A 57,671-nucleotide genomic window follows, 5' to 3' on the forward strand; every position below is an offset into this window, starting at 1 on the left:
ACCCGCTACGACAAGCTGGCAGTCCGGTTCCAAGCCATCCTCACCATCACCATCATCACCGAGTGGCTCTGACCGGCTTATGAAACACGCCTTAGTCGACCTTGCTTTCGGGGTCGACAACGAACGCTAGGAATTCTGTACCGAGCGGAGTCGTCGCCGGCACCCACAGTCCGGTCCCTGTCATCATCGCGGTGAGCGACTGATTGATCAGGCCAGCGGTGGTGAGCGCCCCGGCGTACCGGTCGATCAGATCGCGCCGGCCGGCAAGCTCCGGCATGCCGGCCTCGATGATGGCAATCTTCGGGCCCTGGTAGATGTTCGGCCGAGGGATGCCGTGGCGGTCGAACCAGCCAGGCGGATCGGAGAGCAGCTTCAGCATTCGCACGTGGGTCGGGGTGAATCGGTCGATCATGTCGAAGAAGAGCTGCTGTGTGTCGACGTCCGGCGCGTCGGGCATCACGGAGTTGACGACCGCGTTGCGCAGCACCTCGAGCTTTTCGGCTCGTGAGGTGCGGTCGGCGATCTGCGCGGCGGTGGTCAGCGCATCCATGAACGCGTCCTCGCTGGTGAGCTTCGCGAAGTCACCGACCTGATGTTCGAGCCCGTGCACCTTCGCGGCAAGGTCGTTCAACCATCGGGTGCGTCGGTCGGCAAGGCGCCGGCCAGCGAGCTCGTTGAAGGCGACCTGGAGGGCGCTGCCCGCCACGGGCAATCGCGTAGCCCGCTGAGGGCTCAAAGCCCGTGATCCCGTGGTGATCCCGTGGGGGCGACAGCCCCGAAAACGATCAAGGCCGCCGACCTGAGTTCTGCCAGGTCAGCGACCCAAAGCCTGCTTCGTTTGTTTGGTGTCCGAGGGGCGATCATGACTATGAATCCATGATCGTCGTCCGGGAAGAACTACAACTGGCACCCAGATAATCACCGCAGCCGATGCTGCCCCGCTGGGGTTTGGGTCGTGTACGAGGACCGGCACGAACATACCCAACGCGGATTGCGCCTTGTCGAAGCTTTCCGCTCGCCTGAAAATTACCCTACCTTGATGGGTCCCGAGCTTCCGCCCGGGACCCATCTCGGCACGAGAGCGAGCTCGGCCACACGCGCCTCATCGAGCCGGTCCCGCGCACGCTCATGCCGAAGAGCGGATGTCCGATCGTGGCGCGGTCCTGTTGACCTCAACCCAGGTTCAGGTGCTTCACTGCCGGCCATGAATCTCGACGGGCTGCGCGTCGCAATCACCGGCGCTGGACGTGACACGGGGCGGTTGCTGGCAGAAGCCTTTGCCGAGCACGGTGCACAGCTGTTCCTTTCGGCCCGGAGTCTGGCAGCGGCCGAGCACGTTGCCGGTGTGATCAGCCAGCGCGGGCCTGGTCAGGCGGAGGCATTTCGCTGCGATCTGAGCGAGGTCGATTCGGTGCGCGCGTTTGCTGCAACGTTGGCCGATCGAACGAAGTGCCTCGATGCGCTGATCAACAACGGTGCCGAATATATCGAAGGTGACGACCTGGGAGACGTCTCGGACGAGCAGATCGAGAGGGTGATGGCTGCGGGCGGGACCGGCACCCTACTGTTGACCAAACATCTGCTGCCACTGTTGCGGGCCTCATCGAGGCCCGACGTCATCAACATCATCTCTGCCTGCGGCGAGGTCGGGCATCATCGTTCTGGCGCGCATCCCGCGTTCTACGCTGCCAAGCATGCCCATGCTGGGCTCGCTGAGATCCTGTCGCACCGGCTCAGACCGGAAGGGATCCGGGTGGTTTCCCTGTTCCCGCCAGACTTCGTTCAGGACGGACCGCGACAGGCAAACAGCGACCTCACCGCCCGATCGGTCGTCGACTGCGTACTGTTCGCGGTCGGGCAGCCACGCGACTGCTTCATTCGCGAGTTCCACTTCGAGCAGGTCCGACATTGACCAGGATGGCGAGATTTAGGCGGCTACGCCGGCCAGCACGGGACCATCTCCCTGCCGCACTGATTTGCCGCGATCCGCGCGCCGCGTAACGCGAGCGTGGACGGTGCGCCGGCAGTTGCCCGGGACTGCCGAGAGCGAGCACTTCTACGGGTAGGGGTCACGAAGCGGTGCAGGCGTTCGTGACGGTCTTGGTCCACACCTCAGGGTGGGTGAACCAGAAGTCATGCGGTACGCCAGGGACGGTTGAAAACCTCCCGCGCGGAACCAGCGCGGCAAGCTGCGCCAGTGACCACGGCGGGCGGATGTCGTCGCCGGCTGCGATGAAATGCATCGGCACGCCGCAGGCGGCCAGTCCGCGCCACAGATCGGATTGATGAATCCAATCGGTGAACGAATCGCTGAGAGCCGCATGCACTTCGGGCACCCAGTCGATGTCGACAACGGGCTCCGCGGCCTTACCGGCTTCGTACGCCTCGGACCACGTGCGGTCACGCTGGGGACCCCTACCAGCGATGCCGACCACCGCGGCCACCGCCTCCGGATGTTCGACCGCGTAGCGCACACCCAGATCACAACCCCACGAATGGCCTACCACTATCCAGGTGTCGACCCCGACCGCCTCACGAATGCCCTCAAGATCAGCAATCGCTTCTTCCATGGTGTGCGGGCCGCCGCCCGAGCGGCCAACGCCGCGCGGTTCGGGGTACCAGGCGCGGTGGCCCAGCGGCGAGATCTCATCACGTTCCAGATACTGCACACAACCTGGGCCGCCGGTCAGGACGACGACGTCAGGCCCGTGGCCCGTCACGCCAACATGCAACGCGGTAGCTCCAATTTGAATCATCCGCGACTCCATGTCCGCGAAGCTACCAACAACAGCCGTACGCTCATGCCGCAGACCGAGCGGCTGGACCGCCGGGCGTCGCCGGCTCGTACGGCGTCTGGCGGCCACCGTGGGCGGCGCTGGCGATTGTCAGAGGCCCGTGGTCGTGGACGACGCTCGCCGCAACCGGCACGTGGACGAGGGGTCCGGCATGCCGGCCCGACGTCGCAACCGTCTTGAGCATCGAGGTCCGGCCCCGGCGGTCCGCCGAGCTGCCGGCGCGCCGGCAGCCCGACGAGTCGGGCAGTCCAACAGGCAGAGGCTGCGGCCACGGCGCAGCGATAGCCTGCCGTCATGGCGAGTGCCGAACTGGATGAGTTGATCGTCGCGGACGCCGACGCGCTGCGCGCGTGGTTGTTGGCCAACCACGCCACGTCGCCTGGCGTCTGGCTCGCCCTGACCAAGAAGGGCGGGACAGTCACGACGCTGACCTGGCAGCAGGCGGTCGACGAGGCCCTGTGTTTCGGTTGGATCGACGGGCAGGCCCGTAAGCGGGATCAGGAGACCTCCTGGATCCGGTTCACCCCTCGCAGGCCCCGTAGTTCCTGGTCACAACGCAATGTCGCCCACGTGGCCCGGCTGCAGGCGCAGGGGCGGATGCTGCCGCCAGGCCGCGTCGCGGTAGAAGCCGCGAAGGCGGACGGGCGGTGGGCGGCCGCCTACGCCCCGCCGTCGGAGGCCGAGGTGCCGGCCGACCTACTCGCCGCCATCGCTGCCGACCCCGCCGCCCGGGCCATGTTCGACGTGCTCACCAAGACCAACCGGTTCGCTCTCGTCCACCGCGTCAATGCTGTCAAACGGGCGCAGACCCGCGAGCGGAAGATCGGCGAGTTCGTTGCCATGCTGGCCCGTCACGAGACGATTTACCCGCAGAAGGCTAAGCCTTCGAACTCGCCGTAATTGGAGACTTGCCGAAGTGAAGCGCCGAGGCGCCGGGCGACGCCGCTGTCGCCCGTCGGGATCGGGGAGCACGCGGGGAGCAGGCGGGTGCGCTGAACGGCGTTGAACTGCATTCAACAGCACGCAACGGCGCTCAACTGCACCCGCGCCCACCTGCGGGTTCTCGTTTCTGCAGGTCAGAGTCGGTGCGGCGTCCTGCTTCACACGGAGTGCTCAGCCGGTTTGAGCAGCAGTCGACGGGGCTCTATGTCGCCTGGCAGGGAGTCTGCGCAGGTCAGGGCGGCAAGGAGCTGCTGGATGGCCTGGCCTTGCAGGTGGGTGCAGATTGGGTGCAACTTGGCGAAGTGGTCACCGCGTCCGAAGTGCTCACCGAGTTCGGGCGGGGGGCAGCGCTCCGTCCTGCGGTGATGTGGGCGAGTGGGTCGGCGTGACCTCCCAGAGAACACCGAAGTGCTCAGGGTTCGCTGCTCCCCGCCTGGTCGGTGCCGGCTGTCGTCCTGCGGCCCGCTGACGTCAATCACGAGGGCATGCTGCATCGACGTATGACTCTGGGTGTCGTCGTAGTGGCGTCGGTATGGATCCCGGGAGCTGAGACTCGAATCCCACCGGCAATTCCCTGGCCAGGGCTTTCTGCCCGGTGACCTCTTCGGCGCGCCCGAAGGCGTCAGCATTGGTGACTCCTGCTTGTCAGCCGGGCGACGTCCGCACATGCCGAGAACAGTGCACTCGATCATGGTGATGAGCATGCGCCGCGGCTCTCCCGCTGTGCCCGGGCCTTCGCTCGGGTGTGGTCGAGGCCGGTGTTGTCTGGCTCGCGGGCTGAGCTTCGGTCGTGCGGTGGGCTACGCGGATGTCGCGGGTGCGCCGCAGGCGGGGCAATGACCCGGTCCGGGCGGACGGCGGCCCGCGGACAGCCGTCCCCGTGCCACAAGGGTCAGCGGCACCAGCATCGGTCCGATCATGGCCACCAGCACGGACGCGACGACCATGGATGACCACGCCGGAATCACGGCCCGGCCGGGGCCGGAGTCGTCAAGCCCCGCGCCGAGCGGGTTCACCGCGAGCATCCCGATCGGCGTGAGCAGGATCAGCATCGCCCATGCGCCTCGGTAGTCGCGCCGGGCGGCTAGGCTGAGCGCGATCAGCAGCGCGCCGATCAGCAGCGTCACGGCAGCGGCGGGCAAGGCCGTTGCGGCGAGATTGTAGTAGCCGCTGATGAAATCCAAGGTGGGCGCGGTGCCGATGGCGATCGGCAGGATCGCCGCCGCAGCGGCGATCGGCATGAGCCGCACCCACCAGAGGCGCTGGCCCGCCGCACCGAGCGCGACGACACCGAGCAAAATCTGGGGTAGCAGCACCGACAGCGGCGGGCGGGGCAATCCTGTCAGCGCCGCGGCCGGCACGATGCCGGCAGTCACCAGTACGGCCAGGCCGGCCGCCCAGCGAAACCATCGGCCGCTCGCCGCGAGGTACACCACGGCGGCGAGCAACCAGGCCGCCCACGCCGCGACGGCGAGCGACAGAAACGGCCCGACCTGCGAAGACCAGGACGGTGTGGGGGCAAGCGCCTCGAGAGTCGCCCACCCGGTCGCGCACGCGGTCGCCGTCGCCAGTGCGAGCAGGCCGGCGAGCCGGAAGCCGGGACCGAGGCCCCGTGCGGTCCGCAGGTGCTGGCTCAGTCCACCGGCCGCGAGGTCCGCGATGTCGGCCGGCGAGGGTCTCCTACGGTCGGGCGCGGCCAGGGACAGGTAGGTGTCCACCAGCTCCGAGCCACGCGTGCGCCGATAGTCGGCCGGATAGAACAGCGCCGTCCAGCGTGCGTAGCGCCGTTCGAGATCGGTCATCGCAGGGCGTCCTCGGTCATGCCCTTCCGGGCGGTCCGGCTGGCCTTCCGGCAGGCTCATGCGAATCCTCGGCTCGGGCGGGGCGCAGCCTTGACGGCGCGCAGCCGGATGGTTGCCGCCTTGACGTTGCGGCGCATGTGTTCGGTCTCGGCGGCCAGCAACTCGCCGCCCGGCTCGGTGAGCCGGTAGTAGCGGCGCAGCCGGCCGTCGACGATCTCCTCGTGGTCGACGGCCACCAGGCCCGCGTCGACCAGCCGGTCCAGCGCGCCGTAGAGGGTGCCGGGCCGCAGCGAGATGCGGCTGTCGGACAGCCGGGCCACCTCGGCGATCAGGCCGTAACCGTGCATCGGCTCGTCGGCGAGGGCGGTGAGGATCAGGAACGTGGGTTCACGCAGTGGGGTTTCCACGCGAAACAATATATCGGCTACGAAGGTATAAGGGAACATCGCCACCGGCCGCGACCGAACAATCACCCCCGGCGGGCTGTCATCCGTATCGACAAAGGCAGCACCCAGAAGCCTGCTCCTGCTTTGCCCTTGGGTGGCAGTTCACTCCTTATCTGACCCGTCGGCGTGGCGGATGCGCCGGCACAGGCTTGGCGGTAGAACCGGAACGTGACACTCAACTTCTGTCGGGAACTGTCGGCCGCCGACTGGATCGCCCACAGCGACCTGCCGTGGCAGCGGCTTGTGGGCCTCGGCCCTGCGGGCTTCGACGCCTACGCGCGGCTTCGGTTTCTGCCCGATCCGGCACGCCCCGGCCAAAGCGAGAACGACGCCGCCGCGGACTGGCCCACGGACCAGCTGCCCACTCTTTTCGAGGTGCTGGCCACCCACACCACGACCCCCGAAGACTGCTACTTCTGCGTCTGGTAAGGCTTCGGCGACGCCGACGTCGCAGCCGACGACGACGCCGTATACATCGATGAGGAAAACAGCGACGCCGCGCTCGAGCGGCCCGGCGGCCAGCCGGGACTGGCGCCCACACCCGCTGCCCAGCCCTCGATGCCGCGTGCACCCAAGGTTGTGGTGCCCAACCGCGCGTACTGGTTGTTTCGAGGGCCGTTAGCCGACGTCGGCACATGGGACACCGCTGCGGGGTGGCCGGGCCAGCGTCGTTTCAGCAACGCCGAGCCGGCGTTCGCCTGGCCTACTGATCACGCCTGGTGTGTGGCCAAGGACGTCGATCCGCACTGGGCCGGGATCGGCGGCACCCGGGTGCTGATCACCCAACTCACCACCGACCCGCGCCTCGACGTGGTCCCCGCCGACCCCATCCAGGACCAGCCGCTCTACCGATGAACAGCCCGTGCCCAGTTGGCGAGTGCTTTGCGGACCGCTGACAGGGCCTGCCGCGCTCAGGTCGGAACGCACGGATCTGCCGCCGTCCGAGCGTTGGTCGTGTCTCGTGTGTCGGCCTGAAATCGTGTGGAGGTGTCCCGTGCCAGGCGGATACCGTCGCGCGGTGGTGCAGACCAGGCGGTACTGCTACGTCGGTCCGGCCGAGCTACGCGACCACGGGGTCGCGGTGGTAGACGCTGTTGCCGTCGATACAACTGCCTCGCTCGACGGCTGGCTCGCCGGGCGGGACCGCGGGGAACTCGTCGAACCCTTCACGTTCGTCGTTGCTCTCGACGGCATGCTCAGGCTGGCGCCCCGTCGCAGTGAACACGTCGCCCTCGCGGGCGGTCGGGACGTCCTCGCCGCTGGGGAGATGATGTTCGCTCCCGCCGAGATCGGCTGGCGCGTTGTCGAGGTGACCAATCAGTCGACTGGATATTGCCCCGATCCGGACTCCTGGCCGGCCGTGGGTAGGGCACTCGACCGCCTGGGCTTACCGCATCCCGGCAACTTCACCGACAAAGTGATCTTCCGTCGTTGTCCCAACTGCAGCGAGCGCAACATCGTGCGGGACAACGACTTCACCTGCGCCCTCTGCAACAGCCCCCTGCCCAAGCAGTGGAACTTCACGTCGGACTGATCAACACCAACCACCTGCATCCGGATCTGCCGCAGATAGCGCGTGGCTCGTTGGCTACGGGCCTGACGGTTGGCGCAGCCACGTCGGCATGGCGTCTTCTCGATTCATCTGTTTGAGTCCGTCGAGCATCTCGGTCAGCCACTGCCCCGTGATGCCGTCTTCGCCCGAAAAAACATCCCGTCTTCTGATGTTGGGTCAGGAATGCCGAAATGTCTACATGCGGTCCGTAGAACAGGTGTACTTCAGCTTCGAATCGCGGCCCGGACATACGAAGGATCCAGGTGGGGTCCATGCCCGGCGCATCGAGCGGACCCTCGAGCTTGAGGTCCAGCGATGTTGCGTGCGCATCGGCCCAGGACCGTAAGGTGCGTCCGAGTTCGAGGTCTCGGCTCTCGAAAGGCTCATCGGCAGGCACATCCCGGGGCGGCATACCGAAAAACTAGCGCCGGACAGCGTCCTGTCGATGGTGGGGCACTCCAACATCCGGCCAACTCTCGTGCCGCCGTCCGGGTGCCAGCCAGCCGGGACGCCCCGTGGCCGGCACCTCCACGTCGGCCAACGCCCGGAACTGCCGATGAGCGGAAACTCGATCATGCCAGCAGCGAAGTGCTTGCTCCTCACGCGGCGTCATGCCACATAGTCGGTGGCGTGGAGGAGCACCTGACCGTGGGGCGTGTGGCGGAGTTGGCCGGCGTCAGCGTCCGCACGCTGCATCACTATGACGAGATCGGCCTCCTGGAGCCGTCCACGCGGACCGCGGCTGGGCACCGGGCCTACTCCGCTGGCGATGTGGAGCGACTCCGGGAGGTGCTCGCCTACCGGCGGCTCGGCTTCGGATTGCGGGAGATCGCGGATCTGGTTGACGATCCGGCCACCGACGCAGTCGCGCACTTGTGCCGGCTGCGCGGCCTGCTGATGGACCAGCGCGACCGCGCTGCTGCCATGGTGACGGCCATAGACAGGGAACTGGAGGCACGAGCAATGGGAATCAGGACGACGCCAGAGGAGCAACTGAAAGTGTTCGGCGCGCAGTTGTACGACGCCATCGGATCTGCTTACCCAGCAACGCGGCGCACCGAGCCGCGGATCGCCGCGCGCATTTGGGATGCGCTGGGGGACGCCCGAACGGTGCTGAACGTCGGGGCCGGCACCGGCTCCTACGAACCACCCGACCGCGACGTTACGGCGGTGGAACCGTCGGCGGTCATGCGGGCGCAGCGTCCCCCGGGCGCGGCGCCGTGCGTGGCCGCCGCTGCGGAGAGTCTGCCGTTCGAGGACCAGTCTTTTGATGCCGCGATGGCGGTCAGCACCGTCCATCACTGGCCGGACCCGGTCGCCGGGCTGCGTGAGATGCGGCGGGTGGCCCGCCGCGTGGTGGTGTTCACGTACGACGCCGATGACACCGGCTGGCGTCAGCGGTTCTGGCTCACCCGCGACTACCTGCCTGAATTCGCGGACCTCCTCGTCGGCTGGCCGACCCTGGCCGACCTGACCCGCGCGATCGGAGGACGCGCGGAGCCGGTGCTCGTCCCCTGGGACTGCGCTGACGGCTTCTTCGAGGCACACTGGCGCCGGCCTGAGGCATACCTGGACGAACACGTACGCCGCGCGGTTTCGGTATGGACCAGAGTCGGACCGCAGGCTGAGCAACGGGCAGTCAACACACTCCGCGAAGACCTTTCCTCAGGGCGGTGGGCCGAGCGCAACCGTGACCTCGTCGCCCTCGACACCGCAGAGCTCGGCCTCCGCCTGCTCGTAGCCTGAACCACCGTGCGCGAAGACGCCATCGCGCAGCTGACCTACCGCGATCAGTAATTGCGGCCACGGCGACGCTTGGCCTCCATGTCGCACTCGACCTGGAGGTCATCGCCGCGCAGGTCGAACGTGGACCAGTCGGTCCAGCCCATCGGCGGCATTCGGGTGCGACGCGAAGATCCGGTGCACGCTCATGCCGCGATGCGAGCGCCGCCGTGACGACGACGGATGTCCGGGCTCGGGCTTTCGAGGCGGCTCCTATCCTCTCTGTTCGCAATCGGCCGCGGCAGGCAGGCGGCGGTCGTCCCCGCGAGGCTGCCGAAGGGCAGGGCGAAGGGCAGCGGTAGGAACACGTTCCACCGGGGGCGGCCGGAATCCGGCAGACAGGGGCCGCGGCGGCGATCGGCGCGTGGTCCGCCCAACTCGCCGACCCCGCTCCTCGGTGCTCGGCACCAGGACGAAAACGGGTGGCCTCGCCAGCCCGTCCCGCCCTACCTTGCACCTGGATCGTCTTCTCCGACCCACTCACCAGAGGACTTCACCCCGCGTGACGCCGCCTGCTCTTTAGACCTGACACCGTCCCCCGTGCATCGGTTGCCGACGTCGCCGTCGGCTCTTTCCCCATGCCTTCCGTCAGGTTTTGAGAGAGATCATGTCTACACGTCCTCGTACCATGCTGCCCTGGACCGTTCGGCACGCGCGCCTTCCCCTGCTCGCGTTCGGCTGCGTCCACTGCCATTCCGGCCTCGCCAGCACCGGCGACGGGAAGTTCCACGTCAATGCCGACGGCAAACTCCTCGACATCCGGCTCCTGGTCGCCTGCGTTTCCTGCGACCACACCAGCAAAGCCACCGTTCACGATCGTGTCCCGCGGGGAGCTCGCTCGCCGCGTCACGATCGGCATTCCGCTGAACCGCAGAACTCACAGGAACTTCTCGTTCGTCCTACTCTGAGCCGCCGCCGTGGGCCTGAGCCGGAGCGAGAGGCAAGGTGGCCTCGCCCCGGGCTTAATCACGCGGCGGTCCGCGCGCGGTCGCTCATGACCGGGCGCGAACAAAGGTCGGGGCCGGCCCGATACCGGCGACGAAGGTGAACGCCCGGGTGCACGGATCCGGGCGTGCCGTTGAGCGTGTTGACCGCCTCCTCGATCGCACAGATCCAGTACTTCAGCACGTCGTGGCCACCGACCTGGTCGGAACCGTCCTGCAATGGCGACGGGGACTGGCGAGAACTGCAGGACTTCTGCGTGAATCAAACTCAGGTGGAGCAGCGCCGTGGCGTGGTGCCGATGCTGCCATGTGCGGAGGGGTCCCGACAGCTCGCGGCGCGGCGCTTCCGGCGGTCAGCTCTGCTGGTAGTTCACCGCGGCGAACCCGCACGGCTGGTGCAGGTGCAGGTAGTAAGCGCCCTCGCCGAAGTCGTCCAGGTCTGCGCCGCCGATCAAGCCCACATAGTCCATTGGTTGTCCGCAACCGGGGCAGTCGGCGTGCTCGGCGTCCTGGATCCAGTCGGGTCGGCCGCCCAGCGTCGAGCCGCCCCGATTCCAGGCGCTGGCCTGGTAGGGGCTCGACCGAGCCGGTCCCAAGACCGGCAGCAGCGCCGGGGGATCCTCCGGTTCGGCAGCATCCGGCAGGTAGCTCGGGCGGGTGTTGCCGGTCCACCAGGTGGCGGCGCCGGTCGGCGTCACCTGGCTGTACAGCGTCGCATAGCAGGCGCAGAAGTGGCAGGTCTCGATCACCAACCGGCCGGACCAGCCCGTATGTGCCAACGCGGCGCCGACGGCGGGTTCGCTGGTGTCGACGTCTGCGGCAGTCCAGAGCGGCGACGCACACCACGGACATGTGCGGCCGTCTGCGCGTCGTGATGCTTCGCGCATGACCCACCGGTACGCGGTGTCGCCGCACAGGTCCCGTCGACTGCCGTCTGGGCCGACCGTCCAACCGCCCTCGCGGGCGTAGCTCAGTGCCCCGACGTACAGCGTTTCCGCACCAGCCGGCGGCTGCGTCGACCAGCGACGCATGGCGTCGACGGCGAGCGGGTGAGCACTGTGCGCCAGAACGAGGAGCAGGTGGTTGAGGCGGTCCGGCGTCCGCCCGCCGTCGATCCGCTCGATGACTCGCCGGACCACGTCGGCGTCCGCCGCCCGGTACAACTTCGCCGGCCACAGCACATCGAGGTCGAACAGGAGGCCCACGTGCGGGGTCAGCCTCCGCGGGTCGGTGTCCGCGATCACGCACAACCGCTCGATTGCGTCGTCGTCCTCGGCGGCCGCCCTCCTGATCAACTCCTCGATCATGAGGGGATGGTAACCATGTCGATCAGCCGGCCACGCATGGGATGAAGCCCGGTGGGAACGGATGCGCCGCAGGCACCTCGGCGAGCACGTGGATCGGGTACCCGGGCCAGTGCCGCGGGTAGGCCGACAGTCAACTCCGGCGGGCGGGCCGCTGATGCTGCCCGACCGCCCACCGAACGGTTGAATCAGCCGGACCAAGGGGAAGAGGCCCACCCCGCCGGACGGCGGGGTGGGCCCTTTCTGACCGGTCCGTCAGGCCCTGTCCGGCCGTTCGGTGACGCGGATGGCGTTGACCAACGGCTTACCGCTGCTCGCCACGAACCGCGCGTTGAGCACACCGTCGGTCACGGTGACCGTGTATGTCCGGGTGACCGCCACATGGGTGCCGGCCTCGTACGTGATGTCGAAGGACGGCAGCACCTCGGTGCCCTCGACAAGGACGTCGAAGACCCGCTGGCCCGGCTTGCTGCTCGACACCTCGGCGAAGTCCAGCTCCACCGTGTAGACGCCGTCGGGCACGTTGTCGAACCGGTATTCGTACATGCCCTCCCGCGCGCTCTGGAACAGCTTCGGATCGTCGGTGCCGGCGATGACCTGCGTCGTGGACTTGACGCTCGACGTGCCCTGGTAGCCGAAGGAGCCTGCCGCGTACTTCTGGTCCGGCTGCCAGGTGTCGCCGAAGCTGTCCACGGCGGCGCCGGAGGCACCGGCGTCGAGCGCGGCCTGGTAGCGGGGCACGACGACCTTCACCGGAACGCTGATCACCGGTGCCCGGCCGCTGTCGGAGTTCACCCGCACGGTGGCGGTGAGCACCTCACCCGGCGCGTGCCCGGCCGTGTCGACGGCGAGGGTGCCGGCGGCTTTCGCGCCGGTCGCCAGGTCGCCGCCGGTCAGGCTGACCGTCAGCCACGGGGCATCCTCGACGACGGTGTACGCGGTCGGGAAGCCCGAGTTGGACAGCTCGAACGCGCGGGTGCGCTGCTGGCCGACGGGCACCACGATCTCGTAGGCGTCCGTCGCGACCGCCACCTTGCCGGTCTTGAGCGCCTCCGACACTGTCGCGACGCCGCCCGGCTCGAGCGTCACCACCTGCTCGAATGGCTGGTACGCCGGAGCCGAGAGCTTCACCGCGGTGTCGCCGACCGGGACTTGGGCGAGGTAGGCGCCGTCCGTTCCGGTGGTGGCGGTGACCGCACCCATGGTGACCGTGGCCCCGGCCACGCCCGCGCCGTCGTTGGCGTCGCGCACCGTGCCCAGCACCACGCCGGTCTTCGTGGTCCGGAAGTCGATGCTCAGGCCGTCGGAGAGCACGCCGCCGGTGTTGTAGGAGTACTGGAAGGCGTCGGTGCCCGCCGCGTTCTCCAGCCCGACGGTCGCGCTGGAGCCCGACTCGTAGCTGAGGCCGGCGATGTCCTTGTAGTGGTAGGAGATGCTGCCGTCCTCACCGATGACCGCAGAGAAGGAGAACCTCTCGGCCTGGGCTGAGAAGTGGGCGACGTTCCGCCACTCGACCACGAACGAGCGGTGCGGAGCGGTGCCGATGATGCCGGTGTAGACGCCAGCGGTGCTCGCGTCCACGACCAGGTCGTCCCAGAACGGGTAGAGCGCCCCGTTCGGCGCCAGCGTCCGGGGAATCGTGTTGTTGGCGGACGAGGTCGAGGACCCGCCGAAGCTCAGCATGCCGTTGGTGCTGACCCAACCGGCCGTGTAGGTGCTGCCGTAGAACGGGACCGGGAACGGCAGGGTGACTGCCAGGGCAGCCGTGTTGCCGGAGAGGGCGAGCTTGTCCGTGCCGGCGACGTAGTCGTCACCCCCGGCGGCCGCGCAGGCGTACCCGAAGGTGTCGACGCGGTCCGGCAGGGCGATGTCCACCGTCGTGTCGGCGGTCAACTCGACGTGCGCGGTGCCCGGGGCGGCACATGCGGACGAGGGCGTGGCGGCCAGGTCGTACCCGCCGAGCGGCAGGGTCACCTCATAGCGACCCTGGGCGTCCGCGGTGGCGGTCACCGGGGTGCCCGTCACGGTGATCGCCGCGCCTGCGGCGGGCCCGGTGTACGACGTGACCGTGCCGGAGACCCTCGCCGACGGAGCCTGCTCCAGCGCGATGTCACGGGTCGCGGTCTGCCCTTCGGCGATCGTCACGGCGCTGGCGCCCGGGCGGTAGCCGAACTTGGTGACCGTGATCGTGTAGTCGCCGACCGAGAGCACGGGCAGCGCGTACGTGCCGTCGGCCGCGGTGTTGAGGGTGCGGTCCATCGGGCCGTCCACGACCACCTTCGCCCCGGCGACGGCCGAGCCACCCGAGGTGACCGTGCCGTTGAGCGCTCCGGTAGCGCCGCGCGGCGTGGCGGAGACCGCCGCGAACGCGTCGAGCCGGCCCTCACCGAAGACGTTGTTGTCGGCCGCGGTGCCGCCACAGATGGTGTTGTCCACGTCGACGGCGGTCTGGTCGAGCAACGCCTCCGTCTGCGCCACGTCGCCCTGCATCGCGGGGGACGCCGACCACATCAGCGCGACCGTGGCCGCGGTGTGCGGGGAGGCCATCGACGTGCCCGAGATCGAGTTGTACCCGCCGTTCATCCAGCTGGAACGCACGTTGACGCCCGGCGCCGCGAGGTTGGGCTTGACCGTCCCGTTCTCGCCGGTGCCCCGGGAGGAGAAGCTCGCGATCGTGTTGTTGATGTCGAACGCGCCGGAGCTGTAACTGCTCACGTAGGAACCCGGCGAACCGCTGGTGTTGCAGCCCGGTCCCGCGTTGCCGTTGGAGAACGCCGGGAAGATGCCGGCGGCCCGCCAGGCGGCGACCACTTCCTGGTACCAGGGGTCGTAGACGTTGGCGCCCCAGGAGTTGTTCACCACGTCGGGGGCCAGGTCGGGGCGCGGGTTGGCGCCGGTCAGGTCGGTGGGCGCGACGACCCACTGCCCGGAGGAGAGCAGCGAGGCGCGGCTGCAGGAGTTGGACTCGCACCCCTTGGCGGCGATCCACTTGGCACCGGGCGCGACGCCGACCTGGTTGGCGCCGCCGTCGGAACCGACCATCGTGCCCATGGTGTGCGTGCCGTGGCCGTTGTTGTCGCAGGGCGCGGTGGTGGTGCACACCGCGGCCGGGTCGAACCAGTTGTAGTTGTGGTTGTACGAGCCGTCGCCGTTCAGGCCACGGTACTGGTTCTTGACCGCCGGGTGGTCGTACTGGACGCCGGTGTCGATGTTGGCGACGACGATGCCCTCACCGCGCACCCCGAGCTCGTTCCAGACCCGGGGGGCGCTGATCCGGTCGATGTTCCACTCGATCGCGTCGACGGTGGGCTCGGTCTCGCCCGCGATCGGCCTGTCGATCGTGATCTTTTCGTCCGCCGTGATCCGCGCGACCTCGGGCAGCTCAGCCAGCTTCCCGACGAGGTCCCCGCCGCCGACGACCTGGAGGGAGTTGTCGATCCAGAAGGAGGTGTAGTCGGCTCCCGCCGACTCCAGCAGCTTCACCACGTTGGCCTGGGACGTCGTGGCCTGCTGCTGCTTCGCCGCCACGACGGCCGCCGACTTCTCGGTCTTCGTCCGGGCCTGCGCCGCCACCTGCAGATCGGCGTCGCGGTCGAACTCGACCCAGAAGGTGACCTTCTCCTCTGTCTGGAGCTGATCGAGCAGCGCGGGTTCGGCCTTCCGCTCGACCGCGGTCTCGTCCGTGAGAGGCCGGGCGAACGCGGCGCCGGAGGCGAGCGGCACCAGCACGAGTGAGGTCAGGGCCGCGATGGCCACGTGCAGAGGTCTTCTCTGTCTTGCCACGACTTCTCCTTCACAGGTATGGCGGAGGACGGCCGCCGTGGGGCGCGGGGAACGCGGTGCGGCTCACCGCCCGCGCCAGCGACCTGACTCAATCGAGCCATCCACAAGCGTGGATGCAATAACCGGGCGTGATCAAGAGATGGCAACGGCGTATGACTGCCGTGGCGCAAATAGGCCAACGGAGTGGCGACACCAGGCGCCCCCGACGCGCTCCCGTCGGTCCGGCCCCGCCGCCCATGAAACCGGGTCACCCGACCATCACGGCGGCCGCCGATGCGCGCCGGGCCAGGATGTCGGTCGCCCCGTCGGTGCGGCCTGCGCCAGCAGCGCCCGAGCCAGGATCACGCCGACTGAGCCCGTACTCGTCGGCGCTCCGCCAGCACCCGCCGTCCTTCCGCTCGGCGGTCGCCGCTCGCAGGCGCGCCCGCTGCGTCCGTATGGCGCGGCGCCATCGGCGGTCTCTTCGAGCCGAACAGGTTACGACTCAACCGCTTCCCATGGGGCAAGCCGCGAGCGGCACAAGCGGGTGGGGCGGGATTACCAGCGGTAACAGTCTGGTAACTGCCGCCTTCTAGAGTTCGCCGCGCCAGATCGCCCGGTCTCCGAGGTGGCCCATGTGTCCGATCCGTGCCGTTGACGCCGGCGGCGAGCCCTGGGTCGCGGGGCGAGCCAGCCTGGCGATCCTCGGACTGCCGCCGCTTTCCGCACACCCCGCCCGGCGCTCGTCGCGGACGGTTTCCTCGGCTTCCCTGTCGCCACCGAGGATGGCGCGGCACCTCGATCGGCGGCGAACCGTCCGGCCAGCCACCGATGAATGCTGGGTGAAGGAATGAGGTTCCAGGCAAGCGAAGGGACCCGGGAAGAGACGATGTTCCAGGCGCTGGGGCTGACGGAAACGGAAGCCTGGTTGTACACCCTGCTGATACGGAATGAGCCGTGTTGGGAAGACTCGGTGGCACAGTTGCTCGGGGTGCCTCCGAAACAGGCTTCGGCGGCCGTGGACGGCCTGGCCGCCAAGGGCCTGCTGACTCGTGCCGAGAGAGACCGGACACGGCTGATCGTGTCTCCGCCCGACATCGCCGAGGAGGCGCTGCTGTTGCGGCGGATGCAGGAGCTGCACGCTGCCCGCGCGGCTCTGGGGCGTCTTGCCGACGAACACCACACTGCGTCGTGGCCAGATCAGGTGCCGGCGCTGGTGGAGCCGACTCCGACCGCCGCAGTGGTCGAGCGTATCGATCAGATTCAGCGCAGAGCGCGCCGCGAGGTGCTGATCCTCGATGTGCCTCCCTACCTGACGTCATCGGCACCGACCAGGGACATCACGAACGACACCGAACTCCAGCGGCTGGCGGCGGGCGTGCGCTACCGGACGGTGTACGACCGGCGGGCGATCGAGATGGAGGGCGGCCTGACCCGGGTCTCCCGCTACGTGGCGGCGGGTGAGGAGGCCCGCATCGCCCATCGGGTGCCGCTCAAGGCGATGATCGTCGACCGCGAGCTGGCGATCGTCCCCGCGGTCGCGGGCGAAACGGGACGCGCGGCCGGTTCGGCCCTGATCCACCCAAGCCCACTTCTGGACGGACTGATCGAACTGTTCGAGCTGATCTGGTCGCGGGCGCTGTCCATCGACGTCACGAGCGTGCCGCACGCGGCGGAGTCCCGGCTTGGCGAGGCGGACCACCAGCTGCTTACGCTGCTGCTCAGCGGCCTCACCGATGCCGTGATCGCCCGTCAACTCGGCATCGGACAGCGCACCGTGTTGCGACGCGTGCGCAAGCTGATGGACCGAGCCGGGGCGGTGAGCCGTATGCAGTTGGCGTGGTACGCCGCATGGCATGGCTGGATCGGACCGGGACCGAATACTCCAACGTCACTTGCCCTGTTGGCCGGCGTGGTGGCCGACTCCGCGCTGGTGGTGGAATCGTCGGGCTCAGGCTTGGGATGCTCGTCGCCAGATGGACCGGTGCAGGGTGTGCGCTGATGGTGGCGGCAGGGCGAGGGCGAAGGCGCTGAGGAGTCGGCGAGTCTCCGCCACGGTCAGCGTGAACAACGGTCGAGTTGCCCGATGGCCGACGACGATCCCGGTCCCGTTCGGTTCGAAGATCTCGGCTGACGGGCTGGGCCCGCACCATCGGATGACGGTGCGGGCCCAGCTGCGGCGCGCGGGCACGGACGCCCGTTACGCGTTCAGCCGACGCAGAGGGAGGATCTCAGGGCAAAATTGGCCACGGTGGTGACACCTGGCTTGGCCTTGACCTTACGACTCTCCGGCCCGAAGTCCTTGTCGGCGGCGATCACGGTCAGCGGGCTGTACTTGGTGTCGAGCCACCACGCGTAGCGCCCGTCCTTGTCGCTGAAGAGCGGGTAGCTGGCATCCGAGGTGACGACCTGCACCGACGCGCCGGCCAGCGGCACCGACGTGCCGTCGCAGTCGACACCCGTCACCGTGCCGGTCACCTTGCCCCAGGTCTTGGGTGCGGCGACGTGCATGGTGACGCCGACCGGAGCGACCCGGTACGGCGTGTCGGAGTCCACCGCGATCTCGGCGGTGAGGTCGCCGGGCTGGGTGATCGACACGGCACCGGCGTTGAGGGTGACCTTCACCGTGACGGACTCGCCCGGCTGCACGGTGAGCCGCCGCGCATCCAGCGACAGCCACGACGCGTCGCCCTCGTCGCAGACGTCGAATCCGGGCAGGCTCCGGGTGAGCCAGCCGGGCTCACCGTAGCCACCGCCGACGGTGTAGAAGCCGCATGCCCCGCCACCCCGGTAGGTGGGTTGCACGGTGAAGGACGGGAGCGCGAACCAGGTGTTCGTGCTCGCTTCGTACGCGTAGTTCTCCATGCTGATCCAGTCGCCGTTGACGCCGCCGGAGACGATCAGCAAGCCGTTGGCAGCGCTGTAGGAGGCGCCCCAAGCGCCGTACGGCATGTCCGCCGCCCTCGTCCAGGCGTTGCTTGCCGGGTCGTAGACGTACGTCTTCTTGCTGTCCTGATCCTCCGTGGCGCCGCCAGCACAGTAGATCTTGCCGGCGATGGTCCCGCAGGAGAGCCAGGACGTCAGCTCCGGGTAGCTGGCCGCCTTCTGCCACCGGTCCGTGCTGGGCGCGTAGACCCAGACGTCCTTGCTGCCGCAGGTGTCGGCGCAGCCGCCCACCAGGTACAGCTTGCCGTCGAGCGTGGCCACACCAGAGGCGGCGTAGCTGGTCGGGATGGGCGCTCCCGTGCTCCACGTGTCGGTGCGCGGATCGTAGATGTCCAGGCCCGGCTCGGTGGAGCCGTCCCGCGCGGCCGACCAGCCACCGGTGATGTAGAGCTTGCCGTCGATGAAGGCGCCGTTCGCCTTGTCCCGGATCGTCGGTTGGCTGGCGATCGGCTTCCAGCCGCCGCCGCGCGGATCCAGCACGTACCCCTTGTCGGTGAGGGAGATCTGCCCGACAGGGTTCATCGCCACGCCGCCGACGGTGTACACCTTGCCGTCGTACGCGGCGACGACGTTGTCCATCAACGCGTTGGGAGTGCTCGGGCCGTACACCCAGGCGGTGCCGCTCGCCGCCGACGGCACGGCGCTCCGCGTCAGGGTGGTGCCGGCAAAGGCGTGCTTGGACGTCGTGGCTTGGACTCTGCGTGGGGTGGCGCTGGGGGCGGTCAGCAGGGAGAACCGGCCACTCGCCTCGTTGAGCGTCACGCTGGCGGGAGCGCCGCCGGTGTTCGTGACCGTGACCGAGGCGGTCGCGCTGCCGCCCAGCTGGACGGTCTGGTCGACCGAACCCGACAGCGCGAGCCGCCCCGCGGGGAGCGGGAAGTCAACCTTGGCGACCGCGTGTGCGGTGACCGCGAGCGGCTTGGTGACAGTCGTGTAGCGGCTGGCACCGGCGGTGAAGGAGTGTTCCCCGGACGGCGCGATCAGCGTGTAGAAGCCGTCGCCAAGCGCGGTGTCGTCGGGCGTACCCTTGCTGGTCGCCGTCGGCGTCCCGCTGGTGGCGGCCACCTTGACGCTGTTGAGCCCGACGCTGGTGTTGGCATCCGTGACCTGGCCGGCGACCAGCCCGACCGGCTGGGGCACGCAGGAGCGCCTACCCAGGTTGACGTTGTCCACCTGCCAGGTGTTGCGGCTGCCGCCGGTGTACCGGAACCGAAGCTGGACCTGGGACTTGCCCGCGGCCTGCGGTACCGCGAGGGTCTGCAGCGAGCCGGAAACGCTGACCTTGTCCTTCTCCCAGACGGTCACCCAACTCTCTCCGTTGTCGACGGACAGCTCGACGTAGACGTGGGCCGGCGCTGGGTTGTAGGTCCCGATCAGGTAGGTGTTGAACTGCAGGGTCGCGGTCTCCACGCCGCTCAGGTCGACCACCGGTGAGGTGAGGGTGGTGTCCTGGGTGCGGGTCTGGTCGTAGACGAGGCTGTTCACGGTGGCGAAGTAGCCCGTGCCCTTCGTCCTGTTGCTCCGGTTGCCCGGGTCGTCGAACCGCCACACCTCGCCGTTGCCGGCCGCGTCCGTCACGGTCCAGCCGTCCGGCCGGGCAGAGGCGTCGAACGACTGGCTCAGCCCGTCGTAGCTGACCGCGTATCCCGGCGCGCTGCAGGCCTGGGTGTCATAGGGCACGGCAACGTCCAGCGCGACGTCGTCACCGCCGACGGCCACCTCCCGGGCCGCCGACGGGTAGCCGGACAGGTCCGGGTCGAAGGTCAGCTGGTGGCTCCGGTTGGCCGGGAGCAGCAGGTCGTACCGGCCCGTGTACGGGTCGGTGTAGTGGGCATTGGGGTCACCGGGCACGCTGATCTTCGCGTACAACGGCCAGCCGTGGCCGGAGCCGTCGGTGACCGTGCCGCGGACGTGAACCCGTGGCACCGGGGTCAACGCCATGTCGCGGGTGACGGGCTCACCAGGTCGGACCGACACGACGGCGGTGGCGTCCGCGTAGCCGAAGGCGCCGAACGTCAGGGTGTATTCGCCGTCCGTCACCGGCAGCCGGTAGCGGCCCTCGCTGTCGGAGCGGGCGGTCACGGCGCCGGTGGTGACCGTTGCGCCCGAGATCGGCTTGCCCGTCGCCGTATCGGTGATCAGACCACTGACCCGGCCGGGGGCGTGGCTCACCAGCGCGAGGGCGTCGAGTCGGCCTTCGCCGAAGACGTTGTTGTCGTCGTCGGTGCCGCCGCACTGGCTGTTCGGGGTATCGATGCCGGTGTCGTCGAGCAGGGCCTTGGTCGCTTCGACGTCACCTGCCAGGGCCGGCGCGACGGACCACAACAGGGCGACCGCGCCCGCTAGGTGCGGGGTGGCCATCGAGGTGCCGTTGTAGCTGGCGTATCCGCTGCCGGGCACGCTGGACCGGACGTTCACGCCCGGGGCGGAGATGTTCGGCTTGATCTCACCGTCCTGCCCGGCTCCGCGGGACGAGAACCCGGCGACGCTGTGGCTGGCGTCGTACGCGCCGACCGAGTAGTTGATGGTCCGGCTGCCCGGTGAGCCGCTCGTGTTACAGCCGCCGCCGTTGTTCCCGTTCGCCCACGCCCCGAAGATGCCCGACGCGGTCCACGCCAGGCTGATGTCCTCCATGAACGGGTCGTTCGACGGCACGTTGGACCCGTACGAGTTGTTGATGACGTGCGGCCGCTTGCCGGCGTCCGGGTTCTGCCCGTTCAGATCGGTCGGCTCCAGCATCCACTGACCGGACTCGATCAGGGCGGTGGAGCTCGGGCAGCAGCCGTTGGCGGCGATCCACGTCACCTCCGGGGCGACCCCGATGTGGTTGCTGCCGCCGTCGTCGCCGGCCATCGTGCCCGTCGTGTGCGTGCCGTGACCGTTTCGGTCGCACGGCGCACCCGCGCACGTCCCCGCAGCGTCGAACCAACTGTAGTTGTGGTCGAACGTGCCGTCGCCCTTGTTACCGCGGTACTGCTTCACCAACGCCGGGTGGTCGAACTGGACGCCGGTGTCGATGCTCCCGACGACAATGCCGGCACCCTTCGTGCCGTACTTCGCCCACACGTCATCCGCGTTGATGTTGGCGATGCCCCACTCGACCGAGTTCACCTCGGCGACATCCTGGCCCGCCGCCGGCTCGGGCGCCGCATAACTGACGACCGGCCACAGCGACTCCACCGCCGGCTCCGCCGCCAACTGCTCGGCCATCCGCAGCGAACCACCCGTCACGTGGATCGCGTTCGTGGCCCAGAACGCCTTGTATTCCACCTTCGCCCGGTCCAGCCGGCCACGAATACCGGCCTGGCTGACCTCCGCGTGCTCCCGCAGCGCCTTCGCCACCGCGCTACCACGCTGGTTCCAGTCCCTGATCTGGCTGGCCTTCGACAGGTCCGCCCGCGTGTCCAGACGCACCCAGTAGTCGGCCTGGCCCTTCGCCTTGAGCTTGTTCAGCAGGGCAGGCAGGATCTTGTCCTGTGCCTTCGCCTGCGGCTCCACAGCCTGCGCCGCCGTGCCGGTCAACGCCAGCACCGACGCAGCCAACGCGATCGACGCCAGACCGCCGACCAGCCTGCCGGCGAGGCGACTTCGCCTGGCCGTACCGAATCTCCACACACGTGCCCGGGTTCTCATCGCAACTCCATAGGTGAGAGGTCGCCCCTGCGGATGCGGAACACCGACGCGTCGCCGTCCGGCACGCCTCGCTCCAGGGCATGTCCGCGCTCCGCACACCAGTGCGGCAGGGCGGCACACACCCCCGGCTCCGTGGCGAAGAGCTCCAGTACGGCTGCCGGAGGCAACTCCCCCACCCGGCGGGCGAGCAGCGGCTCGACCTGTTCCCAGGGCTCGCCGCCGGCATCTACGACCATGACGGCGGGTACGTCATTGGCCGACGGGGCGGGGATCTGCATGGCGCGCCTCACGATCGCATCGGGTTCCTGCGCGCACCGTAGAGTGGGGGCGTTACCCGACCGTTACCGGTCCTGTTACCCGGCCGCTATGCCGCACTCATCCCGCGGCCGTCCTGGCCTGCGCAAGCTCCGCCGAAATCCGGTCGATGGCGTCGAGTACCTGGGCGTCTCCGCTGCGTCCGGCGAGTTCCGCGCACTCGCGCAACGCCGCGTCAGCGACCGCCCAGTCGGCCCGACGGACCGACACCTCCGCCAGATGCACGAGGCAGGGGGCCAGGCACCACGAGGGGCTGAACGGTCGCACGAGCTCGACTGCGGCGACCGCGCCCGCGTGTGCGGCCTCGATGTTCCCGGTGATCAGGTCCAGTCGGGCCATGTTGCCCCGTTCGAACGCGATCATGGTCGGGTCCCCGCCACGCTCGGCCATTCCCAGCGACCGGATCCGGAAGTCGCGCGCCTCCTCGTGGTTCCCGGCCTCAAGCGCGAGGTTGCTGAGCATCGAGAGCACCGTCGTCAACAGCTTCACGTCTCCGGCCCGTTCGGCGTGCTCAAGCGACTCCAGCGCCGCGTGTTGCGCCTCGGCCGGCCGATCCAGCATCGCCAGGGCGAGCGCTTGGTTGCCAGTGGCGCGGCCCATCAGCAGCGGCACCTGATCCCGGTCGACGCCTCCGACCGCCGCGCGGGCCGCAGCCTCGGCGTCGACGGCCGCTGCCAGCGAGTGCTCGTACCGTCCGAGCTGGAAGTACGCGTAGGACGAGGCCAGCTTCCTCAGGGCCAGCGCGCCCGTTGACACGTCATCGGGTGACGCCGTGGAGTTGTCCAGCAGCGCCTGTGCCGCCTTGGGGCGGCCTGCCGAGCACAACACCTCGGCGAGGGCCGCCAGCGATCGCACGGCCGCGTCGACCGAACCGTTACGCAACCGGGTTTCCAGCGCGCTACGCAGCGCCTGCTCCGCTTCCGGGTAGCGTGCCAGCCGCCGCAGGATCAGTCCGTGGCCGTGCCGAGCATCCGCCGTCTGCGTGTCGTCGGTGGCGGTGGTGAGCCGCACGATCAGTTCGGTGTAGTAGCGGTCAGCGCTCTCGTTGGCATACAGCGCCGCGGCCCGCTCGGCGGCCCTGCGCAACCAGAGCACCGCGCGCGGGTCGTCCGCCTGGACGAAATGGAAGGCGAGCGCGTCGACCGCGTCCGGGCGGTGCCGGAGCACCGCATCGCCGTAGGCACCGTGCATGACCCGGCGGCGGGCAGCGGTGAGCCGTTCGTAACAGGCCAGCCGGACCAACGGGTGCCGGAAGGCGTATCCGGGTACATTCCGGCCGGCCAGGGCGACATCGCGTTCCTCGACCAGGCCCGCGGCCAGGACCCGGTCGACGGCGACGGCGAACTGCGGATTGTCGAGCGGTGGATGCAGACTCGACCAGGCGACATCCGCGGCTTCGATCAGGGAGACGTCCCCGCCGGCCACGGCGAGCACGTCGACGACGTCGCGGGCCGCGTCGTCGAGACGATCCAGCCGGGCCTCGACCGCCCCCCGGATCGACTCGGGTAGGCCGATGGACCCGAGCGCGGTCGCGGACGGGGACGGCAGCTGGCTGCTGATGAATCTGGCCAGTTCACCGGCGAACAGCGGATTGCCCGCCGAGAGCCGAAAGACGCCGGAAACCCAGTCCGGGGAGGGGTTGGCCGCACCGCACAGTCCGGCCACCAACCGCCCGCAATCCCGCTCGCTCAGGCGCATCAGGTCCAGTCGCCTCGCCAGGCCCTGGCGCACCGCCGCGTCGACAACCCGCCGACGCGCCGAGTCGGCGGTGAGGTCTTCCTCGCGGTACGTGGTGATGAACCGCCGTGCCCGCGACCCGGGACGACGGACGAGGTGATAGAGAAGTTGCATCGAAGCGAGGTCGGCGGAGTGCAGGTCGTCCAGCACCACCAGGACGCCATGGGGGCTGGCTTCCGCCAGGCGGTCCAGCAGACCACCGACCGCGAGGAAGAGGCGGGCGCGCTTCTCCTCGGGTCCGACGTCGGTGGCGGGCGCCGGGCCGAGGGCAGGCACCAGGCTGGCGAGGACGGGATACTCGGCTGCGACGGCCGCCTGCTCCCGGGGCGACCGGTCGGCGAGCCACGAGTCCAGGGCCTCAGCCCACAGGCCGTACGGCGTCTGCCCCTCCGCTTCGTGACTGGCTCCCCACAACACCAGCGCCCCGCGCCGGTGAGCGATCCCCGCGGCCTCGGCGGCCAGCCGGGTCTTTCCGATGCCCGGCTCGCCCGTGACCATCGTGAGCGGGGGAACATCGTCCTGACTCATGAGCACGCGCAGCGCCTGGTCCCGACCGAAGATCGGGGTCCCTACCGCGAGCCGAACGGCCGGATGCAACGGTGGCCGCCCTGGCGCATCAGCGGCAGGCCGGGAGGATGCGGCGGCGGCCGCCCGGCGCAGCTCCTCCATCAGCGCACCAGGGCGCACACCGAGTTCGGCGTCGAGCGCCGCGCGGGCCAGCTGGTACTGCCGCAGGACCTGTTCGGGCCGGCGCAGGGCGAGCAGAGCCCGCATCAAGCCCTCGTGGGCGCGTTCGTCCGCGGGGTTGCTGGACAGGAACCATTCGAGCAGGGCGGCCGCCTCCGCTGGGCGCCCTCCGGCGAGATGGGTGTCGGCGAGGGCGTGGAGCACCCGGTTGCGGAGCAAGGAGAGTTCGATCCGGCGCGGCGACAGCCACTCGGCGTAGGGATCCTCGGGGAGGAGTTCCTCCCGCAACGCCTCCAGCGCGGCGGCGAGCCGCGCCACCCGCCGCCCGCCGGCCTCGGGCTCGGCCAGGGCCGCGTGTGCCAGCGCCTCCGCCTCGTCCACATCAACCGTCACCAGCGCCGGGGCCAGCGCCAACAGCTCGCCCTCCAGAAGCAGATAGGCGGACTCCTCCCGGGGACGCAACTCCGGTTGCAACGCGTGCCGCGCGGTGTGCAGGGTGACCCGCAGGCTACTCATCGCGGCCTGACGCGAGGCGCCCGGCCGGCACACCTCCATCACCTGCTCGCGGTGCATGCAGTGTCCGGGCGCCACCGCGAGCAGCTTGACGAGGGTCTGCGCACCGGACCTGCGCCAGCGCTGCAGCACCGGAACTCCGTCGCGCTCGGCCCTGAAACCGCCCAACAGCCGTATCCGCAGCGGTGGAGTCGGATCGGCAGTCACGGGGGCACTGTAATTGCCGCTCACCGACCTGACCAGGGATCTTCCTGCGGCGGGTTCAGGAACGCGACCGATCCCTACCGTCGTCGAGCCGGGGCTCGCACCAGGCTCCTCGACCGAGCCCACGCCGACATCCCACCGCGCGGCACCGAGCGCACCGGAGGGATCCACCGTGGCCGAATACGACGCGAAACTGGCGCGCTACCGGCAGCACCCGAAGCCGGAGCCGACCCGGCCGTGGTCGCCGGATGGATCGCCGAAACCCAGGCCGAACGCCAACGCGCCGTCTGGTCGGCGCGTGGATCAGCTCGTCGAACCGGGGTGCTCACCGGCCGCGACCGATCGGACGGGTGGTCATCACTCGGCGCAGGTACCGTCTGAGTCCCGGTCCGGTGGCCGTCATCGCTGCGGCGGTCGCCACCGTGCCGACGGTGGCCGGCCAGCCCGACCCCGCCGAGGACGCGGCGAATCCGGTGGCCAGGCCCAGCACGACCAGGCAGCACACGTAGCCGACGACGGCGCCCCCGCTGAGGGCGACACCGCTGGTGATCAGCTCTGTGCCCCCGTCGGCCGGGCCGGGTCGCCGACAGCTGATCACGCCAGAGACCATGGGGTTCCCTCCAGGCCAGGGGTCCGTGGCGTCTGAGTAGGTGAGGAGGGGCGATCCGTTGAGACATGACGAAAGCCGAGCCGCGTTCGCGGAGTTCGTGCGCGGCGAGAGCGGCGCGCTGACCCGATTCGCCTATCTGCTCACGGGCGACCGGCACCACGCGGAGGACCTGGTACAGGTTGCCTTGGCCAAGGTGGCGGTGCGCTGGGAGCGGATCGACGACCCAGGGGCGTACGCGCGGCGGGTGCTCTACACACAGTCGGCGAGCTGGTGGCGGTGGCGGCGGGCGCGGCCACCCGAGGATCTGACCGCGGCGGTGCCCGACCAGGCCGCGGCGTCCGCCGACCCTGAGCTGCGGCTGGTGCTCCGCGCGGCGCTCGCCCGGCTCACCCCACGGCAGCGGGCAGTGCTGGTGTTGCGCTACTACGAGGACCGGACCGAGCCCGAGACCGCGGAACTACTCGGCTGTGCGGTCGGCACGGTCAAGAGCCAGACCCGGCACGCACTCGGCCGGCTGCGCACGCTCGCTCCCGAGCTCGCGGAGCTGGTCGGTCGGATATCGCAGGAGGTGACCAGATGACTGGACAGTTTGGTGAGGCGCTGCGGCGGGTTGCCGACGAGGTGCCGGCGGCGGTCGTGCCGGAGGATCTCTTCGACCGGGCGCGAGCCCGGCACCGACGCCGTTCGGCCGCCGTGGCGTGCACGCTTGCCGTCGTCTTCGTGCTGCTCGGCGTCGGGTACGTCGTGCGGCCCGCCGATACCCCCTGGTCCACGGCTACCGGTTCCGCATCGTCTGGGCTACCCAGCCGGCTCGCCGTTCCGCCGCTGCGCACGGCTACCGTCGGCCAGTCCGCACCCGGCGCCGCGGCGATGCTCTTCAGCGGTCCGGCGGTGCGCGACGACTGGAACGAGGGGCGGATGGGGGTGGTGGCCGCCGACGCGGACCGGTACCGCGTCATCGACGGGTCGCTGTTCATGGCGCCCGGCTTCGAGACACTGCTCTCTCCGGACGGGCGGTACGTCTGGCGTGACCGCGAACTGGTCGACCTGACCACGGGTGACGCCAGCCCGGCACCCGCCGGAGATCCGCTCGCCTTCGCGCCGGACGGGCAGCGGCTGGCCGTCGCCGGAAGCACGTCCACGAGGGACGCGAGCAGGTACGTGGCCGACCACGTCAGCGTCTACGACCGGGAGCAGCGCACGGAGGTGCTCCGCGTCGGGGTGCCCAACGCGTGGGTACCCCCGGGCCGGTCCGCGATCTCGCCCAACGATGGTCAACTCGCCGTGCAGGTCCGCGACGAGGTGTGGCTGGCCCGGACGGCGGATGCCGGTGCCGACCGGGTCGCCGAGCCGTACCGGAAGCTGCCGCTGTCCGGCGGCCGGCTGGCCGGGCCCGGCGCCTGGCTGCCCGACGGCCGGTCGGTGGCGACATTGGAACGCTCCACCTGTGCCGCATGCCCGCTGCCCAGCTACCCGCGCACCTGGCGGCTGGTGACCCGCGATGTCGGCACCGGGCAGCCCGTGCCCGCCGCCGCCTTCCCCGAGCTGCGCTCGGCGACGTTCGTCCAGGTCCTCAGCTGGCGGTCGGCCGACGTGGCGGTGGCACTGGTCGGGGTACCCGGGTCGGGAGCAGTCGACCTGCCGGACGACCACGACAGCGCCCGGGGTCCCTACCACGAGCCGGACACCGAGGCGGTACGTCTGGTGCTGCTACGCCGGGGCGCGGCCGAGCCGGAACTGCTCTTCCAGACCCCGGCCGGGATCAGTGAGCTGGCCGTCGCCGCCGACCTCGCCGTGGCCAGCGTGGTACGCGAATCCGGCACCCCATCGTTCGGCCCCCCGCACCCGTACCTCCTGGCCGGGGGCGGAATCCTGCTGCTGGTGCTGGCCCTGCCGCTGGGCTACGCCGTGATCCGCTACCGGCGCGGCCGGCTGACCCGACGGCGCCTGTAGACGGCGGCGAGAACGCCGCTACGGGCGGGTGGCCGGGGGCTCCCCGAGGGTCGGTCAGGCCTGTTCGATCGGGTGGTCGAGTTCCGCAGCGCGATCCCGGCTCGGCCCGCGATACGTGGTGACGGCCTCCCGATCGAGCAAGCCGCAAGGTCAGCCCGCGAGCTGCCACGCAATCGCCGGTCCGGGTAGTCGACAGGTCACCGGTCCGCGCGAGGAGCACTTACGGGGCGAGATCGACCGTACAGGTCGTCCACCTCTGCCATCGACCCTTCGTCACGCACCGATACGGCACCTGGTGCGGCGGACAACGGATCTAGCCGGTGCGAGTGCGCGGCGATGCTGCCCCTGGTCGGCTCAAGCCCCGCGCGGCGGGCTTCCCACAGGTTGATCGGCACCCGGCGTTGCTACCGGGGTGCAACGGCCTGAGCATCGCCGCGCCGAGGCCGCTGAGCAGGGCTCCGTGTTTTACCTCCTGCCCGTTGGCGGCCGCCGAACTTGCACGGTCGTTGGCGGCCGCCTCGGCTGGCCGGGTCAATCGTCGCGAGGGCAACCGTTCACCAGGTGCAGGTGGTAAAGAGGTGGGCCTGCGGGCGCCTGGCGAGAAGAGGTGGACCGGTTCTGAACCGGCGCGACGGATCGTCGCAGAGGGAACGCCGGATCAGTAATTCACCGAGTAGGTAAACCAGCAGCTCCGAGCGTTGCGTCGGGCTCGTGACGACGGGACGGCCACTCGATCAGGCTCGCTGGCTGATCACGTACATGCGCAGGCGTTGCAGTGGCGGCAGGAGGCCGTAATGACGATCGGCACCGCGATGGTGGCCAGGACGAGGGTGCGCAGCACCGTCGGTGTGTGCTGGAGCAGGTCGCCGAGTAGCAGTTGCAGGACGGTGAGCGTGGGGAAGACGGCCAGCCAGATCATCAGGGCCATGTGATGGCGGGGCGGCGGCCCGGCGCGCATCGGCGGGCGGGCGATCGGTTCCTCGGACATGGTGAGTGCTCCTTCAGTATTGATGGTTGTGGGTTCAGAGACCATGACGGCGGTCGGCGAGGACGGCCTCGGTGACTTGCCGTTCCAGTGCGGCCGAGAACGGGCGGGCGTCCGCGATGGCGCGCTGGACGTCCTGCTCGACCAGGTCGGCGTGCAGGGCGATGGCGGCCGCCGATCCGGCGCCGGCAGCGGTGATGACCTGGGCGCGCGGGTCGACGGCGTTGCCCGCAGCCCAGACACCGGGCACGCTGGTGCGGCCCCTCTGGTTGACGACCACCCAGCCGTTGCCGTCCACCTGGCAGCCCAGGCCGGTCAGCAGGCCGTTGCTCGCCACGAACCGGGGCCGGACGAAGATCGCCGCCGGGGCGACAACGCTTCCCCGGTCCAGTTCGACGCCGGCGAGCCGGTCACGGTCGATCACGAGCCGCGTCACCGTGCCTTCGACGATGCGGATACCGCGGGCGGTCAGCCGCTTCCGCTCGTCCGGGCTCAGGTCGCGCGAAGAAGGCGACGTCGGGCGACCACTGCCGCACCAGCAGCGCGTGCTGCACCGCGTCCACCGTGCCGCCCAGCACACCAAGCGGCCGGTCACGGACCTCGTAGCCATGGCAGTACGGGCAGTGCAGCACGTCCCGGCCCCACCGTTCGGCCAGGCCCGGGATCGCGGGCAGGTCGTCGCGCAGGCCGGTGGCCACGAGGACGCGCCGGGCCGGGCGTGGAGGTGCTGCGTCGGCCATGCGATCATCAGACCATGACGACCAGAAAGGCCTATGGCCACTGACCGCCGGCTCGCGTTCCACGCGATGCTTCCCGACCGTTACGCCCATCTTGAGGTCATAGCCTCCACCATCGACCATCTCGGTCGGTTCGTCGCCCTGGTGGCCGATCCCGTCCAAGGCTTCGTCCCTATCCCACACTTCTCCGAGCTTCGTCCGCCGCCGCGTTACGATGCGATCGCTCTCATCTGTCATGGGGCCGAGGTTCGCGAGATCCCGCTGAACGATCTCGACCTCTGGTTTACCGGTATCGATACGCTCGGCGACGGCGTTGTGTTGTTGTCCGCTCGCTGCGACCCGCCGGGTGTCTCCCATGAGCGCTACGGGGAGCCGGTGCCCGAGGATGAACTCCACCTCCCCGCGAACCTTCGGGTGTTCGACAGCGGCGGTCAGACCCGGGCAGCCTTCTACGCGGGCGACGGGATCGAGCAGCTCGTGACGGATTCCCACGGGCACATCTGGACCAGTTACTTCGACGAGTCGAGCTACTGGTTCGCCAACCCGGACGGCACCCGCTCGTACGGGTTCATGATCGGGCTGGCGCGCTGGGACAGCACCGGAGGCGAGCCTTGGATGGTGTCGTCCGACACCCCGGGGGTGGCCTGGTGCGACTGCTACGCGCTGAATGTCGGCCGGGAGCGGGTTCACGCCTGCCCCTACCCCGACTTCCCCCTGGTCGAGCTCGACCCGAATGGTATCCAGGCGGTCACGCCGAACACGGTCACGAGGTGCAGTGGTCTGGCTGTCGCGGGCTCCGAGTTCGCCTTTTTCGACCAGCGCCGGGCGGGCGGGGGGTTTCTCTGGGAGATCCGTCGAGCCTACCGTGAGGGGGAGGTCGTTCTCGAGAAGGGACACGAGCAGTTGGTGCTGCCGGACGGCCGACGACCGTCAGGTTGGGGGCGTGGAAAGGTCGGCCGCGACGGGATGCTGTGGCTGCAGGTGGACGGGGACCGCCGGCGTTGGTACCGGTATGAGATCGATGCGTAGGCTAGGGAAGGCTCCACAGCATCAGATGGAAGGGGTTGTCCTGGCCGCAGGTGAGCCAGGTGCCGTCACCGAGCGCCATCGGGTCCTCCGATACGGGCATCGGGTAGTCCACCTGGCCGAGCACGTCGCCCCGCGTCGTGTCGATCAGCCAGTGCCGCGGAGGCCCATGCCCGTCGAGGGTGCTCGCGATGACCGTGCGCTCGTCGGCGAAGCCGCACTGGTAGCCCCAGAAGGGCTCCTCCTCGACATTCGACGGCGCCTCGGGGTGCGGGGGAATCTGATGGCCGGCGACCTCGTGCGTCACCGCGCCGTCGGGAAGACGGTGGATTGCCGGCTGCCTCCCCCAGTGAGCGATCGTGAGGAACCGCGTCCCGCACGGGCTGACATCGACGAGACAGCGGTCGTCGTCACCGATGCGGGCGACGGTGAGCCGATCGCCGTCCCACCGGCCCCACCGCAGCGGCGAACCGTCCTGGCCCTCCCCGACACTCAGACCCATCTGCCCGGGGTCGGGGTGAGGGACGTGGTGGGAGCCGGCGGCCCCGGTGTCCGTCGGGGCTCGCCCCAGGACGCGACCGTCGACGGCGTCGAGCGCGAGCCACTCCTCGTCGAGCGCCAACTCGCCGTCATCCGGCAGCGGCGTGCGCACGTGCGCCCATGCCGTCGAGCCGTCCGCGCTGATGAAGCACGACCCATGGTCGGGGTGGCGGTGCCCGTCGCTGCCCGCGTACTCCTCGTAGGAGTCGTGCCATGACAAGCAGGGCGATCCCCAGCAGGCGTGCCGCACCGTCCAGCGCAGCGCGCCGGCGGCGTCGACCGCGTGCAGCGCGTGCTGACCGCTGAACACCGCCAGGTCGAGGGTGGGGCTCACCGCATCGACCCCGCCCGCCCCGCGCGGCCACGGCGCTGGAAACCGGGCGGCGGGAGCATCGTCACCGGCGACGAGCAGGTCGATGTCGTACGCCAACAACTCCTCGTCCCGACGGATCACCACGAGCCGGCGATGCGGCCACCGCTGGACAGCAGGCGTGTCCACGGTGCGAGGAGTATCGGGTACGCGAGGAGCGTTCGCCGGCACGCGGAACGACGCCACAAGGCGGGGGGCGAAGAGCACCTGATCATCCTGCCAGGATCCGCCGAATCCCAGGCGGGCAGTGACACCTCGTGATCACATCTCACCGGTCCCACCGAAAACTCGCCGAACGCTCACCGCACAGTTGTAGTAAGGCGACCACCGGGCCCGCCACCGCACGGTGGAGCCAACAGGTGTTGCGGGTGGCCGAGTCCCACGAACCATAGCATCGTTGGCCATCCATATCGGAGCAGACGATTGCAATAACGGTGCGCGGGGAGGGGCCCTGATGCAAGACGCGCCGGAACTCGACGGCCCTGACCTGCTCGGCTGGTGGATACGGCAACCAAACCAGCGAGGCCGCCAACGGACGCGGCGCCCGACAACATCAAGTCCACCAGGCATCCGGTTCGCCTTCTACGGCCGGATGTCCACGGTCGACTTTCAGGACAAGGCGTCATCGTGCGGATGGCAGCGCCACTACGCCGAGGACCTGATCGCCGCCCATGGTCGGATCGTGGCCGAGTTCTTCGACGAGGGTGTTTCCCGCAGGGTGGCCTGGCCGGACCGGCCGCAGGCGGCACGGCTGCTCGCCGCGGTGGCGGACCCGGCACGCGGGTTCGACGCGATCGTCGTGGGCGAGTACGAACGCGCCTTTCACGGACAGCAGCTCGAACAGCTGACCCCCATCCTCGTCAGGCACGACGTGCAGCTGTGGCTGCCGGAGACCTACGGGCCGGTGGACTTCGACAACCCTCGACAGGTGGCGCTGCTGGACCTGCTGGGCGTGCACTCCCAACGGGAGGTGTCCCGGGCCCGGTACCGCACGACCGCCGCCATGCGCGCCCAAGCCGAGCTGCAGGGACGGTACCTCGGTGGCCGGCCGCCCTACGGCTACCGGCTCGTCGATGCCGGCCCGCATCCGAACCGGCCCCACGCCGCCTGGGGACGACGCCTGCACCGCCTCGAACCCGACCCGGCCACCGCGCACTGGGTGAGGTGGATCTTCGAGCAGCGGCTCGCCGTCGCAGTGTGGCCAGCATCGCCCGCGCCCTCAACGAGGCTGGCGTGCCGTGTCCGTCCGGCGCCGACCCGGCACGTAACCGGCATCGCAGCGGCCACCAATGGATGCTGACCACGGTCGCGGCGATCCTGGCCAACCCACGCTACACCGGCCGCCAGGTCTGGAACCGGCACCGCACCGACCACGACGACATCGACCCCGACGGCACCCTCACCCGACACCGCGAGGTCCAGCGCTGGAACGCCGCCCCGCACTGGGTCATCTCCCGCCAGATCGCTCACCCACCGCCCTATGGTCGTCCGGACGACCTGCGACGATAAGGCGGGCATCATCCCAGACCCGTTCGCGTTGATCGTTGACTGGGACAACGAAGCGCCCGACACCAGACGATACGGCTGGGTGCCCAAACCCGTCCGGCGGCGGCCGGAACTCACCGCCACTCGCTGGGGCGGTCGAAATGTGAAATCGGATCTCTACCGGGACGACCCACCTGCCTGACCGAACGGCCGGGATCGGTCCACCATGCGGCATACGGCACCGGCCGCCGCTACCGGACTCCTCGCCGAGTCGCCGCCCGGCATACGCAGCTCCTGCAATCTGCACGTCACGTCACGTAACGTGAGCGGGGGCGGTGCCGCGCCGGGCGCTCGGTGCCGATGTGCGGATTTTTGTGAATTGGCAAACGGTCGGTGGTAGCCGTGTCACCTGCGATCGGTCGTCAGTCGGGTTGATGCGTCAACACGATGGCCCGGCCGTCAACGTTGAGCACGTGCCCGGCGCCGAGGCGGGCCAGGGGCGTTTCCCAGTGCACGTGCCCGCACACGGTTAGGGCCGGCGCCTGGGTGCGCAGATGGGCGCTGATGGCGGGATGGCCGGGCTGGTCGTTGCCCTCGCCCTGGGGGCCTTCGTGCAGGACGAGCACGGCGGGATCGGCGGCGAGCGCGGCGCCGATGCGGGCCAGCTGGGTGGGTTCGCTGCGGCGGCCAGACCGGCGCGGGTCGCCGATGATGCTCCCGACGCCGGCGAAGCGCACCCTGCCGTGGTCGATCCAGCCTCCGTCCAGCAGCGCCGCGGCTGGGCCGAGTTCGGCCAGCTGGTCGCTGGCGATGACGTCGTGGTTGCCGGCTACCCCGACGACCAGCCGGCAGCCGACCGCGACCAGCGCCCACCACACGTCGGCGACCTCGCCGGAGTCGCCGCGCCGGTCGGCGTGGGCGGTGGAGTACAGGTCCCCGACGAGGACCACGGCGAGGCGCTCCGACGGTGGGATGAGCCCCTGCTCGGCCCACACCGGCAGATAGTCAGCCAGCGCGACGCCCAGCAGCACGGGCGGGCCGCCCCACGGCGACGGCGCCACGCCCTGCAGATCCCCGGTGACCAGCACCGCGTCGCAGCCGGCGGGTAATGCCTCGACGCCCAGGCGTCCGACCGTCAGCCGGGCCGTCTCGGTGCCGCCGCCAGACCGCGCCCGCTGGTAGGTCACCTCGGTGACCGGTTCGACGCCACGGCCGGTGATGCGCACGGCGACACCGTAGCCGCATCCCGCCACCACAGCGCTGAGTTTTCTGGCGGCCAGCGGGGCAGGCTGCCGCTGGCCCGATGCGACCTCCATCGAGACACCTACGGTCTAAACCTCGCAACGCACGCTCGTGCCGCGAGTCCCGCACCACCCCTCTTGAGCCTCTCCCCGCCCTGGGTGACGCCCGGGCTAAGCAGGCCAAATGAGAGCCACACGACCAGCGTGGGCAGCCGATGTGAGAGCGACAGCCCGGGCGCCTCGACCGAAGCCTGGCCGGGCCACGGCCGCAGGTCAATGAAACAAGTAGCCGATGTGCGGATGTTGTGGCTAGCGGTCGTGTTGCCCCGACCGGGATAGTGAGATGGTGCCGAACCTGGACTTCTACGCTGCAGACGACGATTGGTTCGTGGTCCTCGAGACCGTCTTCGATCTCGGCTTATTCCGCGTTTCGAGTCCGACTCGGAACCGGACTGCGAGCTGCGAGAGTTCCAAACCGCCACTGACGTTACCAACGGTCCACGGGGACGACACCTAGCGTTGTTCGTCGTCGGGTCCGGGCCGGAGCCCACGGCCAGGCGGATCGAGTTTCATCCGGGCGCGCGTGGAGACGCGACGTTCCGGTACTGCTGCGAAGGCTGGGGTCTCATTCAGCTCTACTACGGCGGATCCGTCGGGACGCAGGAGTTGCGATGGAGCCATACCAACCACAACACGGAGAAGCGTGCCTCGGCATGGGCGACGACCGTGCCACGACTCGGTGATCCTGCCGCGTGGAACTGGGCGGCGGTAACAGGCGCCTCCGGCAAACTCAATCGGGCTATTCGCCGGATGGCCGTGAGCAAGATCGGCTCGCACCCCGTGCTGCCGCACGCCGGGCAGTTCATCGCACAGGCCGGCTTGCGATACGAGTACGGCACGGGCATCCACGCGACTCCGTCCTACGGCATGAGCCGTCGATAAACAGTGCACGGATCCGCCGCTGGCCGTCCGCGCCGCCTCATCGAACCTCAGTCGCCGTGCTGCGGATGCAATGACCTATCCTGCGGTCATGGTTGTCGACCCGCCGACAAGGATCAGCGCCGCCTTCCACTCTCGATCTCGACCGGCTTGATCCACACTCGGGGGCACCCGCCAGTAGCGGCCCCGGTCGTCGCCGCCGAGCACCACGACGTTGACCTTCGGGCCCGGCCATAGCTTCCAACGAAAACCAACGCTAAGGTCCATTGATCTTCGTGGTGAGTGACCCGTGCGTGCCGTCCGTTTGATGTCGGTCGATGTTCGGGCGGTGGCTTCCAATTTCCGTTCCGTTCGCCCCCGAAACGCCCGAGGGCGAGCACCGCCGGTGCTCGCCCTCGGTTCAGCCTGCTCGTGAATTCAGACCAGCAGAGGCGCGACGCTTCGACTAGCCACCAGCACGACCATCTGTTTCCAGTCGGACGTGCTTACTGGCGCCGGACGCTGTCGATGACGGCGACTTCCTCCGTGCCACTGGTGCAGGCTTCCGGGATGGTGGGCATGCCGTTGCCGAGTGGTGGGGTGGCGTAGCCGCCAGAGGCGGTGAAGGTGGAGCCGACCTGGACGGTGCCCGCGCCGGGCACCCCAACCCTGGTGCTGCCCCCGGTCTTCAGTTCGCTTCCGGCCGGCCACACGACGACCAGCGTCTGGTTCTCGGCAGTCCGCACGGCCAGGCACTGGCCCTTGCCCACCACCAGTTCCCCGATGATCTCGGCGTCCTGGCCCCCGTCGGCCTCCGGCGCCACGAACGTGATCACTCCGTCCGCCTCCATGGTCCGGCCAGGGGCATCCTCTCCGCAGCCGGACAGGAACGCCACCGGCAGAGTGAGCCCGACGAGCGCGGAGGTGAGAACTCGGGAGCGCAGATGGCTTGGCACGGTGCCCGCCTCCTGGTGTCTGTGGGCAGGGGTGCCCTGATCAGTACGTTTGAGCAACAGCCCGAGGGTGGTGTGGACCTGCTGAAGCGGCGTGAACATGTCGCGGTTCAAGAGGTTGTAGGTCTTGTATCCAGAGTGCACACCGTAGCCGGTGGTGCCCCAGTACCAAGGGCCGCCGCTGTCGCCGCCGTCCGCGTTGCGGCGATGGGTCATCGCTAGGCCGCAGTAGATGCCCCGGCACTGGTTGAGCTTGTACACCTCGTCGCAGGTGGCCCCGGTCGTCTTGCCGAACTTGCACGCTGACAGGCCGAGCGTGGGGTGGCCGACATATTGGGCGTCACGCCGCACTCCCCTGTCGTAGTAGAACTGGTTACCCACTGCCTCGGACGAATAGTGCCACGGCAGTTGTCAAGTCAACCTGAGACAGGTTGTCGTTAGCGGGCGGGTTGTTCTTGCCGGGCGGGGTTGTTGATCCAGGCGCTGTCGGGTGCCTGGGGTGCTCGCGGGCGGCGGGTGAACCGCTCCGGGTGAGCGGTGTAGGCCCGATCGAGGGTGGTCTGGCGACGGCCATTACCCCCCGGAGCGCCTATGGCATCACAAGAACCAGATTTTCCGATTTCCCATGACCCCGAATACAATTACCCCAACGAACAGGCGACACACAAACAGGACCCCCGACGACTAACTGTAATCGTGCCCACGGATCCGCCCGACATTAATCAAGCCGCCGCGCGCGCACTTCTACGGATACTGCTCGCCGCGCCTCAACGACTTCGTCACCTCAAGAGCGAGGAAGCATGACAATGGAATGGACAAACAAGAACCACGGCTCCCCAATGCGCGGCCTTGTTCCTCAGCCGCTTCGTTTCGCCTTCTACGGGCGAGCCTCGACCGAGGACCAGCAGGACCCGGAAGCCTCTCGGGCCTGGCAACTCTCACGATCACGAGCGCTGATCGAGCCAGCCGCGGGCAGGTGGTCGCCGAGTTCTTCGACGTCGGCCTGTCCCGCTCAGTGCCGTGGAAACGCCGCCGCGAGGCAGCCCGCCTGCTCGCCGCGCTCCGTGACCCACGCCGCAGCTTCGACGCCGTGGTTATCGGTGAGCCGCAGCGCGCCTTCTACGGCAATCAGTTCGGCCTCACCTTCCCTCTGTTCGAGCACTACGGTGTCGCGCTGTGGGTGCCCGAGGTCGGTGGAGCCGTCGATCCGGGTAGCGACGCCCATGACCTCGTCATGGCCCTCTACGGCGGCATGAGCAAGGGCGAGCGTAATCGCATCAAAGTGCGAGTACGCAGCGCCATGGCTGCCCAAGCCGCCACCGAGGGTCGGTTCCTCGGCGGACGGCCGCCCTATGGCTACCGGCTCGTTGACGCCGGCCCCCACCCGAATCCGAGCAAGGCAGCCGACGGCCGGCGACTGCAGCGCCTGGAACCCGATCCGCTCACGGCACCCGTCGTACGGCGCATCTACGCCGAGTACCTCGCCGGTAACGGCATCCTCGCCATCGCCGAAGGACTCACCCGCGATGGCATCCTCTCCCCCTCCGCCTACGACCGACGGCGCAACCCGCACCGCACCACCACGGCGTGGAGCAAGAGCGCCATCCGGGTCATCCTGACCAACCCCCGCTACACAGGCCGGCAGGTCTGGAACAAACAACGCAAGGCCGAAATCCTCATCGATGTCGACGGCGTCGCCCTCGGGCACGAGACAAAGATGCGGTGGAACCCGGCCGAGGAATGGATCTACTCGGGGTGCCCTGGCGCACGAGCCCTTGGTCGATGACGAGACCTTCGCCCGCGCGCAAGCCCTAATCGCCACTGCGGGGAGGCGCCCCGATGGGGTCAGAAAGCCGCGTGCCAGCAAGCGCAACTACGTGCTGTCCGGCCTCCTGCGCTGCGGCATCTGCCAGCGGCGCAGGATCGGCAGCTTCAACAACGACCGCAACCACTACCGCTGCACCTACGCCGCCGAGTACGCCGACGCCAACCGCATCGCCCACCCCCGCAGCGTCTATGTCCGCGAGGACCACATCCTGGAACAACTCGACCCATGGCTCGCCCGAGCCTTCTCGCCCAGCCGACTCACCGCAACTGTGCAGGCCATGGCCGACGCGCAGCACGACGACGTCGACCAACAGGCGATTAAAGCGGCACGGGAAACCCTCACCACGTGCACCACTCGGCTGGACCGCTACCGCGCCGCTCTCGACAGCGGCGCCGACCCCACCGTCGTCAGCCGGTGGATCGCCGACGTCCAACCCGAACAGGTCACCGCCGAGGCCACCCTGCGTCGCCTCACCGGACGTCGGACCATGAGTCCTGACGAGATCCAGCGCGTCGTAGAGGCCTTGGGAAACATCACCGCCGTGCTCCGCGACGCCGACCCCGCCGATAAGGCATTGATCTACCGCGAATTGGGGCTGACCCTGACCTACCGGCCGACGGCCCGCACGGTATCCGCTCAGGCGACCCCAAGTGGATCATGTACTAAATTGTGTCCGAGGGGGGACTTGAACCCCCACGCCCTATACGGGCACTAGCACCTCAAGCTAGCGCGTCTGCCATTCCGCCACCCGGACTTGCTCGTCCAGCCTACCGCGCCGACCTGGGTGATCTTCTCACCCGTAGGCCGCTCTGGCGGGCCGCACGGGGAGTTACTGTACACGCCCCGGGTGGATCATGCACATCGGCTGCCGGCCGGCGCGTCCGCGCAGGTCGGGCCTGCCCCACAACGCAGGACGACCGACGCCAGTCGGCGAGCCCCGGGTGGCGTCCGGCGGGTCAGACCCGGCAGCATGACCACGTGTCCCATCCCTCTCCGTTGGCCGCCGTCCAGCACCGGGCCCTCGCCCTGCGCGCCGCGGGCGATCTGACCGCCGCCTGCCAGCTGCTCACCGACGCCGTCGAATCCGCCCGGCCGCCGTACGGCAGGGACCACCCGGATGTGCTGAGCACCGCGCACCTGCTGGCCCGTCTGCACCGGGAGGCGGACGACCCGAGCGCCGCCCGCCGGACGCTCGAGGAGGCGTACGCCGCCGGTGAGCGAAGCTGGCCTGCCGCCGACCCGCTGATGCTGGCGATCTCCTTCGAGCTGGCCACGGTGGCGGACGAGTTGGGCAACCGGCACGAGGCGCGCCGCAACTACAGCCTCGTCGCCTCGCTGGGCCCCGCCGTGCTCGGTGTCGATCATCCGGCCGTACGCACGGCCCGGCAGTATCTCGGCGATGCCGCTCCCGCCCCTCAGCCGGCCCCGCCGGACCCGCGGCCGGACCTGTCGGCCCTGTCGGAGCCGACCATCTCGCTGGCCGCCCTCTCCACCGCGTGGCGACCCCACGAGCCGACCGCGAACTTCCAGCCACCCCGGTTTCCGGCCGCACAGCCCCCGGCGGCGCAGCCTCCGGCCCCGCAGCCGCCCACGCCACACGTGACCGCCGGGCCACCCACGGCACCGCCAGCGCCGCCCGTCACCGCCGGCCCAACCGCACCGCCGTATCACCGGCCGACCGCGCCGCCGCCCACCGTTCCGGCTCCCCCCGGGCCGGCTCAAGCCACCGCCACCCCGGCGCACACCCCCGCGCCCCCGTACCCGCCGCACAGCGGCTCCGCCCCGGTGCCGCAACCGCCGCCGGCCCAGCCGTACCTGGGTCCGCAGGCCGGCCGTGTCCCGCCCCCACCGGCGGTGCCCGCGCCGGCGCACGCCGCGCCGGTGCCGCCCCCGCCGGTGCCCGGCCCGCCGCACAGCGGATGGGCTCCCCCGGCCCCGCCCGTCATGCCGAACCCGCCGCACGCCGCCCGGGTCCCGGCTCCGCCCGTACCGCCGCACGCCGCCGCGACCGGACAGGCCGCTCCGCACGCCGTCCCGGCGCAACAGGTCCCGCCGCCCCCGGTGGTCCCGGCACCACACAGCGCGCCCTCGGCGGCGGCCCAAACCGCCGCCCCTCCACCGCCGGTCGCGCCACCGCAGCCGTCGCCCACCCCGGCGCGGCCACCGCACGTCCCGCCGCAGCACTCCGGCGGTGCGGCGGCGCCGACGCCGCAGTCACCGTGGGCCCCCGCCCCCGCACAGCCGTCGGCGCCCGCCACCCAGACGTCGGCCCCCACCGCACGCCCGACGCCCGACGCCGAGGCACCGCGTCCGGCCGTGCCCGACGACGCGTCGGCCGGGCCGGAGACGCCGGAACGGTCGACCCACGGGCCCCGGTGGGACAACCCCACGATCCAGGTACGGCAGATCGAGCCCCTGCTCGCCGAGGAGGCCGCCCGCGCCGCCAACGCGAGGGAGACCGAGGCCGGTGCGGGCACTCCGGCCACCAGCGCGTCATCCGGGGCGTCGGAGGCCGCCGTCGCGACCCCGCACACCCCGCCGCCGACTACACCGCTCAGCACTGCCCCCACGGCCCCGGTCAGCGCGCCACCCGTCAGCGCGCCCCCGGTGAGCGCACCGCCGATGCCGCCGGTCAGCGCACCGCCGATGCCGCCGGTCAGCGCGCCACCGATCAGCGGACCGCCGGTCAGCGCGCCGCCCGGGTACCCACCCGTCAGCGCACCGCCGCAGTCCTCGCCGCCCGTGAGCGAGGCGCCGGACATCGAGACGTTCCCCATGAGGGCGGTGCCGCCGCCGTCCACCGCGCCCGGGCCGGCCTACCGGGCGCCGGCCCACCAGGCGCCGGCCTACCCGCCGCCGGTCCACCAGGCGCCGGTCCACCAGGTGCCGCCCTACCAGGCGCCACCGGCGTACCCGATGATCCCGAAGCCCGAGCAGCGCGGCCGGAGCCGGACGGCGGTGATCGTCGCCGTGGTGGTCGCGGTCCTGGCCGTCGCGGCGCTCATCGGCGTGGGTGTGCTGGTGCTCAGCCGGGAGGCGGCGCCACCGGCGGGACCCGCCTCGCCGCCGGCCGCGCCAGCCACGACGGCCACGACGGCCACGCCGAACGCGGCCGGCCCCCCGCCGGGCGACCTGACGCTGCGGGACGAATCGGCGACGATCACCCTGAGCTGGACGGACCCCACGGACGGCGGCGTGTCGTTCATGGTGGCCGGCGGCCGGGCCGGGCAGAAGCTGGGCGTGATGGCCACGGTGGACCCGGGTCAGACCAGCTACACGGTCAACGGCCTGAACTCGCGGGTGGACTACTGCTTCACGGTGCTGGCGGTCTACTCGACCGACTCGTTCGCCACGTCGGGGCAGGTCTGCACCGATCGGGAGAGCGACACGCCGGCGACCTGAGGTTACCCCGGCGCGGCGCGCACGCTCGGTATCCACAGCGGGACAACGCGGGTTCCCCCGTCCCCGGCCGGGCCATATGATGGCACCCGGCTCAGGGGAGGGTCGCCGGACAGGGCGCGCCACCTGCCAGGACGACACGGGAGGCAGCCGGTAGTGGCCACCATCGACGACGCCGCGAACGCCGACGGTCCGCGGCCCCGCTCCCGCCGGATGCGCGGCGGTCTGGTCACCATCGGCACGGTGGCCGCGCTGCTGGCCGCCATGGGGCTGACCGTCCTCGGTCTCGGCGCGGCGGACAACGCGGTGGCGAGCTACGACGCGAGTTCCTGGTTGTGGAGCACCGCGCGCAGCGAGATGGCCCGGGTCAACGGGGTCACCGCGCGGGTCGACACCCGGGTCGAGATCCCGGCCGCCCGCCAGCACCCGATGCAGGTCACCCAGACCGACCGGCTGCTGATCCTGCGGGACCTGAACACCGGCCAGGTCAGCTCGCTGGACCTGGCAACCCTGCAGATCACCGCGACCACCCGGACCGCCCCGGGCCTCGGGGTCAGCGTCGCGCTGCACGAGGACGCGGCGTTCGTCGTCGACGCCGTGCAGGGCATCGTCCGGCAGCTCGACCCGCGGTCCCTGACGCCGGTCGGCGAGCCCGTGCGCTATCCGCCGGGCATCACCGGCGGGTCCTTCGACGGCGAGGGCCGGCTCTGGATCGCGGTGCCCAGCGAGGGCACCGTATCGGCGATCACCGCCGCCGCGCTGCCCTCCGCGCCCGCCTCGGCCGCCGCCGAGGGCGGGCTCAGCCCGAAGCAGGTCGAGACGTACGACGTGGCGGATGCCAGTCACGAGCTGGTCGTCTCCACCCTGGACGACGGCGTGGCGGTGCTCGACCGCACCGCCGGGGCGCTGGTGACCGTGCAGCGGGGCCAGGTCCGGCCGACGCCGCTGGCGATGAGTGCGCCGGGCTCGCTGCCGGCGCGGACCAGCGGGCCGACGGTGCCGGTGACGGTGCCCGGCGAGCGGCGGGTGCACGTGGTCGGCGAGGGCGGCGAGGTGCGCGCGTTCACGGTGCCGGGCACGGGCGACCGGCTCAGCCCGGCGGTGGCGTGGGCCGGTCGGTACTACTGCGCCGACGAGGCGTCGGGCACGATCTACGCCTTCGACGCGAACGGCCAGGTGGTGGACACCATCCGCAGCAAGGGCACGGGGCCGCTGGAGCTGGAGGTGCGGGAGAACCACCTCTTCATCAACGCCCCCGACTCGGCGACCGCGCGGGTGGTGGACGACAGGCACCAGGTCCGCGAGGTCGACAAGTACGCCAACGACGTGCTCGGCGGCGACCCGCCGCCCGCTCCCCCGCCGCCGCCCCCGCCGAAGAAGCCCAAGGTCGGCAAGCCGGGTGCGCCGCGCAGCGTGACCGCCGCCGCCGGCAACGCGCAGGCCCGGGTGAGCTGGCGGCCGGCCCCGGCCAACGGCGCGGAGATCACCCGGTACGTGGTGGAGGGCGCCGGCCAGCGGGTGCAGGTGGGCGCCAACCAGCGCGCCGTGGAGATCAAGGGCCTCACCAACGGCGAGACGTACCGGTTCTCGGTGCACGCGGTCAACGCCAAGGGCGACGGTCCGGCGCGGACCAGCAACCCGGTGACGCCGACCGCCGCGGTGCCCGACCCGCCGGCCAGCGTCACCGCCCAGGAGCGGCCCGACGGCACGGTGCTGGTGAAGTGGCCGGCGGCCAACGGGCAGGGCAACACGATCGCGAAGTACGTGGTGACGGCCACCTCGGCGGGCACGAACGCGCCGGCCGGCGAGTCCCGCAAGACGGAGCTGGTGGTGCCGGCCGGCGAGCTGGAGTACGGCACGCAGTACGCGTTCACCGTCGTCGCCGTCAACGACCGGGGCGCCGGCTCGGCGGCCTCCCCGGTGAGCAACACCGTCGTGCCGTACGCGGCGCCGGGCCGGCCCGCCGACCTGCGGGCGACCACGGTCGCCGACCGGCCGGGCACGGTCGCGGTGCAGTGGTCGCCGGCCGAGGCGAACGGCCGCCCGGTGACGAAGTACCTGGTCGACGTGGGCGGGCGCACCAGCGAGGTGACCGACACCCGGGCCACCGTGGACGGGCTGGGCAACGGCCAGAACGTCACCGTGAAGGTGAAGGCGGTCAACGAGGCCGGTCCCGGCCCGGAGGCCACCGCCACCGCCCGGACGGTGGCCGAGCCCCGCATCACCGTGACCGGTTCGTCGGCGACCGCCACCTCGGCGACGGTGACGTTCACCGTGGACGCCGGCGGCGGCAAGGCGACCTGCTCGCTGAGCACGACCGGCGAGCCGACGAAGACCGGGAACTGCTCCGGCATCACGATGACGGGCCTGGCCCCGGGCACGGCGTACACGTTCACGGTGACCGCGAGCAACGCCGCCGGCAAGGGCACCGCCACCCGCGCCCAGGCCACCGACGCCCTCTATGGCATCGCCACCTGCCGCAACGGCGCCTCGGGTCCGGAGGCCACCTACTGCAACGAGGAGGTCGACGGCCGCAACGGGAACGAGGTCTTCTCGGTGCCCCGTCAGGACAACAACCGGCAGGTCGGCTGGGCGGAGCCGGGCACCCGGCTGAAGGCGTACTGCAAGAAGCAGGGCGAAGAGGTCTACGCCTACATCTACAACAACCACAAGCGCAGCACCTGGTGGGTGCAGGTCGACTACTCCGGGCGCAACTACATCCCGTGGGCCTGGCTCAACCTCGAGGGCGGCGACAACATCAACGTCCTGCCCACCTGCTGACCACCAGGCAAGGAGCACCACCGACCGTGAACACCCACGAGCCGCTCACCCAGCCGGAGGTGCAGGGCTTCGCCGCCCTCGCCGCCCGGCTGGCCGAGAACGTCAACGCGGTCGTGCTGGGCAAGCCGCAGGTGGTCCGGTTGGCGCTCACCGCGCTCTTCGCCCAGGGCCACGTGCTGCTGGAGGACGTGCCCGGGGTCGGCAAGACCACCCTGGCCCGGGCCATCGCCGCCACCGTGAAGGGGCAGTGGCGGCGCATCCAGTTCACCCCGGACCTGCTCTCCTCGGACGTGTCCGGGGTGACCATCTTCAACCAGGCAACCCGGGGCTTCGAGTTTCACCCGGGGCCGGTGTTCGCCAACATCGTCATCGCCGACGAGATCAACCGGGCGTCCCCGAAGACGCAGTCGGCGCTGCTGGAGGTGATGGAGGAGCGCACGGTCACCGTCGACGGCGTCCGGCACCCGGTGCCGCAGCCGTTCCTGGTGGTGGCCACCCAGAACCCGGTGGAGATGGACGGCACCTACCGGCTGCCCGAGGCCCAGCTCGACCGGTTCCTGGTGAAGCTCTCCGTCGGCTACCCCGACGAGGCGGTCGAGGTGGAGGTGCTGCGCGGCGCGACGGTCCGCTCCCCCGAGGCGCTCACCGCGGTCACCGACACGGCCACCGTCGGCGAGATGGTCCGCATGGCCCGCCGGGTGCACATCGCCGAGCCGCTCTACACGTACGCGGTGCGGCTGGCCGCGGCCACCCGAAACCATCCGCAGGTGCGCGTCGGGGTCAGCCCCCGGGGCGTGATCGCCCTGACGAGGGCGGCGTGCGCGTACGCGCTGATCGACGGTCGGGGCTGGATCATGCCGGAGGACCTCAAGGCGCTGACCGAGCCGGTCTTCGCGCACCGGCTGCTGCTCACCCCGGACGCGCAGGTGCGCGGGGTGACCGCCGCCGAGGTGCTGCGCCAGGCGGTCGCCTCGGTGCCGGTGCCGCTCCCCTCGGGCCAGCCCGCCCCGGTCCAGGGCTGACCGGCGACGCCGGTGTCCCCGCTCACCGCCCGAGGCGTCGGGCTGCTCGTCGCCGCCGTCGTGCTGCTCGGCGCCGGCTTCCGCTTCGCGTACCCCGAGTTGACGCTGCTCGGCGCGGCGGCCGGCACCGCCGTCGGCTACGCCCTGGCGACCGCGGCCTGGCGGCCCCGGCTGGAGGTGACCCGCAGCGCGGACCCCGACCGGGTGGCGCGGGGCGAGCCGGCCGTGATGACGCTGGCCGTACGCAACGCCGGCCGGCTGCGGGCGACCAGCCTGGTCGCCGAGGACCGGTGCGGGAACCGGTCGGTGCCGGTGCCGCTGCTGCGGCTGCGACCGGGCCGTGACACCACGGTCCGCTACGACGTGCCGACCTCCCGCCGGGGCGTGGTGCCGGTCGGGCCGCTGCGGGTGACCCGGCGCGACCCGCTGGGCCTGGTGGCGCTGGCCCGCCCGTACGGCGGCACGGTGCCGGTCTGGGTGCACCCGCGCGTCCATCCGCTGCACGCGGTGCCGACGGGGGCGGGACGCAGCCTCGACGGCCGGGTCGACAGGGTGCCGCACGGGTCGATCACCTTCGACTCCCTGCGCGAGTACGTGGTCGGCGACGAGCTGCGCCGGGTGCACTGGCGCACCAGCGCCCGGGTGGGCGAGCTGATGGTGCGGGAGAACGTCGACACCAGCCTGCCGAGGATCGTGGTGCTGTTGGACAACCGGGCCACCGCCCACCCGGAACGCGTCGACGGCGTGGCCGAGTCGTTCGAGTCGGCGTGCGAGGCCGCCGCCTCGGTGGTGACCGCCGCGGTCCGCGAGGACCTGCCGGTGGTGCTGCTGCTGGTCGCCCCGGAACCGTCCGGGCCGGACGCGACGGGCGATGGGGCGGAGCACGGCGGCGGGCCGTTGGACCGGCTGGCGGCGGCGCAACTCGCCGACGACGACGTCCTCCAGCCCGCCACCGCCCGGCTGCGCCGGGAGCGGCTCGGCGACACGCTGGTCTTCCTCACCGGTCCGGGCGGCCGGGGCGACCTGGGTGCGGTGGGCGCGCTGCGTGCCGCGTACCCGTCGGTGGTGGTGGGGATCTTCGGGGCGGCGGAGCCGGCGCCGTCGGGCGCGGCCGGCCCGGTCGTGATCGATGCCGCGGACGGCGCCGCGTTCGCCGCCGAGTGGGACGGGGTGCGCAGGTGGTGAGGGCGACCGGCGGGGTCCGGTCCGGCACGGCGACGGTGCCCGCCGACGGCGTCGGCCCGACCGAGGACAGCGCCGGAACGAACCGCGACGGCGGCGGCAGCGGGACCGCCGGGCCGGGGCGGGCGGTGCTGCGGGCGCTGCGGGCCGTGCCGGTGCCGCTGGCGCTGGTCGCGATGATCGGCCTGGCCGGCGTGGTGCTCGGCCGGGTCTACGCCGGTCCGCTGCTGACCCGGCTGATGCTCGGGGCCGCGGTGGGTTCGGTGCTGGTCAGCGTGGCGGCCCGCCGGCTGCCCTCGTGGCTGGTCGCGCCGGTCTCGGTGACCGCGATGGCCGGCTGGACGGCCTGGTCGCTGCGGCTGACCGCGACCCGGGCCGAGCTGCCCGGCGGTCTGGTCGAGGTGACCGCGGACGCCGCCGCGAACGGCATTCCCCGGCTGCTGACGGCGATGATCCCGGTCGAGCCGACCCCGGACACGGTGCTGGTGCCGCTGGTCGCCGCCTGGCTGGCCGGGCTCGCCGCGGCGGAGGTGGCGCTGCGGGCGGGCCGGGTGCTGCTCGGTTACCTGCCGCCAGTGCTGCTCTACGCCGCCGCGCTCTACGTGGTCGGCCCGAACGCCGATCCGGCGATCGGGCCCACGCTGGCGTTCGTGGCCGTGGCGGTGCTCGGCCTGGCGGTACCGGCGGGCGGCGCGGCGACGGCCGGCGGCGACCCGACCTCCGGGCTGGCCCCCGCGGTCCGCGCCGCCGTGCGGGCCCGGCTCGCCGCGGCCTCCGCCGCCGGGTTGGCGGTGGTCGTCGGCCTGGCCGCGCTGCTCGGCCCGGCGCTCGCCGGCCAGGTCGACGGCCGGCCGGTGGACCCGCGCCGGTACGTCGAGCCGCCGCAGGTGGAGGCGCTCGACGAGAGCCCGCTCATCCGCATCTCCGGATGGGCGCTCAACCCCGGGCAGAAGCTGCTCGACGTCCGCACCGACGCCCCGGGCGCGCCCGCGCCGACCGGGGCGCCCGCCGCCGACTCCGACTCCGGTACCGAACCGGGCGCCGGCGGCCGGCCGGCGCCGATCCGGCTGGCCGTGCTCAGCGACTACGACGGCGTGACCTGGCGGGTCGGCGCGACGTACCGCAACGCCGGACGGATCCTGCCGGCGACGGCACCCGCCCCGGACAGCACCGTGCGGACGGTACGCCAGGAGATCACCGTCGCCGAACTCAGCGGCCGGCTGTTGCCCGCCGTCGCCACGCCGCGCGAGGTCACCGGGGCGCGGGTGGCGTACGACCCGACGACCGGGACGCTGATCCGGCCGGAGGGGCTGACACCCGGCCTGCGCTACACCGTGACCTCGGCCGTGGAGACGCCGGACTTCAACCTGGTGAGCACGGCGGACGTGCCGGCCGGCGACGAGGTGGCCCGGGTGCTGCGGGTCGCCGACGGGGTGCCCGAGCCACTGCGCCGGCTCGCCACCCAGCTCGCCGAGTCCAACGGCGCCCCGTTCGCGCGGGCCTCCGCCGTGGAGCAGTTCCTCGCCGAGCACTACCGCCTCGTCGCCGACGCGCCGAGCGGGCACGCGTACCCGAACCTGAACTTCTTCCTCTTCGGACCGCGCGACGCCGGTGGCCAGCGCGGCACCTCGGAGCAGTTCGCGGCGGCGTTCGCCGTGCTGGGCCGGCTGGCCGGTCTGCCGACCCGGGTGGTGGTCGGCTTCCGCTCCACCGGCGACGGCCCCGTCCGGGCCGGCGACGCGTACGCCTGGCCGGAGGTCCTCTTCGACGGGCTCGGCTGGGTGCCGTTCGACCCGCTGCCCCGACCCGACGAGGAGCCGCGCCCGGTGGAGGAGGACTTCCGCCCGACGCCCGACGATCCGCCCCCGTCGGAGGTGCCCGAGCCGACCGTCGAGCCGACCGCGCCGCCGGAGCCGGTGGCCGCGCCGGGCGGGCCGACCGACGCCGGCGGGCCGTCCACGGCGCTGCTCGTCGGCGGCGGTACGGGCGGCACGCTGCTGCTGGTCGTGGCCGCGCTGCTCGCCCTGCTGGTGATGCGCCGGGCACAGACCCGGGCGCGGCTGGAACGGGGCGACCCCGGTCAGCGCATCGCCGGCGCCTGGCGGGAGGTCACCGACGCGCTGCGGCTGGCCGGCCGCCCGGTCGGCGGCGACCTGGCCGCCACGGAGGTGGCCGCCCACGCCCGCCGGGCCGTCACCGACGCCCGCGGCGGGAGGCCCGGGCCCCCGAGCGGCCCGGCCGCCACCGCCGGTCCCGCCCCGGTGGGCGGCCCGCCGGGCACCATGGCGGGCTCCGGCGACCTCGACGCACGGGTGGAGGAGTTGGCCGGCCTGCTCAACCAGGTGGCCTTCGCCCCGGGCACGGCCACCGCGGAGCAGGCCGCCCGGGCGGTCACCACCGCCCACGACTACGTCACGGCGCTGCGCGCCGCCCGCCCCTGGTGGCGCCGCATCCTCTGGTCCGTCCGCCCCGGTCCCCTCCGCTGGCCACGCTGAACCCCTGCCCGGGCCGCGACCGGCGCAATCCGGGCGGCCCACCCGGAACGCGTCGACGCCGGCATGCGGCCATCCGGCGTCACTCCACCGACGACCGCAGCGCGGCGATGGCCGTGTACAGGTCACGTCGCAGGCGGTCGTCGCACCACACCGTCTCGTCGTGGGAGCCGTACGTCACCACCCGCTCGTCACGGTCGGCCAACTCGACCAGCCCCGGCACCGCGTCGACCGCGCCCATCTCCACCAGCAGGGCCAGCGCGCCCTTGTCGCCGTACGGGTCGGCAACGGCCGTGAGCAGCGGATCGACGAGGTCGTCGACGGCCGTGCCGAGCCGCCAGAGGGCACGGGCGGCATCGACGCGACCGTACTCGTTGCCGAGCGCCTCCCGCAGCCCCGACGCCAGTTCGGCGCCGGCCACGGGTGCCATCTCGGCGGCCAGTTTCGTGGCGGACCGGACGGGGACGTCGCCGGCACCGAGCACAGCCGCCACGGTGGGCAGCACCTCGGCCGCGGCGCCGGTCGCCCGCCACACCAGCCGTGCGGCGGCGATCTGCTCCTCGCGTTCGGGATACGTCGCCGCCGGCGCACCGGTCAACCGGCCACGCAGCGCGGGAACGAGGGATGCGGCTGACGGCCCGGCGTCCGCGACGAGGTCCAGGTCCCAGGCCAGGTTCCGCCGGGACGAGGCGAGCAGGGCGGAAGCCGCCACGACGAGCGGGCCGGCGTCGCCGGTGAGGCGCCATACCGCGTGTCCCGCCCGTACCTGGCCGGTGTGGGCGACCTCGCGCAGCGCTGGCACGGCGTCCAACGCGGCCGGCCCGATCTCGGCAAGCGCGGCCGGCGCCGCCCACGGCGCGGCGGGCAGGGCGGCGAGGAGTTCGGGGACCGCGTCGGCCGCGGCCGGCCCCCAGTGGTGCACCAGCGACACCAGGTGGATGACCGGGTTGCCGGTGAGACCCGCGGCGAGCTGCGCGGCGAGCCGGCGACGCAACGCCACGAAGACGTCCGGGTCGAACGCGGGCCGGTACTCGGTCAGCACGTACATGGCGGCCGGGTCCCGCCCGGCGGCCCACGCGGTCATGACCGGTTCCCGCCACCGGTCGTCACCGAGCCGGACAAGGGTGTTCAGGGCGGTGCCCGCCGGTCCACGGCCGTCGTCGTCGCCACCGGCGGCGATGCTCGCCAGTACGCTCGCGACAGCCGCCGCCGGCATTCCCGCGTGGGCCGCGGCCTGCACGGCCGCCGCCCGGACGTCGGCGTCGGCGTCGGTCAGCAGCGCCCGTAGGCGCGGCATCAGGTCGGCCGGCGCCGAGCGCCGGCTCCGGAAGCGGTCGGTCATGGCGTTGGCGGCACGGATCCGAGCCTTCGGGGTGGCGCCCGCGCCGCGGGTGCGCCGTGCCGGACCGCCTGGACCGGGCGCGCCGTCCGTCAACGCCGCGGTGATCGCGTTCGCGGTGGCGGCGTCGACCCGGTCCAGCACCTCGGAGAGTGCGTCGGCGTGACCCTGCCAGGGGCTACGCCACGCGTCGTCGCTGGCGAACGCCGCCGCGATCGGGGCGATGGTCTCCGGGGGGAGGGGCAGCCCGGCCCGGGCGAGCGCGAGCGCGGCCGCCGCCGGCACCGGGGACGGCTCCGACCTCGCGGCCGACCGCAACCGGTCGGCGCACCCGACGGGATCGTGCAGGGCGATGCCCAGCAGCAGAGAGGCGCGCACCCGCGCGTCCTCTTCGAGGGCCCAGCGCGCCGCCAGCGCCTGCCGGGTGTGCGGACCGCAGCGCCCGACCGCGTAGGCGGCGCACTCGCGTACCTCCGGGTCCAGGGCGGCCAGCTGGGGCAGCAGCACGTCGCTGTGCTCGGCGACGGCCGCCCGCACCGCCGGCTGGTCGTCGCCGTCGGTCTGTTCGGGGTCGCAGAGCGCGCCGAGCACGTGGAGCAGTTCGTGTCGCTGGTGCACTCCTGGTGTGGTGGCCAGCTCGACCAGGAACGGTACGGCCACCACCGTCACCGGGTAGACGGTGCCCTGGTGCCACAGCGAGGAGGCGAACTCGTAGCGGCCCTCGCGGGCGGTCTCCGGATCGGGTGAGGCGATGGCGCGCAGGATGTGCGGGGCTTCCTCGGCGGGGCCGTAGGCGCCCTCGTAGGTCGCCCAGTCGATCTTCTCCAGTCCGGCGAGCATCGGGACAGGGTAGACGATCGGGAAGCATCCTCCGCTGGCGCTATCATCGCCTCATGACGATTGGTTGTGTTCCGGGGCTGACCCCCGCGGTGGCGCTGTTCCGGTCCCTCGCGGATCCGACGCGCCTGGCGATCCTGCACCGGCTCGCGGCCGGCGAGGCACGGGTGGTCGACCTGACGGGCGAGTTGGGACTGGCGCAGTCGACGGTGTCGAAGCACCTGGCATGTCTTCGCGACTGCGGGCTGATCGACTACCGGGCCGAGGGCCGCCAGTCGTTCTACGCACTGACCCGGCCGGAGCTGCTGGACCTGCTGCGCTCGGCGGAACGGGTCCTCGCCGCCACCGGCGAGGCCGTCGCCCTGTGCCCGGTCTACGGAACGCCGGCCGCCGCCACCCGGGCGGTGGGCGCGTGAGCACGTCCGTGCTGTCCCCGGAGCGCCGGGCTGCGCTGTCGCGGCGCAGCCTGTGGCTGGCCTACGCCACCGCCGGCTACAACCTGCTGGAGGGCCTGATCGCGATCGCCGCCGGCGCGGCGGCCTCCTCGACGGCGCTCATCGGCTTCGGCCTGGACTCGTTCGTCGAGGTGTCCAGCGCGGCCGTACTGATCTGGCAGTTCCGCTCCCGCGTGCCCGAGAATCGGGAACGGTTGGCGCTGCGGCTGATCGGCGTGTCGTTCTTCGCCCTGGCCGCCTGGGTGACCTTCGACGCCCTCCGCGCGCTCCTGGCCGACGGGGACGCCGACCCCAGCCCCGTCGGCATCGGCCTCGCCGCCTCGTCGCTGCTCGTGATGCCGCTGCTCGTACGGGCCAAACGGCGCACCGGCCGGGAACTCGGCTCGGCCACCGTCATGGCCGACTCGACACAGACCCTGCTGTGCACCTACCTGTCCGCGGTGCTCCTCGTCGGCCTGGTCCTCAACGCCGTCTGGGGCTGGTCGTGGGCCGACCCGGTCGCCGCGCTCGTCATCGCCGGCGTCGCCGTCAAGGAGGGCGTGGATGCCTGGCGCGGTGAGCACTGCGACGACTGCGCGCCCCTGCCCGCCACGGCCGACCGGGGCCCGGCCTGCGCCGACGGCTGCTGCTCGCAAGGGAAGGCGTGACCGGTGGCCCTGCTCGCGCTCGGGCGGCCACCAGACTCGGCCTGACCCTCCTGGGGCCACCGCCGTCTCGCTCTGAGTCTGCGCCAGCGCCTGTCAGCATGCCGTCGTTCGGCGTCGTCGCTGTCAGGGCTGCTGTCGGTTCCCCACCCACTGTTGGTAGAACCGCCGCATGGATCAACTGACCGACCCGCTGGCCGGGCTCGACGAGGTCCCGTGGGGGTCGCTGCACCACGCGTATGGACCGGCCGTTGACGTACCGGACCAGTTGCGGGCGTTGCGCTCGACGGAGGCGGCGGTCCGCCGGCGTGCGTTGGCCGAGCTGTCCGGCAACATCTACCACCAGGGCACGCGGTGGGGGGCGAGCTGTCACGTGGTGCCGTTCCTCGTAGCGCTCGCTGACGACCCAGACACCCCGGACCGGGCAACGGTGGCCGATCTGCTGCGTTCGGTGGTGGTCGGCGACCGGCGCGACGACGAGCTGCCGTTCGATCCGCGGCGGACCTTCGCCGCCGCCGAGGGGATCACCGACGAAGATGCGGCGCTGGTGGAGCGGCATCTGGAGGCCGAAGACCTGTTCGAGCACGACGAGGCCGCGGAACTGGCCGACAACGTGGCGGTCCGCTGGGAGGCCGACGCCTTCCACGCCGGAGCCCGGCACACCGACCGGTACGTCCGATGGCTCACCGACCCGGACCCGCTGCTGGCGGGGTACGCCGCCGAACTACTCGCCTGGTTCGCACCCGACGAGGCCGCGTTGGCCGGGCTCATCACACTCCCGGATGACGAGGCCCGCGCCGCCACCCGGGCCAGCGCCAACCTGGCCCTCGCCCACTTTCCGGTCGACTCGGAACCGATCGACGCCTGCCTCCGCGAGATGCTGTCCGCGAACGCTGCGGTCGTCCGGGTCACCGCGGCCGTGGGGCTGGCGTACCGGCTCGGCGACCAGCTACCCGACCTTGCCCTCGACGTCCTCACCGAAGCCCGCAGCGTGGACTTCGATGCCGACGTACCCGGCTGGGACCGGTCGGTGCGCGGGTTCGTGGCGCTCGCGTTGCACCGGCTCGGTCTCGGCTGACTTGCCCCTACGACACGGTTTGGAAAGGCGACTGAGGCGCCGCGAACACCAGGACCAGGCGAGGGCGCATGAGAGCGAGCTCCAAGCGTGCGCGAGGGATACCAGCCGGGCACCGATGGCGGGCCGCGCCGGGGCGGCCCGCCCGGGTGGTGAAGGTCAGCCGGTCTGACCGACTTCGTCTACGACGGTGTGGACGATCACCGCCGTGTATCGGGAGGTGCCGAGGTAGGCATAGGTCTCGGGGTGGAAGACGGGGACCATCTGCTCCGCTCCGTTCGTGGATGGCCAGGCGATTCCAATGCCCGGCCGGCCCGCGCCGTCCGTGACGTGCTCGACGGCGCGCAGACCCGGGACCGCTGCTGCGGCTTCGTACAGCGCCGCCCGTGTCTGCGGTCGTAGATAGCTCTCGGCGAGGAAGAGCACGTCCTTGCCGGCGGCATTCACGTCACCGGCTTCGCCGCTGCGGTGCTCGGCCAGGTGGGTCCGCATGGCAGCCGCGTCGGTAGGCAGGTCGGAGCGGTACGCGGGTTCCGGGGTGCACTGCTCGGTCCGGCCCGGAACCACCTGGCCGCGCCGGGGCCGACCCCGCACCACAGCCGCCTGTCCGATCAGGCCCGACGACGTTCATGGATAGCGCACTCGCCAGCACGCCGCGGCCGGTGCAGCCAGGGCGCGACCCTGGGCGCCGCCGCGATCAGGGCGACCGCGAGTGCCGTGATCACCGCCTGCCCGATCCGGCCGGGCGTGATCCCCGGCGCGGTGTCCAACACGTAGTTGGCGTACCCGTTCGCCGCCGCATCGCTGCCCAACAAGACACAGCCGAGCAGCAGCCCTTCGCTCCGGCGCAGCGCCAGCAACAGCGCGGCGAGCGGATCGAACACGGTCAGCGAGGTGAAGTACAGCATCAGCCAGGTGGGGGTGGACTGGCTTGGACCACCCGGTCGGATGCCGAGCAGGCCCAGGTGGACGATCCCGCCGTACGCGAAGAGGCAGACGGCGGCGATCACGACGACCCGAACCCACCGGGGCACGCCGGCCCACCGCCGGAGTGATGTCCGCCTCGCCGCGCCCACTGTCCCCCGTTTTCGGTCGGGCACGGCCCGCCCGCGCCGCACCGATGCTACGGCGGCATCCAGGAACGTGTGGCCCGCCGGGTCCAAACCACGACCGGCGGCGTTGGAGGCGCGCCGGATCGCCGTTTGGACCTCGCCGCGGCACTGGCAACGCGCGTGGAGACCGCACTGGGCGCGGAGGCGGCGGACGAGTTTGCGCAGGCTGGTGAGTACCGCAACTCAGGCGACCTGGCGCGCGCCGGGCCAGGATCAGGGCATGACCAACGCAGGAGATGGCGAGCAGCACGACGGGGCCGTTGCGGGCTCTTCCCCTCCCCGCGAACGAGGCCACCGGGCGTACCCCTGGTTGATGCTGATTCTGTCGCTGCCCGGCGCCGCATGGTCCCTGTACGCGGGCCTCATCGCCTCCGCGCCGTTCTTCGGTGAGCAGCCCTCTCCGACCGACCGCGCCACCACCACCGCCGCAGTCCTGTCCGGGGCGTCTCTGTGGCTGGTAACGGCTCTGCTCACCGCAGTCATGTTCCGCCGCGCGGTGGTGCCGGTGCTGTCCGCCCTTGCGGCGGCCGGCTTCGCCGCGGCGGCCCTGTCGGTGCGGCAGCCGCGTGCTCCCTTGAGTGCGGCGGACAGTGCGGGCTGGCTGTCGGCCTGGACCCCACCGACGAGTTGGGCGATCGTCCTCTGGGGCGTTGTCGCGCTGGTGCTGTGGGCGTACGGCCGGGCGTCCAGGGCGCGTGGTGGCCGTGCGGTTCGCTGACACCGGGCGGCGACGTCCGTGGGCAGCGGGCGCCTTCTGCCAGCCACCACCGCACCACCTGCTCAGAACAACGTCACCGCACCCCTGCCGCCCGTCGTGCGGATGCCTGCCGCCACCGTGACGGAGGCCGATGGCGCCGCGTCCTCTGGTTGGGGTGGGAGCGACGGTGGGCGCGACGAGCGGGGTCCCGCGCCGCATTCAGGAAGCCAGCTGGCTACCCGCAGCGGAGGGTGAGGCCACCACCGGGCGGCTTGCTCGCCGATACCATCGAGGGGGTCAGGGGTTCAAATCCCCTCGGCTCGACCCAGTTCAAAGGCCGTTTCCTGTCGCGGGAGACGGCTTTTTTGGATCTTGTACAGCAGTGAAGTACAGCAGTCGTCGACCGCAGGGGCGATGGGCTGGCCGCGAGCTAATCCGGCAGCGGCGTGGGATGCATCGTGAGGTAGATCAGCCCCTGCTCCTCGTGAACCGTGCAGCTCAGTTCGTAGGGCTCCGCAGCGCCGATGCGGAAGATGAGGGTGACCCGATCCCGCACGAATCTCTGTGTGCCGGTGGGCTCCCCAAACACGCTGGTAATCTCCTGTTGGTGCTGTCCTGCCCGCAGGGGGAGCCGGAGCGCGTCGATCATGCTCTGGACCGTTGATTCCGGCAGGGCGACGAGGTCGATCGCTACCGAACGCGTTACCCCGGGAGCCGACTCAAGACGAAGCCACTCCGTGAAGCCCGATGCCTCTCCGACCTGTAAACTTTTACCCTGGCCGCAGAGCCCGTCAGGACCGGCGTTCCCGCGATGTTCCCGTAGAGCTTCATCTAGCACTGGATCGGGCTGGACTCGATTGGGCGGTACGAGAACGGCCCTGGAGCGCGTTTCCGCAGCTCACGAGGTCGTTCGTGTGCCTGGTGGCGGGTAGAGGTTTGATCTGCGCAAGGCAGGATGCATGGCCTTCGCCGGCGACTGGTTGCACCTGCTGCCTTGGTGTCCGCCCGGAGGTCGGTGCTGCGCGGCGTAGACCGCGAGTACGGCTGATCAGACGGTGCGCAGCAGCCGGAAGCGTTTGGTCACCACCAGGGTGTCGTCATCGACGGTGAAGCCGGGGTCGCCCAGCTCCGCACGCACTTCTTCGCTGTGCCAGAACGTCTCGTGCCCGGCTCGCCACTGCGCCACGGACTCGTCGCCCTCGCCCTCGTCCAGTGCGTGTTGCAGGTCGACCTCGGCGAGCCGGAGCACGCGCACCTCGGTCAGCTCGATCACCGCGACCGGTCGGTCCTCCGAGTCCACCACCGCCAGTCGCCGGCCGACCTCGGGCAGCGGCTCGTTCGCGCGCTCGTATCCGACCAGCAGCCCGGTGGTGGAGGTCTTCGCGCCCGACAGGATCGCGGCTAGCAGCTTGTCCCGCAGTGGCCCGGGGAACGCGAACTCAGCACGCGGAAGATCCTCGTGGTCCATCCGGAGAGGGTACGCGAACCGGTAAGCCATGAACGGCCTCTCGCTTGTCCCGCCCGTGGTGGCGCCGCGTCCTCTGGTCGGTTCGCCCCCGACACGGTGACCTCCTTCACGGACCACGTCAGCTCGGCGGGTCGACCTCGGCGATGCGCGTGCGCAGGTGTCGTTCCGCCGCATCCAGAGGTGTCCAGAGGTCGAACCACACCCGGCTGCGCGCCTGCTCGCCCCGGTCGAGACCGACCACCGCGATGCTGTGGACGCCCCAGAGGATTTCGTAGCGGCCAGACGGCGAGTCGACCCCGATCGCGAAAGGCGCGGCAAGGGCGGCACGAGTGACGATCAGGTGGTTCGGGTCGTCCGTGCCACGGCGCCCGGCGGTGAGGAACCGCGGCTCGTCGGTGATCTTCATCCATCGCAGGGTCGCGCCCGGCATCTGCTCGTTGACGACTTCGGCGACCGATTCTCGGACGGCGGCGGCCGGGTCGTCGCCCAGCCAGTGCAGGAAATGACCGGTGCCGACGAGCTTGGCGAAGTCGTCCCGGGGAGGCCCATACGTGGGGTTGGGCTGGAATTCGCCGGTGAGCTGGCCGGCGGAGTCGACCTTCTACATGCCGCGGATGGCTTCGGCCGGGATGTAGCCGTCCGGATCGCTGATCAACGTCGGGTCGATCTCGGCGACCGAACCTCCCGGACGCCGTGCCGCCTCGGCGACCAGCGCGGGAGGTGGGGCAACCTTCCGCCCGGGATCGTCGCCCGATGCTGTCGAGGTGGTCACCATCGCAAAACCTGCCTGTCGGACTGACCGGATAGACATCCGAAACTAGATCACCTGTCATCCGCCCGGTGACGACGAGGGCGACGACCAATCGCGTGGCCAGGAGGCCGGAGCACGCGGGCAGTCCCGTCAGCGTGCTCGGCGTCTGTTCCTGCCCCGCCGGTGAGCAGTCGCACGACGAGCACCACGATGACGACCAGCGCCGGAATGGTCAGCAGAACCCAGAGGCCACCGGCCAGGTTGCCGATACCGAGCAATGCCGCCGCCCCGCCCTCCCACAGCAGCTCACGTCCACTGAACGGCTCGCCGGGCAACGAACGCCGATGCTGACGCCGTTCCTCCCGGGCGAGTCGCAACCCCCGTGCCATGAACAGCAGCCCCAGCCC

Annotated in this window: 48 protein-coding genes, 1 tRNA gene and 2 pseudogenes; 25 read left to right on the forward strand and 26 right to left on the reverse strand. The window is 71.0% G+C overall.

Features of this window, described 5'->3' with window-relative positions:
- Positions 1-91 precede the first annotated feature (91 nt).
- Positions 92-706, reverse strand: coding sequence for a hypothetical protein (locus ACFY23_RS30845; protein ID WP_350687434.1), 615 nt, complete (start codon positions 704-706; stop codon positions 92-94).
- 498 nt (positions 707-1,204) lie between these two features.
- On the opposite strand from ACFY23_RS30845, the gene ACFY23_RS30850 reads away from it, so the two are divergent.
- Positions 1,205-1,912 (forward strand): SDR family oxidoreductase, encoded by a 708-nt coding sequence (locus ACFY23_RS30850; RefSeq protein WP_350687436.1) that lies wholly within the window; start codon positions 1,205-1,207, stop codon positions 1,910-1,912.
- 157 nt (positions 1,913-2,069) lie between these two features.
- Here ACFY23_RS30850 and ACFY23_RS30855 read toward each other — a convergent pair whose 3' ends face one another.
- A complete protein-coding gene (locus ACFY23_RS30855; RefSeq protein ID WP_350819757.1) occupies positions 2,070-2,768 on the reverse strand; it encodes an alpha/beta hydrolase in 699 nt (232 codons plus the stop codon).
- Between the two features lie 321 nt (positions 2,769-3,089).
- On the opposite strand from ACFY23_RS30855, the gene ACFY23_RS30860 reads away from it, so the two are divergent.
- Positions 3,090-3,695, forward strand: coding sequence for a YdeI/OmpD-associated family protein (locus ACFY23_RS30860; RefSeq protein ID WP_350685768.1), 606 nt, complete (start codon positions 3,090-3,092; stop codon positions 3,693-3,695).
- Positions 3,696-4,537: 842 nt separating this feature from the next.
- Here the strand turns inward: ACFY23_RS30860 and ACFY23_RS30865 are convergent.
- Both ACFY23_RS30865 and ACFY23_RS30870 read right to left on the reverse strand, forming a co-directional pair.
- Complete coding sequence (locus tag ACFY23_RS30865; RefSeq protein WP_350819755.1) at positions 4,538-5,599, reverse strand: hypothetical protein; 1,062 nt, start codon at positions 5,597-5,599, stop codon at positions 4,538-4,540.
- A complete protein-coding gene (locus tag ACFY23_RS30870; protein WP_350685770.1) occupies positions 5,596-5,946 on the reverse strand; it encodes a helix-turn-helix transcriptional regulator in 351 nt (116 codons plus the stop codon). The genes ACFY23_RS30865 and ACFY23_RS30870 overlap by 4 nt, the downstream gene beginning before the upstream one ends.
- A gap of 207 nt (positions 5,947-6,153) precedes the next feature.
- Between ACFY23_RS30870 and ACFY23_RS30875 the strand changes: the two genes are divergently transcribed.
- From ACFY23_RS30875 to ACFY23_RS30895, 5 genes and pseudogenes are all read left to right on the forward strand, one after another.
- A complete protein-coding gene (locus tag ACFY23_RS30875; protein ID WP_350685771.1) occupies positions 6,154-6,414 on the forward strand; it encodes a hypothetical protein in 261 nt (86 codons plus the stop codon).
- A 294-nt stretch (positions 6,415-6,708) separates the two neighbouring features.
- Entirely contained in the window at positions 6,709-6,840 is a 132-nt protein-coding gene (locus ACFY23_RS30880) for a hypothetical protein (RefSeq protein WP_350685772.1), read from the forward strand.
- Between the two features lie 163 nt (positions 6,841-7,003).
- The gene (locus ACFY23_RS30885) at positions 7,004-7,519 is read left to right on the forward strand and encodes a hypothetical protein (RefSeq protein ID WP_350685773.1); all 516 of its coding nucleotides are present in this window, start codon (positions 7,004-7,006) and stop codon (positions 7,517-7,519) included.
- Positions 7,520-8,167: 648 nt separating this feature from the next.
- Positions 8,168-9,283 (forward strand): MerR family transcriptional regulator, encoded by a 1,116-nt coding sequence (locus tag ACFY23_RS30890; RefSeq protein ID WP_350685774.1) that lies wholly within the window; start codon positions 8,168-8,170, stop codon positions 9,281-9,283.
- 664 nt (positions 9,284-9,947) lie between these two features.
- A pseudogene (locus ACFY23_RS30895) lies at positions 9,948-10,106 on the forward strand (hypothetical protein); the annotation flags it as partial.
- A gap of 179 nt (positions 10,107-10,285) precedes the next feature.
- Here the strand turns inward: ACFY23_RS30895 and ACFY23_RS30900 are convergent.
- From ACFY23_RS30900 to ACFY23_RS30910, 3 genes are all read right to left on the reverse strand, one after another.
- Positions 10,286-10,447 (reverse strand): hypothetical protein, encoded by a 162-nt coding sequence (locus tag ACFY23_RS30900; protein ID WP_350685777.1) that lies wholly within the window; start codon positions 10,445-10,447, stop codon positions 10,286-10,288.
- A gap of 169 nt (positions 10,448-10,616) precedes the next feature.
- Positions 10,617-11,570, reverse strand: a complete 954-nt coding sequence (locus tag ACFY23_RS30905) for a hypothetical protein (RefSeq protein ID WP_350685775.1) — start codon at positions 11,568-11,570, stop codon at positions 10,617-10,619.
- 252 nt (positions 11,571-11,822) lie between these two features.
- Entirely contained in the window at positions 11,823-15,350 is a 3,528-nt protein-coding gene (locus tag ACFY23_RS30910) for a S8 family serine peptidase (RefSeq protein WP_387038992.1), read from the reverse strand.
- An 868-nt stretch (positions 15,351-16,218) separates the two neighbouring features.
- On the opposite strand from ACFY23_RS30910, the gene ACFY23_RS30915 reads away from it, so the two are divergent.
- On the forward strand, positions 16,219-17,331 hold the full coding sequence (locus tag ACFY23_RS30915; RefSeq protein WP_350685201.1) for a helix-turn-helix domain-containing protein: 1,113 nt from the start codon (positions 16,219-16,221) through the stop codon (positions 17,329-17,331).
- 206 nt (positions 17,332-17,537) lie between these two features.
- Here the strand turns inward: ACFY23_RS30915 and ACFY23_RS30920 are convergent, their stop codons facing one another.
- The 4 genes from ACFY23_RS30920 to ACFY23_RS30935 all read right to left on the reverse strand — a co-directional run bounded on the left by ACFY23_RS30920 (position 17,538) and on the right by ACFY23_RS30935 (position 25,962).
- Positions 17,538-21,806 (reverse strand): S8 family serine peptidase, encoded by a 4,269-nt coding sequence (locus tag ACFY23_RS30920; protein WP_350819625.1) that lies wholly within the window; start codon positions 21,804-21,806, stop codon positions 17,538-17,540.
- Between the two features lie 98 nt (positions 21,807-21,904).
- On the reverse strand, positions 21,905-22,198 hold the full coding sequence (locus ACFY23_RS30925; RefSeq protein ID WP_350685203.1) for a hypothetical protein: 294 nt from the start codon (positions 22,196-22,198) through the stop codon (positions 21,905-21,907).
- Positions 22,199-22,283: 85 nt separating this feature from the next.
- Positions 22,284-25,367 (reverse strand): AAA family ATPase, encoded by a 3,084-nt coding sequence (locus tag ACFY23_RS30930; RefSeq protein ID WP_350819628.1) that lies wholly within the window; start codon positions 25,365-25,367, stop codon positions 22,284-22,286.
- Between the two features lie 322 nt (positions 25,368-25,689).
- Positions 25,690-25,962, reverse strand: a complete 273-nt coding sequence (locus tag ACFY23_RS30935; RefSeq protein ID WP_350685205.1) for a hypothetical protein — start codon at positions 25,960-25,962, stop codon at positions 25,690-25,692.
- A gap of 70 nt (positions 25,963-26,032) precedes the next feature.
- Here ACFY23_RS30935 and ACFY23_RS30940 point away from each other — a divergent pair, with 70 nt between their 5' ends.
- Positions 26,033-26,554, forward strand: a complete 522-nt coding sequence (locus tag ACFY23_RS30940) for a SigE family RNA polymerase sigma factor (protein WP_350685206.1) — start codon at positions 26,033-26,035, stop codon at positions 26,552-26,554.
- Complete coding sequence (locus ACFY23_RS30945) at positions 26,551-27,927, forward strand: hypothetical protein (RefSeq protein WP_350819630.1); 1,377 nt, start codon at positions 26,551-26,553, stop codon at positions 27,925-27,927. Before ACFY23_RS30940 ends, ACFY23_RS30945 begins: the two co-directional genes overlap by 4 nt.
- A 734-nt stretch (positions 27,928-28,661) precedes the next feature.
- Here the strand turns inward: ACFY23_RS30945 and ACFY23_RS30950 are convergent.
- The 3 genes and pseudogenes from ACFY23_RS30950 to ACFY23_RS30960 all read right to left on the reverse strand — a co-directional run bounded on the left by ACFY23_RS30950 (position 28,662) and on the right by ACFY23_RS30960 (position 29,652).
- A pseudogene (locus ACFY23_RS30950) lies at positions 28,662-28,915 on the reverse strand (hypothetical protein).
- A 34-nt stretch (positions 28,916-28,949) separates the two neighbouring features.
- On the reverse strand, positions 28,950-29,408 hold the full coding sequence (locus ACFY23_RS30955; RefSeq protein ID WP_387051326.1) for an FAD-dependent oxidoreductase: 459 nt from the start codon (positions 29,406-29,408) through the stop codon (positions 28,950-28,952).
- The gene (locus tag ACFY23_RS30960) at positions 29,323-29,652 is read right to left on the reverse strand and encodes a hypothetical protein (protein ID WP_387039015.1); all 330 of its coding nucleotides are present in this window, start codon (positions 29,650-29,652) and stop codon (positions 29,323-29,325) included. Before ACFY23_RS30960 ends, ACFY23_RS30955 begins: the two co-directional genes overlap by 86 nt.
- Positions 29,653-29,685: 33 nt before the next feature.
- On the opposite strand from ACFY23_RS30960, the gene ACFY23_RS30965 reads away from it, so the two are divergent.
- Positions 29,686-30,678 (forward strand): hypothetical protein, encoded by a 993-nt coding sequence (locus ACFY23_RS30965; RefSeq protein WP_350819631.1) that lies wholly within the window; start codon positions 29,686-29,688, stop codon positions 30,676-30,678.
- Between the two features lies 1 nt (position 30,679).
- On the opposite strand, the gene ACFY23_RS30970 is transcribed toward ACFY23_RS30965, so the two are convergent.
- Positions 30,680-31,714 (reverse strand): hypothetical protein, encoded by a 1,035-nt coding sequence (locus tag ACFY23_RS30970; protein ID WP_350685528.1) that lies wholly within the window; start codon positions 31,712-31,714, stop codon positions 30,680-30,682.
- A gap of 268 nt (positions 31,715-31,982) precedes the next feature.
- On the opposite strand from ACFY23_RS30970, the gene ACFY23_RS30975 reads away from it, so the two are divergent.
- The gene (locus tag ACFY23_RS30975) at positions 31,983-32,885 is read left to right on the forward strand and encodes a recombinase family protein (protein WP_350819632.1); all 903 of its coding nucleotides are present in this window, start codon (positions 31,983-31,985) and stop codon (positions 32,883-32,885) included.
- Positions 32,819-33,094, forward strand: coding sequence for a recombinase family protein (locus tag ACFY23_RS30980; RefSeq protein ID WP_350685532.1), 276 nt, complete (start codon positions 32,819-32,821; stop codon positions 33,092-33,094). The genes ACFY23_RS30975 and ACFY23_RS30980 overlap by 67 nt, the downstream gene beginning before the upstream one ends.
- Positions 33,095-33,492: 398 nt before the next feature.
- On the opposite strand, the gene ACFY23_RS30985 is transcribed toward ACFY23_RS30980, so the two are convergent.
- A complete protein-coding gene (locus ACFY23_RS30985; RefSeq protein ID WP_350819634.1) occupies positions 33,493-34,296 on the reverse strand; it encodes a metallophosphoesterase in 804 nt (267 codons plus the stop codon).
- A gap of 534 nt (positions 34,297-34,830) precedes the next feature.
- Here ACFY23_RS30985 and ACFY23_RS30990 point away from each other — a divergent pair.
- Positions 34,831-35,253, forward strand: a complete 423-nt coding sequence (locus tag ACFY23_RS30990) for a hypothetical protein (protein ID WP_350685535.1) — start codon at positions 34,831-34,833, stop codon at positions 35,251-35,253.
- Positions 35,254-35,735: 482 nt separating this feature from the next.
- Here the strand turns inward: ACFY23_RS30990 and ACFY23_RS30995 are convergent, their stop codons facing one another.
- On the reverse strand, positions 35,736-36,185 hold the full coding sequence (locus ACFY23_RS30995; RefSeq protein ID WP_350685542.1) for a hypothetical protein: 450 nt from the start codon (positions 36,183-36,185) through the stop codon (positions 35,736-35,738).
- A 973-nt stretch (positions 36,186-37,158) separates the two neighbouring features.
- Here ACFY23_RS30995 and ACFY23_RS31000 point away from each other — a divergent pair.
- Positions 37,159-37,968, forward strand: coding sequence for a recombinase family protein (locus ACFY23_RS31000; RefSeq protein WP_350819636.1), 810 nt, complete (start codon positions 37,159-37,161; stop codon positions 37,966-37,968).
- The gene (locus ACFY23_RS31005; RefSeq protein WP_387039010.1) at positions 37,865-38,725 is read left to right on the forward strand and encodes a zinc ribbon domain-containing protein; all 861 of its coding nucleotides are present in this window, start codon (positions 37,865-37,867) and stop codon (positions 38,723-38,725) included. Before ACFY23_RS31000 ends, ACFY23_RS31005 begins: the two co-directional genes overlap by 104 nt.
- Here ACFY23_RS31005 and ACFY23_RS31010 read toward each other — a convergent pair.
- Positions 38,681-38,764 (reverse strand) — tRNA-Leu (locus ACFY23_RS31010). The genes ACFY23_RS31005 and ACFY23_RS31010 overlap by 45 nt on opposite strands.
- Before the next feature lie 224 nt (positions 38,765-38,988).
- Here ACFY23_RS31010 and ACFY23_RS31015 point away from each other — a divergent pair.
- From ACFY23_RS31015 to ACFY23_RS31035, 5 genes are all read left to right on the forward strand, one after another.
- Positions 38,989-41,412 carry a tetratricopeptide repeat protein gene (locus ACFY23_RS31015; RefSeq protein ID WP_387038979.1) on the forward strand — a complete coding sequence of 808 codons (2,424 nt, stop codon included), beginning with the start codon at positions 38,989-38,991 and terminating at the stop codon, positions 41,410-41,412.
- Between the two features lie 210 nt (positions 41,413-41,622).
- On the forward strand, positions 41,623-44,190 hold the full coding sequence (locus ACFY23_RS31020; RefSeq protein WP_387039007.1) for a fibronectin type III domain-containing protein: 2,568 nt from the start codon (positions 41,623-41,625) through the stop codon (positions 44,188-44,190).
- A gap of 26 nt (positions 44,191-44,216) precedes the next feature.
- Entirely contained in the window at positions 44,217-45,212 is a 996-nt protein-coding gene (locus ACFY23_RS31025) for a MoxR family ATPase (protein WP_350819639.1), read from the forward strand.
- 12 nt (positions 45,213-45,224) lie between these two features.
- Positions 45,225-46,397, forward strand: coding sequence for a DUF58 domain-containing protein (locus tag ACFY23_RS31030; protein ID WP_350686524.1), 1,173 nt, complete (start codon positions 45,225-45,227; stop codon positions 46,395-46,397).
- Between the two features lie 35 nt (positions 46,398-46,432).
- Complete coding sequence (locus ACFY23_RS31035; RefSeq protein WP_387039004.1) at positions 46,433-48,889, forward strand: transglutaminaseTgpA domain-containing protein; 2,457 nt, start codon at positions 46,433-46,435, stop codon at positions 48,887-48,889.
- Positions 48,890-48,968: 79 nt separating this feature from the next.
- Here the strand turns inward: ACFY23_RS31035 and ACFY23_RS31040 are convergent, their stop codons facing one another.
- The gene (locus ACFY23_RS31040; protein ID WP_350819640.1) at positions 48,969-51,065 is read right to left on the reverse strand and encodes a hypothetical protein; all 2,097 of its coding nucleotides are present in this window, start codon (positions 51,063-51,065) and stop codon (positions 48,969-48,971) included.
- Positions 51,066-51,118: 53 nt separating this feature from the next.
- On the opposite strand from ACFY23_RS31040, the gene ACFY23_RS31045 reads away from it, so the two are divergent.
- The 3 genes from ACFY23_RS31045 to ACFY23_RS31055 all read left to right on the forward strand — a co-directional run bounded on the left by ACFY23_RS31045 (position 51,119) and on the right by ACFY23_RS31055 (position 53,239).
- On the forward strand, positions 51,119-51,478 hold the full coding sequence (locus tag ACFY23_RS31045) for a metalloregulator ArsR/SmtB family transcription factor (protein WP_350685738.1): 360 nt from the start codon (positions 51,119-51,121) through the stop codon (positions 51,476-51,478).
- Positions 51,475-52,164: a cation transporter gene (locus ACFY23_RS31050; RefSeq protein ID WP_350819642.1), complete on the forward strand. Its 690-nt coding sequence runs from the start codon at positions 51,475-51,477 to the stop codon at positions 52,162-52,164. Before ACFY23_RS31045 ends, ACFY23_RS31050 begins: the two co-directional genes overlap by 4 nt.
- 169 nt (positions 52,165-52,333) lie before the next feature.
- Positions 52,334-53,239 carry a hypothetical protein gene (locus ACFY23_RS31055; RefSeq protein ID WP_350819644.1) on the forward strand — a complete coding sequence of 302 codons (906 nt, stop codon included), beginning with the start codon at positions 52,334-52,336 and terminating at the stop codon, positions 53,237-53,239.
- A 156-nt stretch (positions 53,240-53,395) separates the two neighbouring features.
- On the opposite strand, the gene ACFY23_RS31060 is transcribed toward ACFY23_RS31055, so the two are convergent.
- Complete coding sequence (locus ACFY23_RS31060; RefSeq protein WP_350819645.1) at positions 53,396-53,833, reverse strand: CU044_5270 family protein; 438 nt, start codon at positions 53,831-53,833, stop codon at positions 53,396-53,398.
- A gap of 14 nt (positions 53,834-53,847) precedes the next feature.
- Positions 53,848-54,246, reverse strand: a complete 399-nt coding sequence (locus ACFY23_RS31065) for a hypothetical protein (protein ID WP_350685744.1) — start codon at positions 54,244-54,246, stop codon at positions 53,848-53,850.
- Positions 54,247-54,661: 415 nt separating this feature from the next.
- Between ACFY23_RS31065 and ACFY23_RS31070 the strand changes: the two genes are divergently transcribed.
- Positions 54,662-55,066 carry a hypothetical protein gene (locus ACFY23_RS31070; RefSeq protein ID WP_350819647.1) on the forward strand — a complete coding sequence of 135 codons (405 nt, stop codon included), beginning with the start codon at positions 54,662-54,664 and terminating at the stop codon, positions 55,064-55,066.
- Between the two features lie 409 nt (positions 55,067-55,475).
- Here ACFY23_RS31070 and ACFY23_RS31075 read toward each other — a convergent pair whose 3' ends face one another.
- From ACFY23_RS31075 to ACFY23_RS31095, 5 genes are all read right to left on the reverse strand, one after another.
- Positions 55,476-55,694 carry a hypothetical protein gene (locus ACFY23_RS31075; RefSeq protein ID WP_350685747.1) on the reverse strand — a complete coding sequence of 73 codons (219 nt, stop codon included), beginning with the start codon at positions 55,692-55,694 and terminating at the stop codon, positions 55,476-55,478.
- 399 nt (positions 55,695-56,093) lie between these two features.
- Entirely contained in the window at positions 56,094-56,513 is a 420-nt protein-coding gene (locus ACFY23_RS31080; protein ID WP_350685748.1) for an ASCH domain-containing protein, read from the reverse strand.
- A 118-nt stretch (positions 56,514-56,631) separates the two neighbouring features.
- Complete coding sequence (locus ACFY23_RS31085; protein WP_350685749.1) at positions 56,632-56,919, reverse strand: hypothetical protein; 288 nt, start codon at positions 56,917-56,919, stop codon at positions 56,632-56,634.
- Positions 56,920-57,114: 195 nt separating this feature from the next.
- Positions 57,115-57,288, reverse strand: a complete 174-nt coding sequence (locus ACFY23_RS31090) for a hypothetical protein (protein ID WP_350685751.1) — start codon at positions 57,286-57,288, stop codon at positions 57,115-57,117.
- 47 nt (positions 57,289-57,335) lie between these two features.
- Positions 57,336-57,653: a hypothetical protein gene (locus tag ACFY23_RS31095; RefSeq protein WP_387051323.1), complete on the reverse strand. Its 318-nt coding sequence runs from the start codon at positions 57,651-57,653 to the stop codon at positions 57,336-57,338.
- Positions 57,654-57,671 lie beyond the last annotated feature (18 nt).

This window comes from Micromonospora sp. NPDC000121, from assembly GCF_042899165.1.
In the GTDB taxonomy this organism is placed as follows: Bacteria; Actinomycetota; Actinomycetes; order Mycobacteriales; family Micromonosporaceae; genus Micromonospora.

Excerpts from the sequence above, each read along its gene's own strand:
- ACFY23_RS30850 (WP_350687436.1), top strand. The coding sequence starts at position 1,205 with ATGAATCTCGACGGGCTGCGCGTCGCAATCACCGGCGCTGGACGTGAC.
- ACFY23_RS30855 (WP_350819757.1), bottom strand. The coding sequence starts at position 2,768 with ATGGAGTCGCGGATGATTCAAATTGGAGCTACCGCGTTGCATGTTGGC.
- ACFY23_RS30860 (WP_350685768.1), top strand. The coding sequence starts at position 3,090 with ATGGCGAGTGCCGAACTGGATGAGTTGATCGTCGCGGACGCCGACGCG.
- ACFY23_RS30865 (WP_350819755.1), bottom strand. The coding sequence starts at position 5,599 with ATGAGCCTGCCGGAAGGCCAGCCGGACCGCCCGGAAGGGCATGACCGA.
- ACFY23_RS30905 (WP_350685775.1), bottom strand. The coding sequence starts at position 11,570 with ATGATCGAGGAGTTGATCAGGAGGGCGGCCGCCGAGGACGACGACGCA.
- ACFY23_RS30915 (WP_350685201.1), top strand. The coding sequence starts at position 16,219 with ATGTTCCAGGCGCTGGGGCTGACGGAAACGGAAGCCTGGTTGTACACC.
- ACFY23_RS30945 (WP_350819630.1), top strand. The coding sequence starts at position 26,551 with ATGACTGGACAGTTTGGTGAGGCGCTGCGGCGGGTTGCCGACGAGGTG.
- ACFY23_RS30960 (WP_387039015.1), bottom strand. The coding sequence starts at position 29,652 with ATGGCCGACGCAGCACCTCCACGCCCGGCCCGGCGCGTCCTCGTGGCC.
- ACFY23_RS30965 (WP_350819631.1), top strand. The coding sequence starts at position 29,686 with ATGGCCACTGACCGCCGGCTCGCGTTCCACGCGATGCTTCCCGACCGT.
- ACFY23_RS31005 (WP_387039010.1), top strand. The coding sequence starts at position 37,865 with ATGTCGACGGCGTCGCCCTCGGGCACGAGACAAAGATGCGGTGGAACC.
- ACFY23_RS31020 (WP_387039007.1), top strand. The coding sequence starts at position 41,623 with ATGCGCGGCGGTCTGGTCACCATCGGCACGGTGGCCGCGCTGCTGGCC.
- ACFY23_RS31040 (WP_350819640.1), bottom strand. The coding sequence starts at position 51,065 with ATGCTCGCCGGACTGGAGAAGATCGACTGGGCGACCTACGAGGGCGCC.
- ACFY23_RS31045 (WP_350685738.1), top strand. The coding sequence starts at position 51,119 with ATGACGATTGGTTGTGTTCCGGGGCTGACCCCCGCGGTGGCGCTGTTC.
- ACFY23_RS31055 (WP_350819644.1), top strand. The coding sequence starts at position 52,334 with ATGGATCAACTGACCGACCCGCTGGCCGGGCTCGACGAGGTCCCGTGG.
- ACFY23_RS31070 (WP_350819647.1), top strand. The coding sequence starts at position 54,662 with ATGCTGATTCTGTCGCTGCCCGGCGCCGCATGGTCCCTGTACGCGGGC.
- ACFY23_RS31075 (WP_350685747.1), bottom strand. The coding sequence starts at position 55,694 with ATGATCGACGCGCTCCGGCTCCCCCTGCGGGCAGGACAGCACCAACAG.
- ACFY23_RS31080 (WP_350685748.1), bottom strand. The coding sequence starts at position 56,513 with ATGGACCACGAGGATCTTCCGCGTGCTGAGTTCGCGTTCCCCGGGCCA.
- ACFY23_RS31085 (WP_350685749.1), bottom strand. The coding sequence starts at position 56,919 with ATGAAGATCACCGACGAGCCGCGGTTCCTCACCGCCGGGCGCCGTGGC.
- ACFY23_RS31090 (WP_350685751.1), bottom strand. The coding sequence starts at position 57,288 with ATGGTGACCACCTCGACAGCATCGGGCGACGATCCCGGGCGGAAGGTT.
- ACFY23_RS31095 (WP_387051323.1), bottom strand. The coding sequence starts at position 57,653 with ATGGCACGGGGGTTGCGACTCGCCCGGGAGGAACGGCGTCAGCATCGG.